Raw genomic sequence first — 40,795 nt, 5'->3', positions numbered from 1 at the left:
TCTTTAACTTTAATTCTTTTTCTTGGCAATTTCCTAGTAGACAGTCAAAGTATTATCCCCTTCCTCTTTGCACACTCCTTTCCGCTTAGTCTCTTTTTCAGCAAGCCCTACTTATTGCTGAAATTATTTGGTTTTTAGTTACTCTTAGTTACTAAACTAGTTACTAATCAACATCCTTTTGAGTAAAAAAATATCTCTTGTTCTAGGGTATCCAAATAATATTTTCATTAATGATACCTAAGTAATATTTTGACTTGACTTTGCTCTAAACCTTATCTAGAGAGGTATTGAGATTAAATTCAGATTAACGTATTGCACTAATCCATAGGTCTACTATAATATAATTCGTTATGTAATACGGTATGGTATTTTTGTGTCTAGTGAAATCTAGATGAGACTTTAAACGCTCGACGTTAGAGAATCATTCTTGCCCAATAGAGCTACAGCATCTAGCTATACTTGATATGTATTGCTGCTAGATAGAACATATGTAGAAAGTTTTGGGTACTATAGATTCAGCACTCATAAGAAATATACGTCAGCTAGTTAGGTCTATTTATAATTTGTATCCCTACAATGAATCTAGACTGAGTAGAAATCTTCTCATCGTATACTTATCTCCCACATTACCAGTCTGTCTTTATGATCTAAATCTCATTCCTATTTATATTCTTTAAAGCTTATCAAAAATATGTTGGGCAAACTTTGTGCTTGAATATTATGTATTTTTCAGCATAATTAGATTGCCTATGTTTTGGGTGATTTTTAGTTGAATATAAAAGGCTGACATAGTTCATTCTAGAAATGGGTAATTTAACTCTCGTTGCTTTAAATTTCTTTGAAAGAAACGCATCCCCTTTTAGTGAGGAAACCCTGAACACATGCCCAAATATAGTAAACAAATAAACCCGCTTGCTTCATACTATCGGTTGATCGCAGCGACATTAACGATTGGGGGAATATCTCTACTAACTCCACTAACCACACTCGCGCAAAGTGTCCCCCAAACTGCTGCTGGAACAGCAATTCAGAATACGGCAACAGGTACGTATGAAGATCCGAACAACCCAGGTAGTCCTATTAATACTACATCCAACACGGTTACCGTAACTGTAGCAGAAGTAGCAGGTATTACAGTGACTGGTTCGGGATTCACTAACCAGACTACCCCAGGCGGTCCTGTTCAGCCAGGGAATGTGTTGGTATTTACCTACACAGTTACCAACGTTGGTAATGATTTTACCAGATTCCAGATTCCCAATGTTTCAACAACAACGGGGCCAGCTACTGTTTCTGGTGTATTGCCTGTTGATAAAACTGGTGCTACTCCTGCAAGCGGTCAACTGCAATATAGTACTGACGGAGGGGCGACTTGGACGAACGTACCTGTTGCTGGACTAACAACAGCGGGGATTGCTCCTAACGGGACTGTGCTAGTAAGGGTACCAGTTACCGTTCAGGCGGGAGCTAATGCGGGGGATGTCATTACTGATAGATTGGGACAAACCCCTGGGGATGCTCAAAACCAGCCACGGATTGCCGATGGTGGTGATATTTATACAGTCGCTCCTACTCCCGATCCTAATGGTCCATCAGTCAATGGCGTGAGGGAAGCCAGTGCTACTCAGACGACGACCGTTAACAGTACTGCTAAAACAAGAGCCCTAGCAACTATTCTAAAAACTCAGACTGCCTATAGTAATGCGGGGACTCCTGCGACTCTGACCGATGATTTGTTGACCTATGGGTTGAGTTTGAGGGTTGAGAGTAATGACGTAACTAGTACAGGTATTTCTCCTGCTGGATTGGCTGGGACAAGTATCTCGCTGGATGGCTCTACCGTTACACGGATCTTGGTCTCTGATGCGATTCCCGCAAAGACTGTACTTAACGTCGCGCCGACTCCTCCTGCGGGCTGGATCGTGGTTTATACGACCACTCCTGTGACTACTAATGCTGATGCGGCTACATGGACTACGACTGCTCCAACCTTAAGCTCGGTTACCAGAGTTGGTTTTGTTAACAATCCTGCGCTGATTACCTCAGTAGCGACGGGAGCGACAGTTACAGGCTTTAATATCCAAGTCAAGACAACTGGTGCGACAGCTAGTCCGACCACCATCTATAACATTGCTCAGGTGGCAGGTACTACCGTTGGCGATCCGACTACGAAGATCTATGACGACTCAGGTGACCAAAACCCAGATAATTTCAATCCTGGTACGAGTACCTTTCCGACTACGCCCGATGGTGGATTTTATTCTGGTACACCTACACCGACCAATATTGATACAGGGAATAATAATACTGGTACCAATAATCCTCTTGGTAATGTTAATGCAACTACGATTACAACGCCTGTTGCTAGTTCGGTTTTGAATGGACCTAGTGCGGCTCCTGCAGCCGTTGGACCGACAAGCAATAACGATGACTTTACCAATCAGTCTGCTTTGATTCCACCTAATACGGCTCCTGGAACGACCATCGATCCTGCTCCTGTATCCTTCACTAATACTGTTCAGAATAGTGGTACGACAGCAGGTAATATTTCTCTGATTCCAACTAAACCAGCAACTACGACCGATCTGCCTAATGGAACTGTCGTGACTGTTTCCTATCAGGGTATATCTGCTTCTTATACCTACAACTCTACTACGGGAATCTTTACCTTTACTTCAGGGGTTGGTACTGTCGGCGGTAACCCCATTGGAGCCACAAACCCAGTGCAAATCCCTGCGGCGGCAGTGCCTGCGAACGGAGCTGGTTCCGCTAATTATGGGGTCAGTGTCGATCTTCCATCAGGAACTCCTCTTTCGACGGATGGTAGCGCTCAGGGCGCAGGTATCACAACGGTTCAACGCGGTTTCCCCGTGCCAATCACTGCTTTTGTTGATGCAAATGGAAGCGGCTCGCCTACGGCACAAGTCCAGAACATTACCATTGATCGCGTTTATACAGGCTTCCTGCAACTTGTAAAACAGTCAAGGGTTTTACAGGGAACTGGTCCTGCTGTGTCGGGTACTGACGGAACCTTTAGCACCACAGCCAAGAAACCCGCTCCTGGTAACATCATTGAGTATCAAATCGTCTATACCAATATTTCCGACCTCGCGGCGGGAACTGGAAATGTGGTTCTGAATGCTGGCAAGGTGGTTATTACGGAAGATGGTGTTACAGCTCCCAATAACTGGGCAAAAGACAATGATGCTAATGGTCAAATTGATACTAGTAACATTGTTGGTTCGGCTAAGGATTCTGGTGCTTCTACGATCTCTTTCTTTAGTGGTACTGCGGGTACTACTTCTAGTGGTGATCAGACTGGTACGACTGCAACTACCGATGTCACCAAGTACATCGATAGCGTTACTGGTACGGTTGCTCCTGGGATATCCAGAACCTTTAATTTCCAACGTAAGGTGAACTAGATAATCGCTTTGAATTCAAGAATTAGAATGGTTATCATTCTAATTCTTGAATTCCATGGTTATTGTTATAAATTAGGTGATCAAAATGCAACGTATGAATTTAATTGGAATTGGAGCGATCGCTCTTTTATCCACCGTCCCTTTTACTGGTGTTATGCCAGGGCTTGCTAGTTCGCAGTCTAGTGAACCAGTATTTGCTCAATCATCTCAGCAACAAGCCCCAATTCAACTCAAGCTTGTCGCTGAAAGGCAGTCGGTTGTGGCGATCGCTTCAGGACAAGTGGAATGGAAACCTCTACCCACGAATGCGTCTCTGCGTCCAGGAGAAAATATTCGCTATGTGGTAACTGCTAGCAATATTAGCGATCGGCAAATTAAAAACTTGGTTGTAACTCAACCTATTCCCAAGTCTTCGATTTATGTTTTAGGCTCGGCAACCTTGCCCACCATTCAAGGTGCAAAGTTAGACTACAGTATCGACGGAGGTAAAACTTATAGTGATAATCCGACGATTCGGGTCAAATTAGACAGTGGTGAGATTGTAAATCGTCCCGCACCTGATAGTATGTACACGAATGTTCGCTGGAAATTTGGTGATAGCTTCCCTGCTAAGACTATTACCTATGCTACCTATCAAGTTCGGATTCGTTAGGGGCAAATCAAGGCAAATCAATATATCCTGATCGATCGAATAATTGTGGAATATGATCAGTCATTCGATCGACCAATTAAGGATTTCAATAAAGGATTTCATATAAAAACTTTTTAGATCAAGATTTTAGGCCCTTAAGGTTACCTGTTGAAAATGAAAACTCGAAGTCTGACGATAAAACAAAATTTTCTGCGAAACAGCCTAAACCTTACTGCCGTATTTCTGTTTGGCGCGATCGTTCAAGTATGTAATGCTAGCCAAGCGCAGACGAAAACTCCGATTCAGAATACTGCTTCCTATAGCTATACCAATGCGGTAGGTAATATTTTCACAGGTAATTCTTCGGCAACAACAGTCAACCCCACCGCAGTCTCAAATTCCCTAATCGATCCCTTTGGTCTTTTGACCTCTTGCGATGGTGGTATATTGAGTGACTACAGTGGGTTTAGCGTCGGTCTATACGAATTGCTCAATTCTACAGGTGATATTGGCTCGCCAGTTTCACTCACTGCTACAGTCCCTCCTAGCCAAGCAGGTGGTGGCAAGACTGCTGGATTAGATCCAAATTTCTATAATGCCAATCCTTTCTTCTTGACATCTAGTGATAAGGGTAAGTTTAACTTCTTGCTTGATGTTAATCGCGGTCAAGTGGATGTGGGTCGAGAATATATTTTGGCGGTAAAACAGCCAGCTAACTCTAATTTAGGTGGCAGGCGCATCAAACTGACGATCACTGCGCGAAACGGCAATGTAGTTAGTTATACGGCTACTTCTTTAGATGGCAATCCCATCTCGGCATCGAGTGGAGCGACTTCTTTAAATGGAGTAATTGATATTACGAATGCGGCGACGGTAGGTTTGAGTTTGGCTGTGGCAGTTAACCTCAAGGTTGGTGTATGTGAGGCGCAAGCGATTCAAATTTTGAAAACAGGCGATCGCGCTGCTGCCGAACCAGGCGACACAGTTATTTATCGTTTAGCTATTCAAAATCTCTCCTCTGCGCCAATTAATCAGCCTTCGATTACGGATAATCTGCCCTTGGGCTTTCAATATGTTAATGGTTCGGTGCGGGCTGCTCTTGGCTCAAATACGGTGACAGTAAGTGTGGTACAAAATGGGAGAAGTTTGACCTTCACTCCCAATGTTGCTCTTCCTAAGGCTTCAGATAATCTCGCTCTGAGCATTGTCTATGCAGCCCAGCTTACTAATGATGCGATTCGGGGTAATGGAATCAATCAAGCATCAGTATCGGGTATTCGTGCGGATAATCAACAGGTGGTGCGTGATGGTCCCGTCTCCTTTGCTCTGAGAATTCGCCCAGGGCTATTGTCGGATTGCGGTACTTTGATCGGTCGCGTATTTGTTGACAAAAATTTTGATGGCGAACAACAACCAGGCGAACCAGGTATTCCTAATGCGGTGATTTATATGGATGATGGTACTCGGATTGTTACGGATGCCAATGGGCTATATTCTCTCAGTAATGTTCTTTCGGGTAGTCGTACTTTAGCGATCGATTTGACCTCGGTCCCTGGTTATACCCTCGCACCAAATCTATATTTTATCGAGCGTAACAGTCAATCGCGGTTAGTAAAACTGGCTCCTGGTTCATTAAGTAGAGTGAACTTCGCTTTGACTCCTGCGGCGCGTGGTATTGGTACAACCGAAAAAGGAGGTTCTAAGTAGTGAAAAGTATTTCCATACCTCTTGGTAAATTAGGAATTGTGGTATTGCCACAGATTTTGCTGTTATTGATGTCGGCAACTGTGAAGGCAGAACTAATTGCTGATTCGCCAACAAAAGATTTAGATATTAATCATCAAAAATCATTAACTGATAAAAATAAAATTGATGCCAAAGCTAATGCCAAAGCTGATGCTAATGCCAAAACCGATGCCAAAACCGATGTCAAAATAGCATCTCCCCTGAATAAAGAAGTTCAAGCAATTCCCAATAGGACTGATGTAGCTTCTTCGCAGACAGCAACTCCTAATCGATTGGACTCTAAAACCAGCAATTCCTTGAATGGAAAAGTCGCTGATACTGCGGTTCCCGCTGAGCAAGTGCTGCCAAGGATTGTGATTCTCTCGCCTACGATGGGGACTGTTTTGGATGTCCCTGCGGCGACGGTTACGATTCAGATGCCTGCAAATACTAAAATTGAACTCGTAGTGAATGGTAAGTCAGTCAACCCTAATTTGATTGGTCGTTCGGAACTAGATGAAACTAATAAATTAGTTACGCAAACTTGGTACGGTGTCCCTTTGCAGCCTGGAGATAACCAGATTGTGGTGAAGGAAGCTGGTACGGAATCGGTTGCTAGTTCGATGAGCTTAAAAGTTCGAGGTAAGCCCGTAAAACTAGTAGTCAGTACTTTAGAATCCCGTGTTCCTGCTGATGGGCGCTCTAATGTCACCATTGATGGGCAATTGGTTGATGCCGATGGTAATCGCTCTAATTGGGATGACTTGGTTACTTTAGAAGCTAGTGACGGTGAGTTAATTGGTACGGATGCTTCGCCCGAACAGCCAGGATTTCAAGTCCGAGCTAAGCTGGGAAGATTTACGGCTCAGTTGCGATCGAGCTTAAAAACTGGAACGGTGACGATACGTGCTGCCAATGCCAAAATGGAAGCCTTTACCCAAGTTTTATTTGAAACTGATCTCCGTCCCTCTTTGGTGACTGGGGTTATCGATCTGCGCTTTGGGGCTAGGGGTACTGATTTCTATCGCAGCTTGCGCGATTTTTTGCCTACGGATCTCAACAACAATACCCAAGTCGATCTCTATGGTGCTGTGTTTGGTACGGGACGGATTGGTGAGTGGTTATTTACAGGTGCATACAATAGCAACCGCTCTCTGAATCAAGACTGTGCGGGTAATCGTAGTTTATCGGGTACGACGCAATATTGCGATCCGCAGTATCCAGTTTATGGAGATAGTTCTACTTCTACCAAGACTACGCCATCCTATGACAGCTTATATTTGCGCTTTGAGCGTAATTCTCCTGTTAAGGGCGCGAGTACGGATTACTTCATGTGGGGAAATTTCACCACGGATGAATTCACTTCGCGATCGCAGCAATTTAGCGGGATTTCAAGGCAATTGCAAGGGTTTAAAGGTAACTTTAATATTGGCGATGTGCAAATTACGGGCTTTTATAGTAATGTCGGTAAATCCTTTCAGCGCGATACGATTGCTCCTAATGGTACGAGTGGTACTTATTTTCTTTCAAAGCGCTTGCTGATCGAAGGTAGTGAAAATGTCTTTGTGGAGTTGATTGATTTCTTTAGTGCGGGAACGGTGATTGCCAGTCAATCGTTAACCCGTGGTAAAGATTACGATATTAACTATGACAATGGTTCTATTCTCTTCCGTCAGCCATTATTACAAACGGAAATAGGTGATTCTGGGCAGCTTTTGCGCCGTCAGATCGTCGTTACCTATCAAAACGAGCAGGTTGGTGGTGATAGTAATATCTATGGCGGTCAAATACGCTATCATCTCAACCGCAGTCAAAATCAACCGAGTTGGATCGGAGCCAATTACTTTAAAGAGAGTCTTGGTATTCGCAACTTCATCTTATATGGAGCGAATGCGCTAATATCTTTTGGTGAAAAGACCCAGTTGATTGCGGAATATGCGCGATCGCAAAATGATTCGGAGTTGTATGGATATATTACTGGTACAGCCCTCCGTTTTGAGTTAAACAGCGAGTTAAGTTCGGATATTATTGGCAAGCTTTATTATCGAAAAGCGGAAACTGGGTTTGCGAATAATGCTACGACAAGCTTTGTGCCAGGACAAACTAAATATGGAGCGGAATTAAATGCGAAAGTTAGTCCCACGACTATTTTTAAGGTTACCTATGACCAAGAAGAAAATCTTGGTGTTGCCCCTCGTCCGCTAACTTCGCTCACCGATCTTCTCAATGTCGGGCAGCAGGCTACTCCTGGATCGGCTGTAGACAATTCTCTGCGTACTATTAGTTTGGGGCTACAGCAAAATCTCGGTTCTTCGCTACTCAATCTCGATCTGTTGTTTCGCGATCGCCAAGATCGGATTTCTCCAAGTACCTTATCGGGTAATTCTACGCAGTTGCGATCGCGTTTAAGCGTGCCCATTGCCGACAATGTCAAACTTACTGCCCAAAATGAAGTTAGTCTTTCCTCCAGTTCCGATGCCGTTATTCCCGATCGCAGTGTCTTAGCTTTAGATTGGACTATTTTTCAAGGCTTGACGGCGCGATTGGGGCAGCAATGGTTCCATTCGGGACCTCTTGCAGGTAATTCGATTACCAGTGCCGATCTGCTAGGAGAATATAAACTCGGTACCGATACCACCTTTACGGGACGTTACTCCTTAGTGGGTGGAGCGAATAATGCGACAACTACCCAAGGTTCCTTAGGGTTGAACCAACGCTGGCAAGTACTGCCTGGAGTGCGGTTAAATTTTGGCTACGAACATATATTTGGTAGTTTTGGAACGACTACGACCACAGGCACATCGTTTTTACAACCCTTTGCGGTCGGTCAATCTTCTAGCTCTCTGACCTTGCAGAATGGCGATAGTTACAATATTGGGTTTGAATATACGGATAATCCAGATTTTAAGGCAAGCGCCAAATTTGAGAATCGCAGTAATAGCAGTAGCAGTAATACCGTAGTTACAGCCTCAGCCTTGGGGAAACTTTCTCCTGCCCTGACCATGCTATTTAATTACCAGCAATCCAGTGCCGCAAATCAAGCAATTGTGGGATTAGGCACGATTTCCAGCCTCAAGGTTGGGCTTGCCTATCGCGATCCTAATGATGATAAATTTAATCTATTGTTGCGGTATGAATATCGTCAAAACCCTAGCATTGTGCCTGATTCACTGCTCCTTGGTAGTGGCACTGGCTATAACGACTATACCTTGGCTTTAGAAGGCATTTATGCACCCAACTGGCAATGGGAATTTTACGGTAAGTTAGCTTTACGCAATAGTACAACTACTGTCGCTTCTGATTTTACGGCGGTATCGGCAACTAACTTGACGCAATTTCGGGTTACTTACCGTGCAGGGTATAACGTTGAGTTAGTTGGTGAAACGCGATTTCTCAATCAACCGACCGCAGGTTATAGCGAAATGGGATTAGTAGGTGAGGTGGGTTACTACCTGACTCCAAATTTGCGCCTAGCAGCGGGCTATAGTAGCGGCGCAGTGAATGCTGATCGCGATTTTAGCGGTACGCGCTCGGCGGGTGGGCTATACGCTGGTATCACTGTGAAGCTGAACGAATTGTTTGATGGTTTTGGCTTGCAGAAGACTCCACCTCGCCAGCAACAGGAGCCGATCGAGCCTCAAACCCCTGTGGCTACTGCTTCTCCCCAAACACCAAAAGTCGCTGCCGTAGCAACGCCACCGATTCCACAAGTAATCAGTCTTAATGTGGCGCGATCGCTGATCTTTAAAGAGAATCGCCAAAGTGGGCTTCCAAGTAACCTTCCAAGTAGCATTTCTAGTAATAGTGCGGAGTTCGCAATATCTGATATTGCAATTTTGGAAAATCTCGTTGCGATTTTGAAGGAATATAACGATCTCTCCATTGATATTCGCGGATATATTGGTTCGCTGGCGGAGATGAATTCTGGAGATAACCTTGCGGCTCATCGGATGATGGCGACGAGAAAGTACTTGCTCGATCGCGGCGTGTCCAGCAACCAGATGACCTTACGCTCCTTAGGTGGTGTTCCTAGCAGTGCCGAGCTGATTAGTTCAGCTAGCAATACGGCTAGCAATATGGATGGGAAGGTGACCCCAGTCAGTTTTGCGATTAGTGGGAAAGCCGATGTATTTAATGCGATCGCGACCAGATTACAGACCATGGCAGCAAATTCGCCAACGGCCGAGTTTTTACAAAGCCTTTTGCCCAATGCTTCGCCGATCCTCCAAGCTAGTGCAAGCCCAGCTAATCCTTCTAACGGTAAAGTTCCTAGCTTATCTGCGGCGGTTAATGTCGGTAATGATGGCAAGATCGCCGACTTGAGTTATGCCACCCTTGATCGCATGATTGAGAATTTAAAGACCAATTCCAGTCTGCTGTTTGAGATTCAAGCTAATTCTACTTTGAATGCTTCGGCAGGACAGGATCTGGAAACTATGAAGATGATTGCTGTCAGAACCTATTTACTGGATAAGGGCGTGAGTTCTGATCGGATTTTATTAAGTTCTCGTAGTGGCAATGTAGATAGCAATGGTAACTCTCAAGTCTATATCTCCCTCAATCAGGATGATAGTAATCCCAATATTGCTGCTGTTCCTGTAGCCCCAGCAGCAACGGTGCAGGCAAATGTGGGCAACTCTGCTCCCTTGGCAGTTTCGACCAACGCGGCTTTACCCTTGTCTCTCTTTTTGGAAGCTGATCGGCGCTTATCTAATTGGCTTGATCTTGCCTATAGGACAGTTCCTGATTCTCAAATTAATCCGCAAATTAATCCGCAAATTAATCCAGTATTTAACAATTCAATTCAAATATCTAATCTTGGATTTGCCCCGTTGTTAAGTCAACTGCCCCTATCAATAGATTCGCTTTTGGCGATCGCCCTTCCTGAAAATTCAGCCCGATCCACTGCTGCTCGCAATATCTTCTTGAGTTATGCGGTGGAGGTATCTCCGCCTCAACTCTTGAGTAAGTTGATCGGCAATGAGTTAGCAGCCACTAACTTCCCTAATAATAACGAAAGTAAAGTCAGCGAGCCTGTTGCTACTAACGCTGATCGTCGTCTTGCCACTGCTTTTAACTTCTTATTAACAAATAAGGGTGATACTACTACCGCATTCTTGCGAGCGATTGGGCTCAGTCCAACTGAGAAAAGTGGCTTTGTGATCGATCCCGAACGGCTCTCAAATCTAAAAAATTAGAAACTATGCGAAAACTAAACATTAGAAAAGTAAGTACAGTATTAATAGCTTCTATCGGTTTGATAGTTGTAGAGGGAATGACATTTGGTAGGAATGATTTCGCGATCGCGGAAACTTCTCGTCCTAATTACCAAATTACCGTTAATAGCGATCGCGATGACGAGATCCAGCCCAATAACGAAATGACTCTACGCGAGGCAATGGCGATCGCTAATGGCAGTCTATCGATCGATCGGCTCAGCGAGTCCGAACGCGCTCAAATTAAGCCGCTAGCCGCCAATGCTAAGGGTTCGCGAATTATTTTTAATTTGCTGCCTAATCGCACGACGATCGAGTTACGCCGATCTTTACCTGATATCAGCAGTCAAAATCTGATTATTGATGGTACGACCCAAGCGGGGTATGACTCTCAAAAATCCTTTGCCCAAGAATTAGCAATTCCGCAACCGATTGTGGCGATCGCCCCTGCCAAGGGGGTAGAGATTTTGCGAGGATTGACGATCGTTGCTGATGGCGTGACGATCAAGGGCTTAAGTCTCTATGGATTTAATGCGATCGAATCTGTACCCACAACCACTCCTGCCGCCGATATTTTTATTTCCCATCAGGCTCCACCACCCGATGCGACGCAACAACCAGCCAACTCTGCTCCTTTCTATGACAGCAATCGTGCGCCTCAAGGGGTGAATCTCGAAGCAAACTGGCTGGGTATTCCTCCTACGGGGGATATACCGAAAAGAACCTCTAGTTTTGGCGTTTATTTATTTAATAGTAGCGATGCGGTGATTCGTCACAATCGGATTGCTTACCATGAGGGCAGTGGTATTGTCACATCCGTAAAGGCGACGGGAACTCAAATTATCGAAAATGCCATTACCAATAATGGTTTCGATGGAATGCCCCATGGCATTTATCTAGAAGGTGAAGTTGCTAATCTTCGCATTAAGGGCAATACCCTCTGCGCTAATGATGGTAGTGGAGTATATCTTTTTAAGCCGACTGGGGCGATCGCCATTGAAGATAACCGCATTCTCTTTAACGATCGCAGTACTAGCTATGCGGCAATCTATCTGATGGGTAACGACCATCGGGTGACTAATAACGAAATTCGCCATCAAAATGGATCGGGGGTAGCGATCGCTGCTTTCCCTAAAAGCGATCGCAATCTCATTCGCAGGAATACCTTTACAGCCTTAAAGGGCTTGAGTATCGATCTGATTTCTCAGCGGCACATTAGCGATCGCGATTTCATGACGGGAGATGGGATTAATCTTCCCCGCGACTCCCATTTTCGGCGCGTCGATACGGCTAATGGGGCAATTAATGCCCCGATTTTTCTGGCTACTGCCTTTCCGATGTTTTCTCCTAACCAAGTCAATATTGATGGTACGGCCGATGCTGAGACCGAAGTCGATATTTATCGAGTTACTGGCAAAATCGATTCCAATCTTCCCTATGGTGCTCTTAGTGAATACTTGACCACGGTTAAAACCGATGTCAATGGTAGGTTTGGGACTTCTCTCAAAAATGTACAGGTAGGAGATACCATTAGTGCGATCGCCACCGATCCGCAATATGGTACTTCTGAACCAGCCTTCAATGCTCGAATTGTCAATCCCGATCTATCAGCTCCCCCACTCTCTCCACCTCCAGCCACAATTCCTGTTTGTACAACACCGCCACAGGTTGTGCAGGTTCCGCCATCGCCTGACCCGATCGTTTTATCTGTGCCCCGTCAAATTCACTTTGCACTCGATCGTGCCGAAATCAGTCCTACCAGCGCTAAAGTTCTGGATCGGATTGCGGATGTATTAAAACAATATCCAACGATCGTTATCACCCTGACTGGACATACCGATCCTAGGGCTAGTGATGCCTATAATGTTGAGCTTGGCTTTAGGCGATCGCGTTCCGTTCGCAACTATCTAATGCGACGGGGCATTGCCTCTGAACGCATGACCGTGCGATCGCTCGGTGAAACCCAGCTAGCTTCACAGGGCAATCAAATTACTGACTATGCCCGCGATCGGCGTGTCGAAATTTATTTTAAGGATTATCGAGATATTGAAATCATCTTTGAGACACAGGAAGAAGATTTACAGATAGAAGGTAGATGAACGTCTTGGATCGACCATAACCGCTCTAATTTCTCCTAGCTAACTCCCAATTTATTGCTATCCTTCCAGCGAAAATAATTATGCATTCACGATACAACCTACCAAGAAACATCAGCAAGTCTATACAGAAGCTAATTCTGCGAGGATATCGAAAATGGCTAACGATCGCGATCGCTAGTATATTTGTGATGATTTCTTTTTTCCCCATACCATTTCCCCAGATATTTAAGAGTGGAAATTTAAAGAGAATAGAAATACCATCAATAATTGAAGAAGCAAATGCCCAAACAGCACCAGCGCTATGTGGAATACCAGGAAAAGATGGAGTTGGAACACCCGCAGGGATCATCAACACCTACTATCCAGGAGTATCGACAGTAACAGCAGGAGCAACATCGATCACCGTCGGAACGAAAGATATCAATGGAGCCACAACGGATATAGCCGCAGGGGATTTGCTGTTGATTATCCAGACACAAGACGCAGCGATTAACTCCACCAACACAGATGCCTATGGTGATGGAGTAGGAGGAGATGTACCTGCCTTAGTAGCAGGAGGAACACAACCAACGAACGGAGCGAGTGGTTATTTAAGTGGAAGCGCAGGGAATTATGAATATGTAGTGGCAACAGGGGCAGTGAGTGGAGGGGCAGTACCGATCAAAGGAACGAACGGAGGCGGACTGATCAATAGCTATGTGAGTGCCGCAGCGACGGCAACTCAGGGAAAACAAACCTATCAAGTTGTGAGAGTACCACAATATTCGAGTGCGACCCTAGGATCCGCAACATCATCCTATTGGAATGGAAGTACGGGAGGAATAGTTGCCTATGATGTAGCAGGAAACTTGAGTTTAACTGGGGGCATTAATGTTAACGGTAAAGGATTCCGAGGTGGAGGTGGTCGCTTATTGGGGGGAGCGGTTAGTCCCAATACAGACTATCGGACATTATCAACCATAGATAAGAATGGATCGAAAGCCGAAGGGATTGCGGGAACACCAAGATTTGTCATCAATCCTACTACCCTAGCGCTTGTGGATAATGTGACTGAAGGTTATCCCAATGGCAGTTATGGGCGGGGGGCTCCTGGCAATGCGGGAGGAGGTAGTACCGATGGAAATCCCAATGGTAATGATGAAAACTCTGGCGGCGGCGGCGGTAGTAATGGTGGCGCAGGAGGAATTGGAGGGCGATCGTGGAATTCCAACTTACCGACAGGTGGGTTTGGCGGTAAACCTTTTCCAGCTACGACCAGTCGTTTAGTATTGGGCGGTGGTGGTGGTGCTGGTACTACTAATAATGGATCTTTTTCGCCACCAAATACCGATACGTCTGGTAGCGGCATATATAGTAGTGGTGCTTCAGGCGGTGGGATGGTCATGCTGCGGACTAATACAGTTAGCGGTACGGGGACGATTAGTGCTAATGGGAGCAGCGCTCGTGATGTGACAAGAGATGGTAGCGGTGGTGGTGGTGCTGGTGGGAGCGTGCTAGTCTCTGCTCTCAGCAATAATGTCGCTGGACTTACCGTTAGCGTTGTCGGTGGTGCAGGTGGTAGCGCATTATTTACCGATCCCCATGGTCCTGGCGGTGGCGGTGGTGGTGGTGTTGTAGTCTCCAGCGCTGGAGTAACAACTAATCTCCAAGGAGGGATTGCTGGCGTAACAGGAATTACATCCAACCCTAATAACGGAGCGGTAGCGGGAACAGGATTAGCGGTACCAATTTCCGTGGGTACGGTTCCAGGAGCAAGCTCAGGAGCCGCTTGCGTTCCCGCTTTAACCGTAGTGAAAACCACGAGTACACCAACGGTAAATCGAGGTGGTCAAGCAACTTATAAAATCGTGGTAAGTAACGGTGCAGGTTTAGCAACGGCAAATAACGTGGCGATCGCAGACAATAGTTTGCCCACAGGTTTTACCCTTGCGGCTAGCCCTGCACCGACCATAAGTTTAATTGGCGGCTCGACCCGACCTACTACCAGTAATCCAACCGCAGGAACTAGTAATTTGTCTTGGGGAACGTTCTCGATTCCAGGAGGAGGATCGGTCGAGATTCAATTTACAGTTGATGTGGGCACTAGTGTAGCGACAGGAACCTACAATAACCCAGCTTCAGCGACCTATACCGATCCTGCTACGAGTGGCTCCAAAACCGTTAGTTACGATATCGCCAATACTGGTGAAGATGTCACGGTTACTATTCCTTCTTCGCCGCAACTTTTGTTAGTAAAGAGGATTACGAATGTAAAGAGAGGAGGAGTTTCGATTACTCCAGCAGGGAGCGATAATTTTAATATATTTAATTCCGATGGAACAGCAGCAAATACCAATGTCAATTGGCCAGCTAACTATCTGAAGGGCGCTAACAACGGAGGAGCTGTAGCGCCAGGAGATGTTGTAGAATATACGATCTACTTCCTTTCCGCAGGTAATGTTGGTGTTACGAATGTTAATATTTGCGACTTAGTGCCTGCGAATACGACCTTTTTTATAGGTAGCTATAATGGTTTGACTCCATTAGATACAGGGAGTTCGGGAGGTAATTTAGGAATAGCTTTAGCGAGTGGTAGTGCTACCCCAACGGCGTATATGAGTAATGTTAGTGATGGCGATCGCGGTACTTTCTATGCTGCGGGAACGGCTCCTGCAAGTGGTTGTGTTAAGAATGTAGCAGGGACATATTCGGCAATCACCAATAGTGACAATACTAATGGGCTAGTAGTGGTTAATGTCGCCAAGAGTCCAGTGACAATACCTAATGCTACAGGTTCGGGAACGCCAGCTAATTCCTACGGGTTTGTGAGGTTTAATGTCACGGTTAATTGAGTAACGAACTGGGCATAAGTTTGCCCCAAAGATGAGTGGCGGCAATTCGCGTCGTCACTCATCTTTGGGGATTTATACCAAGTTAAGAAATGGCTACGCCATTTCTTAACTTGGTATAAAACTTTTTCTATAAAATTAAGCATAGTGAATTCGCTGATATGATCGAAATAAACTCAGTATTTCTGCCTTAGAATAACGCTCAAAGCTTCTAGATCCTTTTTTCTCTCAGTTTAGATACTCTTCCAGCGGCAATAATTAATATGCGTTCACGATACAACCTACCAAGAAATATCAGAAAGTTTATACAGAAGCTAATTCTGCGAGGATATCGAAAATGGCTAACGATCTCGCTAGTCAGCATATTTGTGATGAGTTCTTTTTTCCCCATACCGTTTCCCCAGATATTTAAGAGTGGAAATTTAAAGAGAATAGAAATACCATCAATAATTGAAGAAGCAAATGCCCAAGCAGTGCCAGCGCTATGTGGAGTACCAGGGAAAGATGGAGTCGGGGCACCCTCAGGGATCATCAACACCTACTATCCAGGAGTAGGCACGGTCGCAGCAGGAGCAACATCGATCGCCGTCGGAACGAAAGATATCAATGGAGCCACAACGGATATAGCCGCAGGGGACTTGCTGTTGATTATCCAGACACAAGACGCAGCGATTGACTCCACCAATACAGATGCGTATGGCGATGGAGTAGGAGGAGATGTACCCGCCTTAGTAGCAGGAGGAATCCAACCAACGAACGGAGCGAGTGGTTATTTAAGTGGGAGTGCAGGGAATTATGAATATGTAGTGGCAACAGGGGCAGTGAGTGGAGGGTTAGTACCGATCAAAGGAACGAACGGAGGCGGACTGATCAATAGCTATGTGAGTGCCGCAGCGACGGCAACCCAAGGTCAGAAAACCTATCAAGTCGTGAGAGTACCGCAATATTCGAGTGCGACCTTAGGATCCGCAACATCATCCTACTGGAATGGAAGTACGGGAGGAATAGTTGCCTATGATGTCGCAGGAAACTTGAGCTTAACAGGGGGGATTGATGTTAGTGGTAAAGGGTTTCGAGGAGGAGGAGGTCGCATATTAAATGGTGATGCTGGGCTTAATACAGACTATCGAACGCCATCGACACAGAATAATAATGGGTCTAAGGCAGAAGGGATTGCAGGAACGCCAAGGTTTGTTATCGACCCATCTACCCTAACCCTCTTAGATAATGTGACTGAAGGTTATCCCAATGGCAGTTATGGGCGGGGGGCTCCTGGCAATGCGGGAGGAGGTAGTACCGATGGCGATCCGATTCTTAATGATCAAAATTCTGGCGGCGGCGGTGGTAGTAATGGTGGCGCAGGAGGAATTGGAGGGCGATCGTGGAGTTCTAACTTACCGACAGGCGGGTTTGGCGGTAAGCCTTTTCCAGCTACGACCAGTCGTTTAGTATTGGGTGGCGGTGGCGGTGCTGGTACTAATAATGATGGATCTTTTTCTCCACCAAATACCGATAATTCTGGTAGTGGCATATATAGTAGTGGGGCACCAGGTGGTGGGATGGTCATGCTGCGGACTAATACTGTTAGTGGTGTCGGGACGATCAGTGCTAATGGAAGCAATGCTCGCGATGTGACTAAGGATGGTGGCGGCGGTGGTGGTGCTGGCGGGAGTGTGCTAGTCTCTGCTCTCAGCAATAATGTTACTGGGCTTACTGTGAACGTTGTCGGTGGTAATGGTGGTAGTCCTTTCTTTATTCAAAATCATGGACCTGGCGGCGGCGGCGGTGGCGGTGTTGTAGTCTCTAGCTCTGGTGTCGCCACAAATCTACAGGGAGGCACCGCTGGAGTAACGGGAAATGGAGGGGGCGATCCTACCAATGGAGCGGTAGCAGGAACGGGATTAGCGGTACCAATTTCCGTGGTTACTGTTCCAGGAGCAAGTTCGGGCGCTGCTTGTGTTCCCGCGTTAGCTGTAGTGAAAAGCACCAGTACACCGATAGTCTTTCAGGGTGGTCAGGCAACCTACAAAATTGTGGTAAGCAATGGGGCGGGTTTAGCAACTGCCAATAATGTGACGATCGCAGACAATAGTTTGCCCACAGGGTTTACCCTTGCGGCAAGCCCTGCACCGACCATAAGTTTAATTGGCGGCTCGACCCGACCTACTACCAGTAATCCAACCGCAGGAACTAGTAATTTGTCTTGGGGAACGTTCTCGATTCCAGGAGGAGGATCGGTGGAGATTCAATTTACCGCTGATGTGGGCAATGCTGTAGCCACTGGAACCTACAATAATCCAGCTTCAGCGACCTATACCGATCCTGCTACGAGTGCTCCAAAAACTGTTAACTATAACGTCGCCAATACTGGTGAAGATGTGACAGTTTCTGATGCGCCTAATCTTAACGTTATTAAACGGGTTACCGCGATTAATGGTACTAGTATTAGTGGTTTTGCTAGTACTACTGCGACCTTAGGTTCTAATGATAGCGATGTAAAATGGCCCGCAGCTAATACGCAGTATTTAAGGGGGGCAATCTCCTGCCCTTCGACCAATACTCCTACCTGTCCAAGTGTTCAATCGGGAGACCTACTAGAATATACAATTTATTTTCTATCTAATGGTGCTACCCCTGCTAAGGATGTCCAATTCTGCGATCGCATTCCCGCCAATACGATCTTCCAATCTAATAGTTATGGTACTGGTAGCGGTATTTTACTGGGATGGGATAGCACAGGAACAGTATTACCTGACCCAAACAACTCCACGACAGGAACTGGTAAGGTTGCCTTGAGTAATAGTGCCGATGCCGATGCGGGAAGGTTTTTGGCTAGTAATGTATCGTCGGCCACATCTCCCTCTCCCTGTAACAATGGAGCGAGTAATCCCGATGGCGCTATATTGGTGCAATTGGGATCAAGTACTTTAGTACCCGTGGCTACGAGTTCGGGAACTCCAAAAAATTCCTATGGATTCGTGAGATTTAAGGTTCAGGTACGTTAAATTGGCAAAGTAAATTGAGGATCGAGTTTTGCAGATCGAACAACTCGAACTAAATTTGTGGGAAGCGATCGCTACTGCCGCTCAGGTTCCTGAGGAGGCAAATTTGCCAAAAGTGTTAGATCTGCTAGATCTAACTTTATTGGATTTAGATACGCGATCGCAACTGCGGGTAGCTGGTGAAGCAGTAATTCAGATTGCCGATCTGTTTAGGGATCGTACCAATTCGCTATTTGAGGAGCTACAGGCCCAGTCGACAAATGAAGGTCCAGTAATGACTGATGATGCTTTCGATCGTTATATTCGTCAATCGGTGATCGTCGATTTTGATCAATTCATAGCGCCATTGTCGAGTTTACCAAGGAAGTCTCCTGAACGAGTTAAAGATGGCAATTCCATAGTTAGCCCCGTGGATAAACAGACCTTAATTCAGCTTTTAGAGCAAGAAGATGTTCTTTCTCCAGAGCGACAAATTGAGTTAGTCATGAGTACTGCTCATGCTGAAAATGTGTCCGATTGGATTGAGGCGATCGCCAATTGTCTCAGTCACTATGATCTGCCTATCCGTTTGCCTGATTTAGTAAGTGCTTTGCCACTGCCGATTGTAGAAATTTGGCTAGGACTATTGTTAGGAGGTTTTCATTTAGTACAAAAAGGGGCTTTCTATGATTCCCAACAATTATGGATTGACCGAAGTTAATATGCACTATGCTTTGAGCCACTGCTTGAGATTTCTTTGCGCTCTAATTGCTCAGTTGTTTTTGCTCAGTTGTTTTTGCTCAGTTGCCTCTTGCTTAGTTGCCTCTTGCAATTGACCGTGGACAGCTAACCATATGCAGGGAGGTTCGTTGCTTGTAAATTCAACGCGATGCTTTGTATGGGCAGGCAGCAACAGATAGTCTCCTGATTTTAACTCTATTCGTTCGCCATTAAAGTAGGCAATTTCTGCTTTCCCCTGTAATAAAATTACCCATTCGTCAGTTCCTTGATCGTACCATTCGCCATCTGGGGTAGTTTGTCCTGCTGAGATAATTCTTTCGATGAGAAGGTTTTTGCTAGAGATAATTTTTTCAAATATTTCTTGCTGATTTAACTCCGCAGGAATTTCATAGATGTTGGACATAGCGCTAAACATGTTTGTTAAATTTTGGGAATTGGTATTATTCGTATAAAAGCAACATTCCCCCATTCTTATCATAACGTTATGATAAGAATGGAATGACTTGGTTAGCTTAGTATAATTAAAATCTAGAGTTAAAGCCTATGGCGTAATCTGAGTCTTAAGGTTTTGGTTTATCGGCAGCTTTTTTTATGCCAAGTTAAGAAATGGCGTAGCCATTTCTTAACTTGAAAACTCTTACGAGGTTTAGTTTTTAATTCACGAAAGCGTTGATACACTTTTGGGGATTGGTATAACAATTGGCATCAGATGATTACCTTAAAGATAGGGTAATTATAACGAAATACTGATTGCTTGATTCTTATCATAACGTTATGATAAATTCTACGAGCATGGAAATTTGCTCCAATTTGCAGGCTTTACATTAAGCTAAATTCAAATCTATAGACCCAAAAAATAGGAAAAATGAGCCGAGTAATAGCAGTATTTAACCAAGCTGGGGGGGTAGGAAAGACGACGGTTGCCCAAAATCTTGGCTATCATCTTGGTAACAGAGGACATAAAACTCTTTTGATAGATATGGATCCCCAAGCTTCACTAACGGCATTTATGGGAATAGATACTAAAAACTTAAACTTAAGTATTTATAATTCATTAATTGCTGAGATTGAAGGTGAGCAGCCGATCGCTTTGCCGATTATTACCGATCTCTATGGGATGGATTTATGTCCAGCCAATCTCAATCTTGCTAAGGCAGAACAGCAGCTTGTATTAGAAGAACTAAGAGAATTTCGATTAAAGGATGCGATCGCTCCTTATCTCGAAACTTATGATTTTATGATTATTGACTGTCCCCCTAGCCTTGGTATTTTAAGTGTGATTAGTTTGGTTGCTGCTACTCATGTACTTGTGCCAATTCAAACTCAGTTTAAAGCCTTGATGGGGACAGACTTATTACTCGGAACTACCAAAAAGATCCAGAAACGACTCAACAAAAATTTAAAGTTAGCGGGATTTTTACCCACAATGTATGCCTCATCTACTGCCATGGATCAGCAAACTCTGTTTGATATTAATGGTCAACTTTCGGCGATCGCACAGGTATTTTCTCCTCTCCCCCGTGCTACGGCTTTGTCGGAAGCTACAAAGGCACTTAAGCCATTTGGGGCATATCTGGGTACTAATAAAAAAGGTAATAATGGCGCAATTTTGAAAATTTTTGATGAAGTTGCCGAGGCAATGGAAAAACTATGATCAAACCACCATCTAAAGTTCAAACGAAACTGTCAAATATTGCTCTATTTGATGATGATGACGATGAGATTAGCAAGTTTGATGGATTAATTTCGATTAGTGATATTTCTTTGCCCCAACAGCAGCCGAGACGTTATTTCGATCCTGTCAAAATGCAGGAACTCCAAGAATCAATCCGACATCATGGTATTCTCGAACCGATTCTTGTCCGCCCTTTAGGAGATGGCTATGAATTGGTTGCGGGCGAACGACGATTGCGAGCAGCCAAAGAATTGGAGCTTAAGGAGATTCCTGCCATCATTCATGAGTTAACGACAGAAAAAGCCTACGAGATCGCCCTGATTGAAAATCTGCAACGTGAAGAATTAAATCCTGTGGAAGAGACGGAAGCAATTTTACAGATTTTGTCATTGCGATTAACGTTACCTGAGAAAGAAGTGGTTTCCCATCTTTACAAAATGCGTGTGACTCCAGAACAGGAGCGGGAGGATGCCTTCGCAGTGATCTCTAATCAAGTCATTAGTATTTTTGATTCATTGCAAACGATCAAATGGGAATCCTTTGTGGTCAATCGCTTGCCATTATTAAACCTGCCTGAAGAGGTTTTAGAAGCCCTTCGTCAAGGTCAGATTGAATATACAAAAGCTACAGCGATCGCTACGGTTAAAGATATTGAGAAAAGGCAATCTCTTTTGAAAGAGGCAATTAATTCAGGATTATCTTTGCTCCAAATCAAAGAAAAAATTCGCGATATTAAAGCAGGTCAAATTACCCTAAAGCCAGTAACTCTGAAGACCCGTTTTACCAACTCTATGCAGCAATTAAAAAAATCGGCGATATGGGATGATCGCTCAAAGCAGAAGTCTTTAGAAAAGCTTATCCTTCAAATAGAGGCTTTACTCGGCTAAAGTGAAGAAGTGTTTGCCATTAAGCTTTTAAAATTTTTATTCTAAAAGAGCGCACCTTTTAGGTGTGCTCTTTTAGAATATATCCATGTAATATCAAGTTAAGAAATGGCGTAGCCACTTCTTACAGCAATTATAGATCAAACGAACCACAGGAAAATTCTTGAAAGCGTTGCTTTGCAACGCTTTCAAGAATTTTCTTAGTTTGGGTTTCAGTGCAAAGTGCTGTAACTTGAAAACTCTTACTAGTTTTAGTCTTTAATTCACAAAAGTGTTGTCACACTTTCGTGAATTGATATAAGCCAACTATTTTGGAGCTTCACTACAGTCAAGCTTCTCAGACGCTTTTAAAAATGCTCGCTTAGCCGCCATTTTGTTCTTGCGATTGGTGTAGCGCTTAAAGCTACGGACATCGCGATGGCGGGTTAGCTCCATAGCTAAAGATGGATCTAACTCATATTTAACAATTAAATTGGTGGCAAAAGTATGTCTTCCTCGATGGGAATGAAGATCGATACCCGTTTTTTTGGCAAGATCGTCCATGACATGACGCACACCCCAATAGGTTAAGCGTTTGCCATAATTGCGATTAGAAAATGATATAAACAAAGGCGATTCTGGATGTAGTTCCCCTTCTTTCTCTTTGCGCCAGTCTAAATAGTTATTAATATGATGCAATCCCAGTTTTGTTAAAGGTACTTCTCCCTTGCTATCCCACTTAGCTACAGGAATTACCAACTCCCCATTACAATAATGTTCTACGTTCAGATTGCATAGTTCTTCCCCTCGTAGTCCATGTAATAACACTGTGAATAGGGCGATATCTCTGACAGGAAATTTGCTTAAAGCGATCGCTTCATAAATTTGCTCTACTTCTTCATCATCTAAATCTTTAGCAACAGATTCAGGCAATCTTTCTAATTGAATCCCTATAGTTGGGTCAAATTCCACATATTCAGAAATCAACAACCACCGATAAAAAGACTTTAGAGTTTGTAAGACTCGATTAACCGAGCTGAGAGCTAATTTTCTTTCTTTGAGTAAAAATGTTTTAAACTGAGCTACTTTACGGCGAGTCACATCGTTCCAAGTAAGACTGCACCAATCCATAAATATACGTAAGTCAGCTTGGTAAGCTTTCTTACTTTTAGGTTGTAAAGATCTAGAGGCAAGAAACTCATCTACTTTGGCTTGACGTAAATCTATTGATATTGGTTTATGGGGAGTCTCACTACCATAAACTAACAAAACTGGTTCAGGAGTAGGATTTTTTAACATTAATTTATTTGAATATTAAGATAATTTCTACAGAAAACTAAAATTGTCCGCATTACAGCGCTTCGCGCTCAAACCCAAATCAAGGAAATTTTTGAAAGCATTGCTTTGCAACGCTTTCAAAAATTTCCTTGATTTGGGTTTGAGCGATAATTGCAGTAAGTGAGATCTAGAAACTGTTCAAGAAACTCTAATGCTGGCTCTATTCTATTTTCTTGAATTTTACGTTGGGTAGACTTGGAGGGCAATGGTATTGTGACTAGCTTAGTATCTTGATGATCTAGGTTAATTTTAGAACAAATAAGAGACAATTATTTGCTCTAAGTCAATTCTATGACTAACTAAATTTTATGACGGTGTTAGGCGGCATATCGTAACTTGGCTTTTAATATCGCGATATTAATCGCGATATTAAATTTATTTTTGCTACAGGTTTGGCAGGGATCCTTGCCTGATGCTATCTTTCACAAACTATTAAGTATTGTAAGTGTTGCTAATTAAGTATTGTTAATTAAGTATTGCTAAGTAGTTGGTCATAATTAAAAAACAGAGTCAAAAGCTGTGGCACATACTTAGAGTGCACCACAGCTTTTGAGGTTTAAAATTTAATTTTGGCTAGCCACTTATAGCAATATGTCATATCACTATGCAATATATGAATATTGTCATTTTTTGTTGTTTCTAAAAGCATTCATCCTCCTATTAATATTTGTGAATTATCATATTTCAATCTTGATCTTTTCAATAGTGAGGCTTGTATGTTAGGTTTGATTCGTTATTAAAAATAACCTATGAGCAAAGTATGAGTAAAAATCAAACATTTGTAAAATCGGTTGATTGTCAGACTGTCTCAGAAACTGTTTATGATGCAGTTATCGTAGGTTCGGGAGTAGCAGGGGCTATTGTTGCCAAACAATTGAGCGAGCAAGGAAAGCGGATTTTAATTATTGAGGCAACCCCAAGCAAAGATTTAAGCATTGCAGGTTTTCAAAGTTACGTTGATCACTTCTATAGTGCAACTGCAAAGGATGCTAACTCTCCCTATCCGTCCAATCCTAACGCTCTAAGTCCCAACAATATAGATGACTACTTTCAAGAATTGGGTCCCATGAAGCTCGGTGGTTCCTATACCCGAATTACAGGTGGAACTACAATGCATTGGGAAGCTAAGACCCCAAGAATGTTACCAGAGGATTTTCAACTATATAGTAGGTATGGACAAGGGCTAGATTGGCCGATTACCTACGAAGAACTGATGCCCTACTACCGTAAAGCGGAGTACGAGATTGGCGTTTGTGGAGACGTAAAAGAGCAAGAATCATTGGGCGTTATTTTTGATGAGGGATATGTCTTTCCAATGGAAAAGCTTCCTCCATCTTATTTAGACGAAAAAGTTCGCGAGAAAATTGATGGTACTAAAGTTGAACTAGCTGGCGAAACCCTAACTTTAGGGCTGACAACTTTCCCTCAAGGGCGTAACGGAGTGCCTAATCCTAACTATGATCGGGGCAATGTTTTCGTACCCGATGGCGTTACGAGTGAAGAACCCATCGAATATGGAGAACGCTGTCAAGGCAACGCCAATTGCGTGCCAATTTGTCCTGTTCAGGCAAAATACGATGCCCGTAGAACCTTGGGTAAAGCATTTCAGACTGGTCGAGTGGAGATGCTAAATCAATCCGTTGCCTTTCGAGTAGAAACTAATCCCGAAAACGGTCGGGTAGTTGGTATTCACTATAAGCATTATGAAGATCCCGATTCGCCACAACATACTACAGGAGTTGCTAAGGGTAGCTTATTTGTTTTAGCTACTAACGCAGTCGAAAATGCTCGATTGATGCTTGCTTCCGAATTGCCTAGCACCAGCGGACTTATGGGCTGTCATCTAATGGATCACCCTTTTCTCTTAGCTTGGGGCTTGATGCCAGAGGTAACGGGTACTATGCGTGGTCCGCTTTGTACATCAGGAATTGGTACTTTCCGCAAAGGAGCTTTCCGACATCAACAGTCTGCCTTTGCCATGGATATTCATAATGATGGTTGGGGCTGGGCTACTGGTTCTCCTTACACTGAAGTAGTTGATGCTGTTGATAATAAGAATAAGTATGGTCAAGAATTGCGCCAGACCTTAATCAGTCGGATTTCACGGCAGTTATTACTAGCATTCATGTGCGAATTACCAGCCGATCGCAGTAATCGCGTTACGATTGATCCTCAATTCAAAGATCAATTAGGGAATTATCGTCCTGTCATTTCTTTCAATATATCTGATTACTGTCTCAAGACCTTTGCCTATGCCAGATACATTTCCCGCTTGATCTTTCAACGCTTAGGAGTAGAAGACTACACCCATTACGATAAGTCAGATCCTCAATACTTTACCTATGCAGGAGAAGGATACTTTTATAAAGGTGGAAATCACTTTTCGGGAACCCATGTGATGGGAACGACAAAGAATAATTCAGTTGTAAACTCAAAACTTCGCTCTTGGGATCATGAGAATCTTTACCTTGTTGGTGCAGGAAGTATGCCATCTATTGGCAGTTCTAACACCACATTGACTCTTGCGGCTCTGAGCTTTTTGGCTTCTGAGGAAATGCTCAAAGACCTAGAAACTAAATAAAAAAAGGGATTTAAGAATTAATTATTCTAATTGATTATTCTATTGTCGAAATAACATAACCGAGCATATATTGCTAGCAGAGGTATTATGACCACGGACAAAGATAGTTTAAAGCTAATTAATACGGTTGAGGAACTACGATACTATCTGATCCAAGCGTTGAAGATAGAACATGCCACCATTCCTCCCTATCTAACCGCATTGTATTCCCTAAAATCAGGCAGCAATTTAGAGGCTTTCCATATTATTCGGGCTGTTGCTGTAGAAGAGATGTTGCACCTTACCCTAGTTGCTAATGTCCTAAATGCAGTCGGTGGAAGTCTTCAATCAACTCTAACTGCTCCCGATTTTATCCCTACCTATCCCACCTATTTACCCACGGGATCGACAGATTTTAAAGTAGGTTTGAGCAAGTTTTCTCCAGAAACGATAGAAACTTTTCTTAATATAGAGCGCGCCAAAGAAGTTGCTGAAGATCAACCCTTAGTTGTGTCGCGCACTTTGCGTGAATGCTTGCTCACTATTCTCAATTATGATCCGACCTATACCTTTTACAGTATTGGTTTGTTCTATGCTGAGATCATCCGAGGTTTGTATGCTCTCCATAAAGAAATGGGTGATGCGTTGTTCTGCGGTAATCCCGATCGCCAGATTACCCCACAGTACTACTATAACGGTGGCGGAGATATCATTCCTGTTACCGATCTAAACTCAGCTATAAAGGCTTTGAAGGTGATCCAAGAGCAGGGAGAGGGATCAAGAGCAGGTGCTGTTTATGATGCAGAACGCCAAATCTCCCATTACTTCCGATTTCAACAACTATTGCTGGGTCAGTTCTATGTGGTAGACAGTGACGATCCTACCAATTCCGATCTTCCTGATCATCCCACTGGTAAGTCCTTTACGGTAGATTGGGATGCGGTTTATCCACTCAAGTGCAACGCTAAATTAAGCGATTATAAGCCTGAAGATTCGGAATTGTACGCAGCCGCTCAAGAATTTCAGCAATCCTATAGTAATTTCCTTGCAGAAATTGAATATGCTTTTGACGGTCATCCTGAAGCTCTAATCCCTGCTGTAGGTGGGATGTTTCGTTTAAAAGAGCAGGCTAATTTGCTCATTCGTAACCCGATACCTAGTTTAGAAGGAGTTAACGCAGCACCAATCTTTCGATTGGATTAAAAGTTCGCTCTTATCAATCCTTTAACTCAAATTATTAGAATTTATGAATGATCGACTTGAATTTATAGAGTATTTTCTTGAATTCTCAGTAATCTTGACTGGGTTCTCTCGCTTTCATCTGCAAGGAACCGACCAAGTTTCCTCTTACTTTGATACTGTCCGAAATGTTGTTGGCGATGATTTATTTACAGAGCTTTTAATCACCTTTCATGAGTTGGATCTAAAAGCCCAAAGTGAAGGTGATGAGTCAATTTTAACTAATGGTCTGCGATTGGACATTCTTGGTTCTGAAAAACTTGGTCCGATCGCTCGAAATATTATTAAGATCTGGTATGTAGCTACTTGGTATCCACTACCAAAAGCTTGGCGAGATAACTTTGGGACTAAGGAGAAAGATGGGACTTTTGTTGTTAGTCCGCAAGCTTATCCTGAAGGGCTTTTATGGCCAACTCTTGGGGTTAATCCGCCAGCGGCAAAAGCCCCTGGTTATGCAACTTGGAGCGATCCACCTAAGGTTAGTCTTAATTCCTAATTTAGGTTAAGGGGACGTTAATAATGTCTTAATAATTAAGTTATTAAGTTGTAAATAATATGAAGCTCTTTCTATCTTTTTATTACTAAAACTTAATCTTCATCTTCCCTAAACCTCTGAGATAATTTCTACAAGCATCAAAATTTTTACTAAATTTTATTGCTAAACTTTATCGCTCAATTCTATTGTCTAGTTCTAAGGTCAAACTATGAGTATCAAAAGTTGGTTCCGTGGCTTCTCAACGATGGTCATTGCTCTTTTCTTGAGCTTCATGTTTTGCAATCTCCCCGCCCATGCCTTTGTGGCAACTGACTACCAAAAACTACTGATTACCAATGCCTGTAACAATTGTGATTTGTCAGGAGCCGATCTTTCTTATAAGGACTTGTATGGCAGCGCTCTCAATGGGGCAAATTTATCTGGCGCAAATCTGTCGGGAGCTTTGCTCAATGATTCCAAGCTTAGAGGTGCAAATTTAAGTAGAGCCAATCTATCTGAGGGGATTCTGATGGGAGTAGACTTCAGCAGAGCCGATCTGACAGAAGCAAATCTCTCGAAGGCAGATTTGTATAATTCTCTTTTGAGCAGTGCGAATCTGACTAAGGCAAACCTGAAATCTAGTACTCTCGACTCCTCGATCGCTACAGATGCAAATTTTTCTAATGCGATCGTGACGGAGACTACACTAAAATCAATAGTTCTTTCACGAGCGAATTTGTCGAACGCAGATTTTTCTAATTCCAAAATGAGAAATAGTAGATTGACAAATTCAGATCTTCGGGGGGCTAAATTTGGAGGTGCGGATCTGAGTAATTCAGTCATGCCCGATGCAACTACTTATAATGGTGATGTGACTAAGTTTGGAGCTTCTAATTAAGTTCTAAAACTTTATGTTGATTTGACGATTTTCAAAACTATGATTCAGAAATCGGGAAAGGATAGAACGGGTTATATTTCTGTAAGAAATTTATTGAATCGGCAATCTTTGTCTGGTAACAATCTTGAATAATGCAATCTGTCTATTACTTTTCCGATTTCTGTTTATTCAATCAATCCAATATACTCTTTAGGCTTCAGGAATAAAAATCATGATGATCAAAGATGAGCCTTCCATTTTTCTAGCCCAAACTGTCCGTAAGATCAGACTAATTGGCACTTCATTAGTCTTGGCTACTATCTTTGTTTTGGGCAGTATGACTTTTTCTCCATTTCAAGTCAATGCGGCTCCGCTGCAAGAACAGCCATTGATCGCTCAGGTTTCCGTTAAGCCAACTAATAAGCCTACGGTACGTGTACCTAAGTTTGATTCTAATAAAGTCTTTTTAGGAATTACGCCTACAGGTTGGAGCAATAGTGACGATCCCAGTATTGACTTGGTTCCACCTATTCCTTACCGACAAATCTTTAGCGAAATGGCGCTAGCGGGTTTTAAAGGTTCGCAAATGTCAGGTAAATATCCTCAAGATTTAACAGAATTAAAAAAAGAATTAGGATTGCGAGGTTTGACAATTTCTGAACCATGGGTAGGCACTTATTTCACTATTGGGGATAAAACGGATAGCCAGAAAATATTCGACCAACAGCTTGCCTTTATGAAGTCAATTGGTGGCGATACGATTGTGGTGGCGGAGTTAGGTGGAGCCGTTCACCAGCAGCCGATCGCCCCTTTACCAAATCGCCCAATTTTTAACGATGCTCAGTGGAAAGCCTTAACGGATGGTTTAAATGATTTGGGTAAGCAGGCTCACGATGCAGGTATGAAGCTTGCCTATCATCCCCATGTGGGAACTGGAGTGGAGACAATGGCTGATATCGATCGCCTTATGACTGGAACTAATCCTCAATATTTGAGTTTACTTCTTGATACGGGACATCTTTACTATGCTGGAGTCAATCCTCTAGAAGTGACCCAAAAGTATGCTGGTCGCATTAAGCATGTTCACCTCAAAAATATTCGTAAGCCGATATACGAGCAATCTAAAACAGATGGGCTGAGCTTTTTAAATTCGATTCGGGCAGGAGTTTTCACTGTTCCAGGGGATAAAGAAGGCGATATTGATTTTAAGCCGATTTTAGATAGGCTGGCTCTTGCGAAATATGAAGGCTGGTTGATTGTGGAAGCAGAACAAGATCCCAACAAGGCAAATCCTTTGCAATATGCTTTGATGGCTCGCAGTTATCTCAAGCAAGTTACTGGACTGTAATCCAATTTGATGATTCTCAAAATTCAATCCGATGGAAACATAATCTGATTCTATTTTGCTATCAGGTTATGTATTTATACCAAGTTGAGAAATGGCGTAGCCATTTCTCAACTTAAAAACCCTTACTAGGTTTAGTTTTTAATTCATAAACTTGTAGCAACACTTTTGTGAATTGGTATTACTTATAGAGATTGATAGGAATAGATTCTTGGGATTGGAGCAAAATATTAGGAGCGATCAAACAGAGAGGGATCAGCTGAAATGATGAAAAAATGTATCTGTCTTTTAATCTCAATTCTAGCAATTTGTGCATTTGTTCTACAACCCATGTTCATCCCATCGGCTTTGGCTCAGTCTCAGTCTACAGGTAAGACGGGCTGTGAGAAAGAGACGATCGATATTGAGAAATATGGAGGTAAACCTTTCCAAAATCCTGAAGAGATTAGATCTAAGAATGGGCTGCTGGAAACTGCGATCGAAGTTAGATACGCTCAAAATCAGATTGCAGCTTGCTCGGTGAATCTGCGCTCCTATAACGGTAAATTAGTTGGTCCTACTTTGCGGGTTAAACCAGAAGATACTATCAAGGTTAAGTTAATCAATAATCTTCCCCCAGAGAGCAATCCCCAAACCAACCAGAATAATAACCTACCGCGTGCCTTCAATACCACTAATTTTCATACCCATGGTCTTCATGTTTCTCCAGAGGGTATTAGCGATAATGTTTTGCGTGAAATGCCACCTCAAGAGCATTTAGGCGATGCGCCGCCCAAATATCCAATTGAGATAGCTCTTCCCGATCACCATCCTGGTGGAACCTATTGGTATCATTCCCATTTGCATGGATCGACGGCTTTACAGGTTTCGAGTGGCATGGCTGGAGCCTTGATAGTTGAAGGTGGACTCGATTATATTCCTGAAATTGCGGCAGCCAAGGAAAAGATTTTTGTTTTCCAACAGATTACCTATGACGAGCAGGGAACAATAGAAAACTATAACGATCTCACTCCTACTGGTTGGACAAATTCCAAGCGCTACACCACTATTAACGGTCAAATTGTTCCCAAGATTGAAATGCGTCCAGGGGAAGTTCAACGTTGGCGGTTTATTCATGCTGGGGTAGGAGAAAGTCTAAATTTGCACCTCACTCAAGTTAGCGATAATCGCCCAATCTCACTCCGTGAAATCGCCTTGGACGGCATTCCCTTGGGGCGAATGGATAATTGGAATAGGGAAGCTTTAGAACTTGAGCCGGGGTATCGCAGTGATGTCTTGGTAAAAAGTAAGCTTCTTAAAAATGGTCAGCGATCGCAAGAATATGTGCTCGTTGATTCGCCCAGTTCTCCTCAAAAGTCCTTAAAAGGCGCAGGAGAAACTGGCAGCATTTTGGCTAAGGTTGTGGTTAAAGGGTTACCAGTTAAGATGGCATTACCTAGAGCCGATCAGCTTGCCAAAGTTGCTATGCAGGAACAGCCCTCCGATATTGTGACTACTGATGGTGAGCAAAAAGTTGAATTTAGCTTGATAGCTTGCTCTGCATCCGATTGTAAGCAAAAGTTTAACTTTGAAATTAATGGACAAGAGTTTAGTCACGACTCTGAACGTACTTTGACGCTTGGAAAGGCGGAAGAATGGAACTTAACTACTAGCGATGCCTCCTTAGCTCCGAGTCATCCTTTCCATATTCATGTTAATCCCTTTCTTCACCAGCGTTCCAACCCCCAAGGTAAGTTGGAGAAGGTCTGGCGCGACACCCTTCTAGTAACTCAAGGTCATCCCGAAAAGATCTGGACTCGATATAGTGATTTTGTCGGTAAATTTGTTTTACATTGTCATATTCTCGATCACGAAGATCAGGGCATGATGCAGCTTGTAAACATTGTTCGAGAGAAGCCCAACAATACAATTTCCCAAATGGAGAATAATCATGCGATTTATTGATAATGAAAAAATTAGAGTTGTATTTGAAGAAATATATCCTAACAATGTGCGATCTCGAGACTTGGCATCCTATGGAGAAATGTACACAGAAGATGCGCTGTGGATTCCTCCCAATGCTCCCGATCGCTGCGGTAAAGACGATATCATTGAGGGCTTCGCGAATACAATTGCCAATCAAGACATCGATCCCATTTTTACCGCTGAAGAAATTGAAGTAATCGGAGATTTTGGTTACGTACTTGGGACTTCCATTGCGACAATTTATCCCCATGACGGTAGTTCTAGCAAAGTCGTTCGTTATCGAGCTCTATGGCTAATGGCAAAGGAAGGCGATGAATGGAAAATTAATCGCCAAATTTGGAACGCGAAACCTTAAAGATTGGCTTCTATAACCAAATTTGCTCGTTAAATTTATGCGTTATAGCATTCTGTCGCCACTGAAAATCTATACTATTAAAGTAAAATTATGACCGTCAATTCTCCTCTACCTGATATCTATCTGAGCTTTTTCATGTTTACTACGGACATGAAACCGACAGATTTAGACTATCGAAAAACAGTGGTGAATCACATTAAGAAACTGCAAGAATTTGGCTATAGTGGGTTTGAATTCCCGATCGCTCCTACTTTCAATCAAAGTTTTGCTCAAGATGTCAGCAATTATCAAGCACTACGCGATTATCTTGACGGTCAAGGTTTGGATAAGGTGAAAATTGCGACCAATGTCGGTGCAACGAGAACGTACGATCCCACCTCGTCCTATCCCGCCCAGCAGCAACAAGGCTTAAAGTATCTGAAATCGCGGGTTGATATTACCGCTGCTTTGCGGGGTGAGATTTTGATGGGGCCAATTGTTCTTCCCTATGGGGTCTTTCCTACCACTGATTTTAACGAGCCAATTTGGAGCGATCGCCTTCAAGATCTTTTGGTAAAGCGCTATCACCAAGCTCAACCCATTCTCAATGAATTGGGAGAATATGCCGTTAGCAAAAAAGTGAAATTAGCGATCGAACCGATTACGCATTGGGAAACGCCTGGTCCCAATAAACTCTCGCAATTGATGACTTTTCTTGAGGGTGTTAACAGTCATCAAGTCGGAGTCGTCATTGATAGTGCCCATGAAACCTTAGATGGGGATGGTCCGACGATCTTTCAAACTCAAGTCGCTCAGCTAGCTACGCAAAAGAGATTGCACTACATTCAAGTGTCCCCGCCCGATCGCGGAGCCGTACATACGAGCTGGTTGCCTTGGCAAGATTTTCTGAAACCCGTGCTAAAGGTTTATAAAGGACCGATCGCCATTGAGATTTTTAATGCTATTCCTGCTTTTGTGAACTCTCTGCGGCTATCTCGGCGTAAGTTTTGGATTCCTGAAGAAGACGCTCCCAATTCTTACCCTAGCGCCTATGACATTGCAGAAGCTGCAATCAAGAAAACTCAAGAAGAATTGAGAAAAATCATCAATCCTAATTAATGCTCCCTTAATAACATCGATGTTAAGATCGGAACTGCCTTACGCCTTCTATCTTAACCCTACAACCTTGATATTCCAGCAAGCTCGATCGCTGAAGAAGGATGAATTGATCATGATGGCTAGAATCTTCCCAATCAAAAGAATTATCTCGATTTGCTTGGTTTTTTTGATCACTTTTTACATCGTTTTGGGACATAGTAAAGAGGCGATCGCCCTTACCCCAGATTCCGCAAGAACCGTAAGAACAAGTATGGGAAAATGGAAAGTATTGCCTATGCCTGCTATCTCTGATCGCACCCAGTCAGTGCATACAACCCTATTGCCAAACGGTAAAGTATTGGTAGTCAATGGTAGTAGCTTTCGGACTGAATTAGATCGAGAAAACGGTCAATATAAGTTTGTTGAAGGAATTGATGTCTCGGATTATGCCGTAGTTAATAACTCAGGTTTGCTCGATCCTAAAACAGGAAAATTCGAGCGAATTCCTTCACCTCCAGCGCTTCGCTTCGATAAAACGATCGGTAAAAATGGCGCAAATACGACTAATGATCTTTTTTGCTCTGGGCATGTCCAGTTAGCCGATGGTAATGTGTTATTTGCGGGTGGAACTAACACCTATTACCCTGGTGGAGCCTTTACGGGAACTAAATGGTTAAATCTCTATGATTGGCGATCGGGTAAATGGAAAGACCTTGGACAAATGCGAGATGGACGTTGGTATCCAAGCCTAATATCCTTGGCTGACGGTAAAGTTGCGATCTTTGCTGGACTAAAACTTGAAAAACCCAATCAAATTAACACCAGTGTCGAAATTTACGATCCCAAAACCGATAAACTCCATTACTTCGATCTTACCACTATCAAAAACAGTCCTTTTAATACCAAAGTTGGGAGTGATGATATTTATGATGGAATCGATCTCTATCCTCGAGTTTTTCCTTTAAAGGATGGAAGACTCTTAATTACAGGCGATGAAGCAGGTATTGCAGGGGTTCTAGTTCCTCACTCCAGTAAGAAAAGCTATCTGATGACTATTAATGATTTAGGAAATGGTCAACTTTCCTTAAGCTTTGAAGTCGGACCCGATCGCTTAGAAACTAGTAAAGCTTACGGAACGGCGCTCCAAATCCCTAACTCGGAAGAAGTGCTGCTGTTAGGTGGTCTGATTGGTAGCAATAGTATCAGCTATGGAAGAGAAGGGAAAATCGATCCTAATACTTTCCCCCCTGATGTGGTGAGAGTTTCCACCAGTTTGCAACATTGGATTTCTCCTGCTAAAAGTGCGCAAAAGAATGGGAAGTGGGAAATCGTCCCCGATTTTTTTAAACAACCAAGAGCCAATTTGCAGGCTGTAATTCTTCCGACTGAAGAAATTTTAGTCCTAAATGGTGGTGAATATCCAGAATATAAGCCAATTTATCAACCCTTGTTAATGACTCCTGATGCCCAGTCTCTCTCAGGATATCAAACCAAAACTTTGAATCCTGCCAAACTGCCAAGGCTTTATCATAATGGAGCAATTTTATTACCCGATGCCCGAGTTTTAGTTATTGGTGGCAATGCTAATCGGACAGCGAGGGAAAAGGATGGCACACTTCATGTTGATGTTTTAGGCGATCCTAAAACCTTCTTCCGCTTTCCACAATTAAAGAATAAGGCAGGAGAAATAGAGTCCTTTGATATTGATACCTACTATAACGATCCTCAGCATTACTTTGCTGATGGTAATGTGGAGCCTTTCGTACCTTCCGAAATTTGGCAGGGTGAGATCTTTAGTCCTCCCTATCTATACAAAGCAGGGCCTCGTCCTGAAATTACTAGTAGTCCCCAAATCTTAAAATATGGTCAGTCCGATGGCATTGTGGTAAAAAATGGTACGAGTAATCCTTCGGTTGTGATGGTCAAGTTAGGAACGGTTACCCATTCCTTTGACTATGGACAGAGGCTTGCCAAGTTACCCATTAAAGTTGCCCAAGACAATTCATCTGTGGGGATTACAGCTCCAGATAATCCCCATCTTTATCCTCCTGGATACTACATGCTTTTTTATCTAAACGATATTGGTAAACCTTCCCATGCTCAAATCGTGCGGCTTCAATCTTGATGCTAACTTTTGATGCCGATTTGATATTTATTTGGTTTTTATTGGCGTTGTTTGCAGATTCTAAGACAAATCGGAGATTTAAAGATATGGCACTCACCGAACAGGATTTTAAAAATTTACCTGAAACTGGTATTGACCCAGACAATTCTGGCAAATACCAAGCTCTTCTAGATGACTTGCAGGGTAATATTCTGAAGGGACATGGTCGTGATTATACTGTCGATATATTTGTGCAGTGGAAATCGGATGACATTCCCGCAGTTAAGGAATGGATTATAAACTTTACTAAAGGTTATGTTACTTCAGCACAACTACAGGCTGATGAATCGCGCCGTTATCGTGATCAAAAAGTCTCTGGCAGTGTTTTTGCGAATTTTTATTTAACTCGTATCGGCTATGAGACATTGGGCTTTGAAGCCTTTCAAATCCCCAAAAATCAACCCTTTACGATGGGTATGCAATACGAAGGTATCAGAACATCCTTGGGCGATCCTAAAGTTACAGATTGGGAAGTAGGCTATCAACAGAAAATCCACAGCTTGATTGCGATCGCTGATGATGATCAAGATAGTTTATTAAAATTTGCTAATCAAATTACCCAAGAACTCAGTAAAATTGCCACTGTTCTCCATCAAGAAAATGGATTTATTCTGAGGAATAAGGATGGACAGGTTATTGAACATTTTGGTTTTGTTGATGGAATCAGTCAACCTTTATTTATCAAACGCGATATTGTCAAGGCTCAAGCTAGCGATCGCAATTTCTCCAAATGGGATCCCCGCGCTCCCCTCGATCTTGTTTTGGTTAAAGATCCTAACGGACAAACCGAAGATAGCTATGGGAGCTATCTGGTCTATCGTAAATTGGAGCAGAATGTTAAAGCTTTTCGGGAAGATCAGCAAGCACTGGCGCAGGCGCTAAAAATTCAAAATGAATTGGCAGGTGCTTATGTGATGGGGCGCTTCCCCGATGGAACGCCTGTAACGATATCGGATGTTCCAATGCACCCACGGAATCCCCCTAATAACTTCAATTACGATCAGGACCTTACCGCCACAAAATGTCCTTTTCATGCGCATATTCGGAAGACAAATCCAAGGGGTGATTCCGTAAGAAATTCCAATGTAAATTTAGAGGAGGAAAGAGGACATCGTATCGCCCGTCGTGCTGTTAGTTATGGCGAAAAAGATCTAACTAATGCATCGACTGAGGGTTCTGGTTTACTGTTTTTATGTTTTCAGGCGGACATTGAGAATCAATTTAACTTCATGCAAGCGCGATGGTCTAACGCAAATAACTTTGTTAAGGTTGGTGTTGGTCCCGATCCCCTGATTGGGAGCCCTCAGGGAACTCAACATTGGCCGACAGAATGGAGTAAAAGCTCAACTCAGGATTACAACTTCAAACTATGGGTCAAAATGAAGGGTGGAGAGTATTTCTTTGCCCCCAGTATTAGCTCTTTGAAGAACTTACCCTAATTATACCAAAACACAAAATGGCTACGCCATTTTGTGTTTTGAAAACCCTTACTGGGTTTGGTTTTTAATTCACAAAAGTGTTGTCACACTTTCGTGAATTGGTATTCGTGAATTGGTATTCGTGGCTTCGCGAAGCCACTTATCTTTTGGGGTTTGCGCTTAAATCCAAACCAAGAGATTTTTGCAATTGTTGCGAAGCAACAATTACAAAAATCTCTTGGTTTTTTTGAGATCGAAGATTGCGGAAAGAAGCAAAAGAAGGGGCGCAATGCGCCCCTTCTTTTGGTGAAGATGTTATAAAAATGGAATTTTTAAGATGCAAAACTAGCGATCGCTTGCTCGACTATGGCTAAGGCCTGGTCGATCTCGGTTGCAGAAACGATTAGTGGTGGCACAAAACGTACAACCTTAACACCCGCAGGCACTAACAACAAACCATGCTCGATGCCTGCGGCAACCACATCACGGGCTTGGATATTACTGGATTCTTGCAGTACTAAACCATCGATCAAGCCCCAGCCTCTCACCGAAGCAATATGTTGGGGATAGCGATCGCAAATAGCCTGTAGTCCCGTGCGCAGTTGTTGACCGCGCTCTCTGGCATTGGCGATCAGATTATCATCGACCATCGTATGGCAGACCGACAGTGCCACCGTGCAGGCAAAGGGATTGCCACCAAAGGTACTAGCGTGATCGCCAGGCTCAAACACATCACAATGCGCCTTGCACATCATCGCTCCGATGGGAATGCCCCCACCTAAGCCCTTTGCCGAAGTAAAGATATCGGGCTGGATACCGAGGTTTTCGTAACCCCAGAGCATTCCACTGCGTCCCATACCCACCTGCACTTCATCGATAATTAGCAGGATCTTCTTCTCGTCACAGATTTCTCTAATTCTGGCAAAATAGGCGCGATCGCCAGGATTGACTCCCCCTTCTCCCTGCAAGGGTTCGAGCATGATCGCGCAGAGTCTACCTTCGTATTTCTGTACGGCAACCTCAAGGGCGGCGATATCATTGTAAGGAATATAGTCAAAGCCCGATACGAGAGGAGCAAAATTTTTATGATATTTGGGTTGCCCTGTCGCTGTCACCGTCGCCAGAGTGCGTCCGTGAAAACTGGCATTGGCTGTCAAAATTAAAGGATCGGTAATACCAAGCTTGGTATGGGCATATTTACGGGCTAACTTAATCGCTCCCTCATTGGCTTCTGCCCCTGAGTTACAGAAAAAAGCCTTGTCTGCACAGGAGTTTTGTACCAGCCATTTAGCCAATTGCCCTTGAGCCGCAAAATAAAACAAATTAGATGCGTGGTGCAGGGTTTGAATCTGATCGGTTACCGCTTTGATCATGGCAGGATGTGCGTGTCCCAACGTACAAGTAGCAATGCCCGCCACGAAATCTAAATATTCCTTGCCCTTGCTGTCCCAAACACGACAGCCTTCGCCGCGATCCAAGGCGATCGGAAAGCGAGCATAGGTATTCATCACATACTGATTAAACTCGGCGATCGCGTCAGGAGAAACTTGACTAGCAGCCTGAGCTTGAGATTGTACTTCTAGCGTAGTTGGCGACATGGATAAAAATGGGATAATGCTGTTAATTTCATTATGAATGATATGAGAGTTTTCGTAGGAACTTCTGTAGTGGAATTAGCCGATTAAGGCGTAGATTATTTGAAGGTGTAGTGTTGACGCACCTCTAAATACCTCTAAATAGATGATTTGCAAACAGTAGGCTCAGCAGGTAGAGATATGCCATACATTATTCAAAATCAAGGAACTCCCCATGAACGTATTTGCGATCTGAGATATGGCGTAAATACGATTGGAAGAGGATTAGATAATAGTATTGTCGTGGAAGACGATGCACGCAGCCTCTCCCGCCATCATGCCGAAATCCAAGTTACTGATAAAGGCATATTTGTTACCGATCTCAATAGTAGTAATGGCACGCTGGTCAACCAAATCAAGATCGCACAGCAAAAGCTCAATCATAACGATCTCGTCCAATTTGGCAGTGTCATCTTTCGATTAGTGGATGAATTAAAAAGTGATGCTAGTAGCTCTGGTAGTGAGATCAATGCTATCGCTAACCCCACCAATGCCAGTTCAGGTTTATCGATCTTGATGCGGGTCTCTCCAGAAAAATCTCGTGTGAATATGCAGGATTTGCTCAAGCAAAATATCGTCTCCTCTGGCTCGGTGTTGATGATCCAAGAATCGGATGAGGCTCAACGAACATCAGCGAAATTACGAGTATTGCTAGAGGTCAGCCAAGAACTTTCATCGCCCGAAGCCTACTCCGCTCTACCTGAGAAAATTCTAGAGTTGCTACTCAAAATCATGTCGGTCGATCGCGCTGTGCTATTGCTGGTAGATGAGAAAACGGGGAATCTAGAACCCAAAGCAGCTAAATTTAGTAATCCCAATGCTACTGCCAATCTTGATTTTTACAGTCGCAAAATTGCTAATTTTGTCCTGAAGCAAGGCGATGCGATTATCAGTGATGACGCTTCGGGCGATCGCCGCTTTGACAGTTCTCAATCGATCATTCAGCAATCAATCCAAGCAGCTATGTGTGCGCCCCTAAAACCAAGGGATCGCACGATCGGCGTGCTATACGTGGATAACCTCTCCCACGGTCATGCTTACCATAAGGAAGATTTAGAATTTTTGAGCAGTCTTGCTAATCAGGCGGCGATCGCGATCGAGAATGCAAATCTCTATCAAAGTATGCAATCGGAAGTAATCCGTCGCACTAAATTAGAACGATTTTTTCCTGCTGCGGTCAGTCAAAAAATTGAAGAGGGTTGGGATTTAAATCGGATTATTGAGACAGAAGTTACGGCTTTATTCTCAGATATTAGTGGCTTTACCGAAATGACAGCACCGATGCAGCCACGCAAGGTTTTGGAATTCTTAAATGAATATTTCAAAGTGATGGTTGAAGATATTGTTTTTCCTTTTGGGGGGACCTTGGAGAAATACATTGCGGATGCCTTGCTTGCCGTTTGGGGTTCTCCCTATCAAAGAGATGATGATGCGATCATGGCAGTTAATGCGGCGATCGCCATGCAGTGGGCGATGCGAAAATTGAATGAGGATTGGACTGAACAAGGACGGGATCTGCAAATTCAAATTCACATTGGACTGAATACGGGGATGGTTGCTTCGGGCAACATTGGCTCTGAAAATCTGATTCAGTATACAAATATTGGCGACACGATGAATGTAGCTAGCCGAATTTGCACAGCGGCGCAAGCTGGTGATGTATTTATCTCTGAGAGTACAAAGGTAAAGATTGAAAGTTTGCATTTACCTTTAGAGAAGTTAGACTTGATTAAAGTTAAAGGGAAAGAAGAACCACTGCAACTATATCGCATCCTCTGGGAACAGATTGATATTCGCGAACTGAGCAGTAAGACCAGAACGATTTTTCCCTCATAAACTGTTAATACCAATTGACTGAAGTGTTGGCTCACTTCAGTCAATTAAAAAACAAACGCAGTAAGGTTTTTTGAGTTAAGAACTGGTGTTACGTGGAAGCTTTCAATACCCTCACCCCTAGCCCCTCTCCCCTTTTGGGGGAGGGGAACCAGAAATTAGTCTTACTCCCCCTCTCCCTTGATGGGAGAAGGGGCTGGGGGGTGAGGGCGATATTCGTTCCACGTAACAATCAGTTAAGAAATGGCTCCGCCATTTCTTAACTTGGTAAGTAGTTCGGCATAATTAAAAACCAAAACCAGAGAGCATACCGCCCGCTACGCGGGCGGTA

At 43.4% G+C, this 40,795-nt stretch carries 24 protein-coding genes; 21 read left to right on the top strand and 3 right to left on the bottom strand.

Annotated features, from left to right (window positions below):
- Positions 1–881 precede the first annotated feature (881 nt).
- The 8 genes from PSE7429_RS05960 to PSE7429_RS05925 all read left to right on the top strand — a co-directional run bounded on the left by PSE7429_RS05960 (position 882) and on the right by PSE7429_RS05925 (position 19,626).
- Positions 882–3,425 carry a beta strand repeat-containing protein gene (locus tag PSE7429_RS05960; RefSeq protein ID WP_009626189.1) on the top strand — a complete coding sequence of 848 codons (2,544 nt, stop codon included), beginning with the start codon at positions 882–884 and terminating at the stop codon, positions 3,423–3,425.
- A gap of 94 nt (positions 3,426–3,519) precedes the next feature.
- The gene (locus tag PSE7429_RS05955; protein WP_158467614.1) at positions 3,520–4,077 is read left to right on the top strand and encodes a DUF11 domain-containing protein; all 558 of its coding nucleotides are present in this window, start codon (positions 3,520–3,522) and stop codon (positions 4,075–4,077) included.
- A gap of 153 nt (positions 4,078–4,230) precedes the next feature.
- Complete coding sequence (locus PSE7429_RS05950; RefSeq protein ID WP_009626187.1) at positions 4,231–5,763, top strand: DUF11 domain-containing protein; 1,533 nt, start codon at positions 4,231–4,233, stop codon at positions 5,761–5,763.
- Entirely contained in the window at positions 5,763–10,979 is a 5,217-nt protein-coding gene (locus tag PSE7429_RS05945) for an OmpA family protein (RefSeq protein ID WP_009626186.1), read from the top strand. Before PSE7429_RS05950 ends, PSE7429_RS05945 begins: the two co-directional genes overlap by 1 nt.
- A 77-nt stretch (positions 10,980–11,056) precedes the next feature.
- Complete coding sequence (locus tag PSE7429_RS05940) at positions 11,057–13,096, top strand: OmpA family protein (protein ID WP_052017657.1); 2,040 nt, start codon at positions 11,057–11,059, stop codon at positions 13,094–13,096.
- Positions 13,097–13,176: 80 nt separating this feature from the next.
- A complete protein-coding gene (locus PSE7429_RS05935; protein ID WP_009626184.1) occupies positions 13,177–15,927 on the top strand; it encodes a beta strand repeat-containing protein in 2,751 nt (916 codons plus the stop codon).
- A gap of 260 nt (positions 15,928–16,187) precedes the next feature.
- Entirely contained in the window at positions 16,188–18,929 is a 2,742-nt protein-coding gene (locus PSE7429_RS05930; protein ID WP_009626183.1) for a beta strand repeat-containing protein, read from the top strand.
- Between the two features lie 28 nt (positions 18,930–18,957).
- On the top strand, positions 18,958–19,626 hold the full coding sequence (locus PSE7429_RS05925; RefSeq protein WP_009626182.1) for a hypothetical protein: 669 nt from the start codon (positions 18,958–18,960) through the stop codon (positions 19,624–19,626).
- A gap of 51 nt (positions 19,627–19,677) precedes the next feature.
- Here the strand turns inward: PSE7429_RS05925 and PSE7429_RS05920 are convergent, their stop codons facing one another.
- Positions 19,678–20,049: a cupin domain-containing protein gene (locus PSE7429_RS05920; protein ID WP_009626181.1), complete on the bottom strand. Its 372-nt coding sequence runs from the start codon at positions 20,047–20,049 to the stop codon at positions 19,678–19,680.
- 462 nt (positions 20,050–20,511) lie between these two features.
- Between PSE7429_RS05920 and PSE7429_RS05915 the strand changes: the two genes are divergently transcribed.
- Positions 20,512–21,300, top strand: coding sequence for a ParA family protein (locus PSE7429_RS05915; protein ID WP_009626180.1), 789 nt, complete (start codon positions 20,512–20,514; stop codon positions 21,298–21,300).
- On the top strand, positions 21,297–22,208 hold the full coding sequence (locus PSE7429_RS05910; RefSeq protein ID WP_009626179.1) for a ParB/RepB/Spo0J family partition protein: 912 nt from the start codon (positions 21,297–21,299) through the stop codon (positions 22,206–22,208). The genes PSE7429_RS05915 and PSE7429_RS05910 overlap by 4 nt, the downstream gene beginning before the upstream one ends.
- 303 nt (positions 22,209–22,511) lie before the next feature.
- On the opposite strand, the gene PSE7429_RS05905 is transcribed toward PSE7429_RS05910, so the two are convergent.
- Positions 22,512–23,483, bottom strand: coding sequence for a tyrosine-type recombinase/integrase (locus PSE7429_RS05905; protein WP_009626178.1), 972 nt, complete (start codon positions 23,481–23,483; stop codon positions 22,512–22,514).
- Positions 23,484–24,282: 799 nt separating this feature from the next.
- Between PSE7429_RS05905 and PSE7429_RS05900 the strand changes: the two genes are divergently transcribed.
- The 10 genes from PSE7429_RS05900 (at position 24,283) to PSE7429_RS05855 (ending at position 37,018) form a co-directional block, all read left to right on the top strand.
- Entirely contained in the window at positions 24,283–26,103 is a 1,821-nt protein-coding gene (locus PSE7429_RS05900) for a GMC family oxidoreductase (RefSeq protein ID WP_009626176.1), read from the top strand.
- Between the two features lie 87 nt (positions 26,104–26,190).
- A complete protein-coding gene (locus PSE7429_RS05895) occupies positions 26,191–27,285 on the top strand; it encodes a ferritin-like domain-containing protein (protein WP_009626175.1) in 1,095 nt (364 codons plus the stop codon).
- A gap of 43 nt (positions 27,286–27,328) precedes the next feature.
- Positions 27,329–27,817 carry a hypothetical protein gene (locus tag PSE7429_RS05890; protein ID WP_009626174.1) on the top strand — a complete coding sequence of 163 codons (489 nt, stop codon included), beginning with the start codon at positions 27,329–27,331 and terminating at the stop codon, positions 27,815–27,817.
- 208 nt (positions 27,818–28,025) lie between these two features.
- Complete coding sequence (locus PSE7429_RS05885) at positions 28,026–28,694, top strand: pentapeptide repeat-containing protein (protein ID WP_009626173.1); 669 nt, start codon at positions 28,026–28,028, stop codon at positions 28,692–28,694.
- Positions 28,695–28,905: 211 nt separating this feature from the next.
- Positions 28,906–30,021 carry a myo-inosose-2 dehydratase gene (gene iolE, locus PSE7429_RS05880; RefSeq protein ID WP_009626172.1) on the top strand — a complete coding sequence of 372 codons (1,116 nt, stop codon included), beginning with the start codon at positions 28,906–28,908 and terminating at the stop codon, positions 30,019–30,021.
- 327 nt (positions 30,022–30,348) lie between these two features.
- Positions 30,349–31,962: a multicopper oxidase family protein gene (locus PSE7429_RS05875; RefSeq protein WP_202950404.1), complete on the top strand. Its 1,614-nt coding sequence runs from the start codon at positions 30,349–30,351 to the stop codon at positions 31,960–31,962.
- Positions 31,949–32,338, top strand: a complete 390-nt coding sequence (locus PSE7429_RS05870) for a nuclear transport factor 2 family protein (RefSeq protein WP_009626170.1) — start codon at positions 31,949–31,951, stop codon at positions 32,336–32,338. Before PSE7429_RS05875 ends, PSE7429_RS05870 begins: the two co-directional genes overlap by 14 nt.
- Positions 32,339–32,428: 90 nt before the next feature.
- Positions 32,429–33,436 carry a sugar phosphate isomerase/epimerase family protein gene (locus PSE7429_RS05865; protein WP_009626169.1) on the top strand — a complete coding sequence of 336 codons (1,008 nt, stop codon included), beginning with the start codon at positions 32,429–32,431 and terminating at the stop codon, positions 33,434–33,436.
- A 19-nt stretch (positions 33,437–33,455) separates the two neighbouring features.
- A complete protein-coding gene (locus PSE7429_RS05860; RefSeq protein WP_009626168.1) occupies positions 33,456–35,540 on the top strand; it encodes a galactose oxidase early set domain-containing protein in 2,085 nt (694 codons plus the stop codon).
- An 86-nt stretch (positions 35,541–35,626) separates the two neighbouring features.
- Positions 35,627–37,018, top strand: a complete 1,392-nt coding sequence (locus tag PSE7429_RS05855) for a Dyp-type peroxidase (protein WP_040687473.1) — start codon at positions 35,627–35,629, stop codon at positions 37,016–37,018.
- A gap of 311 nt (positions 37,019–37,329) precedes the next feature.
- Here PSE7429_RS05855 and PSE7429_RS05850 read toward each other — a convergent pair whose 3' ends face one another.
- On the bottom strand, positions 37,330–38,595 hold the full coding sequence (locus tag PSE7429_RS05850; protein ID WP_009626166.1) for an aspartate aminotransferase family protein: 1,266 nt from the start codon (positions 38,593–38,595) through the stop codon (positions 37,330–37,332).
- 177 nt (positions 38,596–38,772) lie between these two features.
- Between PSE7429_RS05850 and PSE7429_RS05845 the strand changes: the two genes are divergently transcribed.
- The gene (locus PSE7429_RS05845) at positions 38,773–40,467 is read left to right on the top strand and encodes an adenylate/guanylate cyclase domain-containing protein (RefSeq protein ID WP_009626165.1); all 1,695 of its coding nucleotides are present in this window, start codon (positions 38,773–38,775) and stop codon (positions 40,465–40,467) included.
- Positions 40,468–40,795: the final 328 nt, after the last annotated feature.

Source organism: Pseudanabaena biceps PCC 7429 (genome assembly GCF_000332215.1).
Classification (GTDB): Bacteria; Cyanobacteriota; Cyanobacteriia; order Pseudanabaenales; family Pseudanabaenaceae; genus Pseudanabaena; species Pseudanabaena biceps.
This window is presented reverse-complemented; position numbering and strand designations above follow the sequence as displayed.

What these genes read in the sequence shown, in the direction of transcription:
- PSE7429_RS05960 (WP_009626189.1), top strand. Translation starts at nt 882, where the DNA reads ATGCCCAAATATAGTAAACAAATAAACCCGCTTGCTTCATACTATCGG.
- PSE7429_RS05955 (WP_158467614.1), top strand. Translation starts at nt 3,520, where the DNA reads ATGAATTTAATTGGAATTGGAGCGATCGCTCTTTTATCCACCGTCCCT.
- PSE7429_RS05950 (WP_009626187.1), top strand. Translation starts at nt 4,231, where the DNA reads ATGAAAACTCGAAGTCTGACGATAAAACAAAATTTTCTGCGAAACAGC.
- PSE7429_RS05940 (WP_052017657.1), top strand. Translation starts at nt 11,057, where the DNA reads ATGACATTTGGTAGGAATGATTTCGCGATCGCGGAAACTTCTCGTCCT.
- PSE7429_RS05935 (WP_009626184.1), top strand. Translation starts at nt 13,177, where the DNA reads ATGCATTCACGATACAACCTACCAAGAAACATCAGCAAGTCTATACAG.
- PSE7429_RS05930 (WP_009626183.1), top strand. Translation starts at nt 16,188, where the DNA reads ATGCGTTCACGATACAACCTACCAAGAAATATCAGAAAGTTTATACAG.
- PSE7429_RS05920 (WP_009626181.1), bottom strand. Translation starts at nt 20,049, where the DNA reads ATGTCCAACATCTATGAAATTCCTGCGGAGTTAAATCAGCAAGAAATA.
- PSE7429_RS05915 (WP_009626180.1), top strand. Translation starts at nt 20,512, where the DNA reads ATGAGCCGAGTAATAGCAGTATTTAACCAAGCTGGGGGGGTAGGAAAG.
- PSE7429_RS05910 (WP_009626179.1), top strand. Translation starts at nt 21,297, where the DNA reads ATGATCAAACCACCATCTAAAGTTCAAACGAAACTGTCAAATATTGCT.
- PSE7429_RS05905 (WP_009626178.1), bottom strand. Translation starts at nt 23,483, where the DNA reads ATGTTAAAAAATCCTACTCCTGAACCAGTTTTGTTAGTTTATGGTAGT.
- PSE7429_RS05900 (WP_009626176.1), top strand. Translation starts at nt 24,283, where the DNA reads ATGAGTAAAAATCAAACATTTGTAAAATCGGTTGATTGTCAGACTGTC.
- PSE7429_RS05895 (WP_009626175.1), top strand. Translation starts at nt 26,191, where the DNA reads ATGACCACGGACAAAGATAGTTTAAAGCTAATTAATACGGTTGAGGAA.
- PSE7429_RS05890 (WP_009626174.1), top strand. Translation starts at nt 27,329, where the DNA reads ATGAATGATCGACTTGAATTTATAGAGTATTTTCTTGAATTCTCAGTA.
- PSE7429_RS05885 (WP_009626173.1), top strand. Translation starts at nt 28,026, where the DNA reads ATGAGTATCAAAAGTTGGTTCCGTGGCTTCTCAACGATGGTCATTGCT.
- iolE (WP_009626172.1), top strand. Translation starts at nt 28,906, where the DNA reads ATGATGATCAAAGATGAGCCTTCCATTTTTCTAGCCCAAACTGTCCGT.
- PSE7429_RS05875 (WP_202950404.1), top strand. Translation starts at nt 30,349, where the DNA reads ATGTTCATCCCATCGGCTTTGGCTCAGTCTCAGTCTACAGGTAAGACG.
- PSE7429_RS05870 (WP_009626170.1), top strand. Translation starts at nt 31,949, where the DNA reads ATGCGATTTATTGATAATGAAAAAATTAGAGTTGTATTTGAAGAAATA.
- PSE7429_RS05865 (WP_009626169.1), top strand. Translation starts at nt 32,429, where the DNA reads ATGACCGTCAATTCTCCTCTACCTGATATCTATCTGAGCTTTTTCATG.
- PSE7429_RS05860 (WP_009626168.1), top strand. Translation starts at nt 33,456, where the DNA reads ATGTTAAGATCGGAACTGCCTTACGCCTTCTATCTTAACCCTACAACC.
- PSE7429_RS05855 (WP_040687473.1), top strand. Translation starts at nt 35,627, where the DNA reads ATGGCACTCACCGAACAGGATTTTAAAAATTTACCTGAAACTGGTATT.
- PSE7429_RS05850 (WP_009626166.1), bottom strand. Translation starts at nt 38,595, where the DNA reads ATGTCGCCAACTACGCTAGAAGTACAATCTCAAGCTCAGGCTGCTAGT.
- PSE7429_RS05845 (WP_009626165.1), top strand. Translation starts at nt 38,773, where the DNA reads ATGCCATACATTATTCAAAATCAAGGAACTCCCCATGAACGTATTTGC.